Source organism: Bacillus sp. ISL-57, from assembly GCF_018613135.1.
GTDB classification, from domain to species: domain Bacteria; phylum Bacillota; class Bacilli; order Bacillales; family DSM-1321; genus Peribacillus; species Peribacillus frigoritolerans.
In genome coordinates, this window is sequence record NZ_JAGGQV010000022.1 from 1 (window position 1) to 57,671 (window position 57,671).

Here is a 57,671-nt window from a genome sequence, read left to right on the forward strand (position 1 = left end):
ATAGGAGAAATCACCTCAAAAAAGATTAACAATACATATGACAGGAGATTTGTTACAAAAATTTTTGTATACGTACTAGCAGTACACTAAATGGTTCTTCCATACTGTCACAACCAGTTTCTTATACAGGGTATCTTCCTTAAGATCCACCAAAAAAAGTTCAGCCTGGTTGCATTGTTATTTTCCATTATTGTCAAGGGGTTAATGGGTTAGACTCTATTTTGAGTTTAGATTTTCGTAGTAGATGGTGGCGGCGAGGAGCGCCGCCATAGGAGTTTCTTATGGCACTAACGGGGCAGGTTAGTTGAACAAGTAAAAGGTTTTTGTGGTGGTTATCTCGAAACTAAATGAGTAGGAAAATCATTTTAACATCAGGGAGGATGGCTATTTAATTTAGGGATCCATATTCTAATTAGAATTGAGGAGTGAATAGAATGACCAACGTAAAAGATATTATTTCTGACCAGTTCTTAGCGAATGCTAATGACCCTAGTTGGTACAAACCATTTTCAGAATCAGTTGAAAATTTGACGGAAGAACAGGCTTTATGGAAGCCAAGCAAAGATAGTAACAGTATAGCTGAAATTGTACAACATCTGATTTATTGGAATCAAACTTGGCAAACCAGGTACGAAAAATCCAACGTAGACGCTGTATCTTCAATTGGAGATAATAATCGGAGCTTTTTAAGTCCTGAATATATGTGCTTTAACGATTTGAAAAAAATCTTATTAGAAGTCCTTTTAAAGTGGGAAGGGTTATTAACTAATGAAAAAATAGAAAGTGATGTTATAGGTTTTCCTGAAAAAGTTAAGTGGTGGCAAATTCTTGGAAATGCAACTACCCATAATGCATATCATATCGGTCAAATTATTTATATAAGGAAACTGCAAGACAGTTGGAAGGCGAATGCATGAGAAGTTGACTTAGCTGCTAATTGGAACTTTTCGCTAGAAAGGATTGCTGCGGCAATCCTTTTTTCTTCATCAACTAAAGGGGCAGCATTCCTGTAATGAACGAATCGTTTTATTTATGCAAAGCCAACTAAGTTTGTGAATAAGTACACTTAAACTAACGGGTGCTTTACTTCAATAAGAGAGTTGCTTTGGCAGCTCTTTTTGTTATGGAACTATCGGGGCAGAATAATTAAACAAAGATTGAGACCTTGCTGATGGATTAATATATGAAGTAAGGAGTGTCAAACTATTTATTGCAACAAGAAAATTGGATTATAATTTAAATTAATATTGAGTTATTGGGAGTTAGACAGATGAAAAATAAAAAAAGAAAAAAAGAAAGGCAGAACGGCTTTTTTAGAGAAATCCTAATTGAGCTTAGGGATTCAATCTTATTTGAAGTGGCTTGGAACATCTTAATGTTTATACCAAGAATGATGATTCGCTTAATAAAGAACATTTGGTGAAGTGGTTAGTCAGAATAGAGCTAACAGTGGTTTAGCTGAAGATCAGAGCTGTCTTAAAGGCAGCTCTTTCTTTATGGAACTATCGGGGCAGCATACCTGTAATAACTGAAAATGAGGTTTGAACGAAAAAAGACCTCTTGATAAGATGAATGTGTCCTGAGCTGGCCAGCTAAAAAGGACAATACATCTATTTGGAGGTCTCACCATGAATTATAACCAAAATCATAAAATCTCTCAAATTACTTCTGAAACCTTAATTGCCGGAGTAGATATAGCCAAGCACAATCATGTCGCGAGAGCACAAGATTTTAGAGGATTGGAACTGGGTAAAACGTGTTTCTTTGAAAATACGAAAGCAGGATTTCATTCGTTTCTAGATTGGATTACCCAACTTGTTAAAGGGTGTAAGTTAAATCAAGTGATTGTAGGCATGGAGCCAACTGGTCACTACTGGTTAAATCTAGCTCATCTTCTAAAGGAGAATAATATTAAGTTCGTATCTGTCAATCCACTACATGTTAAACGAAGTAAAGAATTAGACGATAATTCACCTACAAAGAATGACGTGAAAGATGCAAAAGTCATCGCACAATTAGTCAAAGACGGAAGATACGCCGAACCAACAATTCCACAAGGAATTTATGCAGAACTCCGAGTGGCCAAAAAACTTCGCGACCTTCTCAACGTTGACTTACAGGTTGTTCAAGGACAAGTTCATAACTGGCTTGATCGTTACTTTCCCGAATTTTTGACAGTGTTCAAAAGTTGGGAAGGCAAGGCAGCTATTCATTTTCTAAAGCTAGAAGCCTTGCCACATGAACTTGTAAATTATACGGATGAAGAGCTCTTACTTTCCTTAAGACAAGTGGTAAAACGCAGTATAGGCTTAAAGAAGATACGAGCACTCAAAGAAGCAGCCAATCGTTCGATTGGTATTCGTCAAGGGGCAGCTATGGCGAAATTAGAGTTGAGAGCTTTACTAGAGAAGTATGATTTTATTCAAATGAAATTCGAAGAATTAGATCATCAATTAGATCAGTTATAAGACCATATCCCAGGTGTCACACAGATGTTAGAGGTGTCAGGAATCGGTCGAGATACAGTAGCAGGGTTTTTCGCAGAGGTCGGCGACCTCAGAGACTATCAACATCCTCGCCAAATCGTAAAATTAGCAGGTTTAAGTTTAAAAGAAAACACATCCGGAAAGCACAAAGGTCAGACCAAGATTACCAAACGGGGACGAAAGAAATTGAGGGCTCTCTTATTCCGGGCAGCCATGATACTGGTGGCAAAGAACAAGGCTTTTAAAGCTCTCCATCTATATTACACAACACGTGCTCAGAATCCATTAAAAAAAATGCAATCTCTGATAGCCTTGTGTAACAAGCTTATTCGAATTCTGTTTTCAATCGGTAAAAAACAATTTACGCTTCAAGAAGACAAGATGTTAATGGATATCCCTCATATGGCAACATTTATGGTACATCAAACAGTCGCATAGTTCATCGAAATTAAGGTTACACGGTCATTTAATTAACACTCATTTAAAAGTGAAGCACGGATTAGTCGGCAAAGCAACTAACGTGAGGGCTTAGATCCTGTGGGGCAGCATGACCGACATCCACCTCATGGAAAGGTTGAACGAAGGAATGTAGGAGCATCGACTCTGTGAGACATGGGAGGGTTGACCTCCATGAGACATGTGGATATCTAAACCAATTTTTTCCTATAATTGGCTAGTTTAGCATACACTTTTTTCGATAAATCCCTACCCTTGAGGAGTGATGCCGAGCTTACATAAATAACTGTTAATGATATGACTATGAAATTCGAAGAATTCTAGAGCAATCGTGAGATTGTGTTTAGTTTATTGAGGGAGGATAGTTCAACAAGGAAAATGTTTATTTAGAAGAGAAAAAGTAGTGAGGAGTATTTAAATATTAATGCTGAGGAGAAAAGAATGGCTCAAAATGGGATTGTTTTAGTAGTTAGTGTATCAATATTCAAAGATGGAGAAGTTTTAATGATAAAAGAAAATAAACCCAGTGCAATGAATAAGTGGAATTTTCCTAGTGGACGAATTGAGTCTGGTGAAGACATTCTCTATGCAGCCCGAAGGGAAGTAAAAGAGGAAACAGGGTTTGATGTGGAACTTACTACCACTACTGGTATTTATAACTTTATCAGTAGTGCTGGTAATCAAGTTGTTCTTTTTCATTTTACTGGAGAAGTTACTGGAGGATCATTAGATATTAAAGAAGATGAAATTATAGACTTTAAATGGGTAAATATGTCTGACCTCGTGAACTTTGATAATGAAGAACTTCGTGATGCAGGTGTTATAAAACAAATAGGAAATAGTCTAGTTAATAAAAGTTTCTATTCAGTAAATATCTTTAATCAACAATTAGGTAAATAAATATCCTTGTTGAACTACATGTGCGTTAGCTGAAGATCAGAGCTGTCTTTAGGGTAGCTTTATCTTTATGCAACTATTGGGGCAGGTTAATTGAAGATGTAACTATAAATATAAAACATTAACCATAAGAGATTCTTATGTATTTTTATAAATAATATAAAATTTTATTTACTTTGGAAGTTTAGTATCCTTTTGTTAAAGGGGAAGTTTTGGGAAAAATTTGAATTCACAGGGGTGATAAAATGATTAAAGGATTACATCACGTTCAGATAACTATTCCAAAGGAGACTGAAGAAAAGGCTAAAAATTTCTATTGTGGTATTTTAGGTTTACAAGAAATCGAAAAACCCGAATCTCTTAAAGGACGAGGAGGATTTTGGTTAAAAGTCGGTGATAAAGATGTACATATAGGAACAGAAGGTGATTTTGATAGATTGAAAACTAAAGCACATATTGTACCTTTGCTTTTTCTTTTGGTTCAGTTAATTTAAGAACATTTTTAGAAAGTGATCTGCCCTCATTTACATGATGTAAGAATCCCTTGTATCGGTTTCCGCCAGCACCTACAAACACCTTTTTCATTAGTTTTTCAACAATATCAGAATCAATTAATTCGTTTCGGTATAGGTAATCATAAAATGATGTAACTACCGTAAGGTAGTTGTTTACCGTTCTTTCACTGCGTTTAGCTGGTACTGTTTTGTGTGGTATAACTTTATTGCTTTCATATGGATTCCTAAGCCAAGCAACGAAGTTAGATAAATTCTCAAAGTTCACCTGCTGATAATCAATACCTGTTTGTTTTAAGTATGTAAAGTGAAATTTCAAAGCTGTACAGTAAGTCTTTAAAGTGTTGCTGCTACTTTCCTTGTTATGGAGGTACTTCATATACTTTGCAACAGATTCAACAGGCAAACCATATGTATCCAGTAGAAGATAATATTTTCCATTGTTAACAGATATCTCCTCCACTCTCATGAGTACACTCTCCCGTTAATTATTATTTTTGATAGTAGTTCTACCCATAGAGACTCCCGTTGTTGTTTTGTTAAGGTCCTCGAAACTATCGTTTCTGCGGAGTGCTGTCCTCGCACCGAGGCTATGTCCTCTATCTAAAAACCGTACTAACGTTCTGTCCCTTAATTCCATTTTATACATATAAAACCATATATTCAATCTTTATTTTTCAAGTCAATTATGTAAATGAAAAAGGATAGTTAGCCCTCATACTGGACTAACTATCCTATGATTTATTATCTAAATTTAACTTTGAGCTATCCTTTTTGTAGTTTTCCAAGCTTTCAGTATATATTTTCGATACGTAAATAAAGGAAATGTGTTAAGTTGGACTAAAATGATTATGGGGGCAGCGATGAAATACGAAATTATTTTATTTGATGTTGATGATACTTTGCTGGACTTTGGAATATCGGAAAAGAATGCACTGCATGAAGCTTTTTTAGAGTTCGGTTTGCCAACAGGGGCGGAGGATTATGCGGAATGTTACCAAGAAATCAGTAAGGTATTATGGAGGAATTTGGAACAGGGGCAGATAGATTTAACCATTCTGGGAGTGGAAAGGTTCAAGCGGTTGTTCCTGAAGCATGGGCTTGATATGGATGCGGATGAGTTCAGCCGTGCGTACCTGGGACATTTGGGAAAGGAAATACATCTTCTTCCCGGGGCTATAGAAGTTTGCGAGAAGCTTGGAGGATGCCGGCTTGCTATTATAACAAATGGCTTCACGGCAGTGCAGACAGCAAGAATCGGTGGTTCAGCCCTTTGCACTAGATTTGAGACCTTGATAGTTTCCGAAGAGGCTGGGTTTCAGAAGCCTGATAGAGGAATTTTTGATTATGCATTTTCCAAGTTAAAGATCACGGATAAATCGAAAGCGTTGATAGTGGGTGACTCCTTGACTTCAGATATACAGGGCGGCTTGAATTATGGATTGGATACATGCTGGTACAATCCCCATCAAAAGGATAATGATCTGGGAATCAAGCCCACCTATGAAATCCGTACGCTCACTGATCTTTTGGAGATTGTAGGAGGTAAACAAGTATAGGGTGGTATATGCCTTCTAAAAAAAGAGGCCGCTTGTCCGAGTGAGAGGACGTGCAGCCTCTGTTATTACTCATGCCCGAGATTTTAGAATCAGTTCAAATCCAGCTCATGTGGTTTGAGCGGTTGATCCTTTTCTTTCCTTCGGCTGAAATGGGGGGATAACAAAGCGCCAGGGAAATCGCGAGACCTGCCATCATGAATCCGCCAAATACCAAAGGGGATGGGCCATATGATTCCGCCATGGCGGTCCAGATGAGCGGACCGAAACCTGAAATGGCCGCCGCGACCTGATAACCGACAGATAATCCTGTATAGCGGACCTTGGCTGGAAAGAGCTCCGAGAATAATGTCCCTTGTGTAGAAAATATGGCTCCCCAGATGACGCCGAGTACAACTGCCTGCATCATGTAGAACCAGCCAACCCCACGCCCAATCATTGTAAAATATGGGATGGCCAAGACGAAAAGGAGAGTCAGGCCCCCAAAATAGATGATTTTTCGATCGATGAAATCTGAAATGTAACCAATGACAGGAATGGTGATCAGCATTGTAGCACAGCCAATCGTTAAACCGGTAAGAGCTGAATCTTGGGAATAACCAAAATACAGTGTAGTGAAGACGAGAACATAGGACATGATGAATACATTGAAGAAGCCGTCCCCAATTTTTAGTCCGATCACCTGCAGCACACTTCTCCAATCGTGTTTCAACGTTTCAATAATGGGGACTTTCGCGAGATCGCCGCTATCTTTCTGCGCTTTAAATTCCGGCGTTTCTTCAATGCCACTCCTTACCCAGATTGCCAATCCGATCAGTACACCGCTTAAAAGGAATGGAATCCGCCAACCCCAAGATAAAAATTGGGCATCGGTTGTCAAGGAACTGATGAGGGTAAGGCTGAACGAACCGGCAACCAAGCCGATGGGGACCCCTAGTTGGGGAATGGATCCATATAACCCACGGACACCTTTAGGAGCAGATTCCGTTGCCAATAGGATGGCTCCGCCCCATTCACCACCCAAGGAAATTCCTTGAATCAACCTCAGCACCACCAAGATGGCGGGGGCGGCCAACCCAACCTGGGCATAAGTGGGCAGAACACCGATTAGCATTGAACTCCCTCCCATACCAATAAGGGTGAACATGAGTGCTGCCTTCCGTCCGATGCGATCGCCCATATGTCCGAACAGGATGCTGCCGATTGGACGGGCCGCGTAACCAGCCCCGAATGTGACAAAGGCGAGAAGAAGTGAAATCGCTGGATCATGATTGGGAAAGAATAGCGTTGTAAAAACCAGGCCCGTTGCTGTCCCGTATAAATAGAAATCGTACCACTCAATAACGGAACCCGCTAAACTAGCGAAAAGAACTCGACTTTTTTTCATGATAAATGCTCCTTTAATGCTAAGTTTTTCATCAAAATTGTTTTCAACGATAAATAAAGACGAAATGAACAAAAATGATGGTAAATGAATATAAGTAATAAACTGGATTATTTAGATTATTTTAGAGGGCTTATCCATGTCGGTCAATATATTTCTGACTTTTCTGAAAAAATGAAGCGAATAACTTAGCTTCCTTCACCTGTAATGGAATATAATTAATTCTAAAGTAATGGAAATAAGGGATCCGATCTTCCCGGGTAAAATGACTAAGTGAATAAAAAGAAAATGTGTTACCGATTGGAAATCCGAATATTTAGAAATATTTGTGTATAGAAGAGTGGCAAAGTGGAAATCATGTGGATAAGGAAATGAAAAAGAGGAAAGGATAAGATTTCAATAAATAATAATAATCTCCAAGTTATTTAGTATAATAGAAAAAAGGTTAAGGAGTTGGTTTCGTATGGAGAAGCAATTGCCAGGAACATCGCTTGAACCTGAAGAGATGGCTGAAATGGTATTAAAAAAGGCCCTTAGTGATTACCGGAAAGCACAAATCGAGAAAGAAATCGATGACTCATTAAGAAATCGTGATAAGGAAGAGTTCCTACGTCTAACTGAAATATTGAAGGGCATTTCCTGAACTTTATTCTCTGTGAACAAGACAAGTAGTTATGATATGGAATGTACACTGAAAAGCCAGCACAGCTGATAACCATAAATATGCTGAAGAGAAACTTCATTTACCTGGAACATACTAAGTAAATAGCAATCTATAGTATTATAATATTTTACATTGTAAGCGCTTTCTTGTATAATCAAATAAAGAAACGATGGAGAGAAGAGTGTAAGTGCGCTAATGGCGGGATTCGCAGGGTATTAGTGGCTGAAAAGTTCATGCACCGGGATAAAAACTAAAAGGGGGAAAAGTTATGAAAAAGAATGGAGTGTCTTTGGTTGAATTTGTTCAGGAGGATCGATTCGAACTCAGCTCCTACATTACTTCTTTATTTAACAAACTGAATGACTATGTTCCCAAAAGTCTTAAAGATAAAAGGTGAGTGACAATAAAAAATGGATCAGGAAGATATGCAAAACTTCCTGATCCATTTTTTATTTTGTTTTTGGGCATCAGAGTCTTAAGTAGTGCACGTAAGTAAAAGTCTCATTAATTGACAATGAGAATCGTTATCGAATAAAATGATTAAAATACAAGTATATCGATTGGAGTTGTTCATATTGTTCGTTCAGGTGAGAAAAATGGTTGTAAAGGAAGGTAATGCAGAACAAGTAGTAAAACGGTTCAGTGGGGAAGGGATCATAGAAAAGCAGGAAGGGTTCATCGATTTAAGTGTAATGGTGAAAAAAGTGAGACGCGGGGATGATGAGGTCATCATTATGATCAATTGGGAGTCGGAGGCGCATTGGAAGCAGTGGGAAAAGAGTGAAGCCCATATCGCAGGCCATAAAGCAAACCTAGGGAAACCAAAGCCTGAATATATCGTCAGTTCTGAAGGATCATTATATGAAGTGAAGGCTATTAAAAAGGCAGTGAAATAACTGACCTTAAACCAGCCTGTTTTAAATTCCGTACAAATAAGTAACTGGGTGGAATATCCGATTTTTCTCAAACATCTTGTTAGCATAAGGATACGGAATGGTTACCGTTCACATATAATAGCTTACCTTCACTAAAATTCAGGCTCCCATTATGGGTGCCTCTTTTTGTTGATGAAATCTCGGGATAGGTTATGTAATTCCAAGTCTATTGATATAGTAAAATATCATTGCTGGGGGAAAAATTGATATCGGGATTTCCTTATAAAGTACATGAAGTCGATCCATCCAGGGTCATAATGAAAGGCGGAACCATGAGAAGAAAAATTCGTTCTGCAAGATGTTTTGTTCATCCGCGAATTTTTGGAGCAACCGGATCTACAGGGTCGGGAATCCAAAATTTGGATCATATACAGTGAGGCAGGAGCTTCACTGACAATCATCCGTTTGAATTAATGTAAGCTGTAACATTAAAAAATGGAAACGTGATAATGTGAATCCCATCAACTGGAATGTGGATTTTTTTGATGGCCTTTTTATTGGAATTATGGTCGATAATCTCCATAGTTTTCACTTCGAACTGCTGTCAAATAAGGTTTCAAATGCGCCCTTAGCTTGAATAGCATCTATGGCTAAAGGCTAAGGACCATTCATGGATTACGGGGGATTTCAGTCCAGATGAATTTACAAATACTTTTTGTATTTCTTTAATTTATAGATGACTGTTGGCTGGCTGATGCCCAAATGTTCTGCCATTTCGTATGTGGTTTTACATTTTTTCCATGCTTTTGCAATCAGTTGCCTTTCAACCTTTTCCAATGTCTTCTTTAAATCGAAATTCTCTTCACATTCCTGTTCGATTGCAAGGAAGGTGGAATCTTCTGGGGGTTCCACCTGCCCTGTGATGGATTGTGGAAGGTGTTCGGGAAATATAATTGGCTCTTCGATGGTCAGGATTAACCGTTCAATTAAGTTTTCTAATTCCCGTATATTTCCGGGCCAATGGTAATGGGTCAAAACTTCATAAGTTGATGGATGGATTTTTTTGAATTTCTGGTATTTATCATTGGTTTTTTCTAAATAATGCTGAATTAAGAGAGGGATATCTTCTTTACGTTCATGCAATGCAGGAATTTGGATGGGAATCACATTCAAACGATAAAATAAGTCCAATCTAAACTTACCTAGACTTACCATCTCCTTCAAATCTTGATTAGTTGCTGCAACTAGGCGGAAGTTAATATGGTTTTCTTTTTTTCCACCGATGCGCTTTATCTTTTTCTCCTGTAGTACTTTCAGTAATTTAGCTTGCATGGCAAGTGGGAGTTCCCCAATTTCATCCAAGAAAAGAGTTCCGCTGTCAGCCTGCTCGATAAGGCCTTGCCTACCTTGCTTATTTGCCCCTGTAAATGATCCCGGCTCATAGCCGAATATTTCTGATTCAAACAAACTTTCAGGTATCGTACTGCAATTCACTTCGATAAAGGGTTCTTTCTTTCGGTTGCTTTGGTCATGAACAGCACGGGCAAAAGTGCTTTTCCCTACGCCGGAAGGTCCTAATAAGAGTATCGTGGCATCGGTTTTTGAAACATTATGGATCGTTTTTAAGATATGCTTCGTTTCATTACTTCTGGCAATCATATAATGGTAATCCAGTTCTTTTTCTCTTAAATCCTCGACTTCCGTTTGATAGCCTTTAACTTTTCGTTGTAATTGTTCAAATTGATCCTGCAATTGCAGGATTTCTGTTTGATCCTGACCATAGCTGATTACCCTAACGAGGCGTCCTTCCTTATTAAAAATGGGATAGCCAGTCGACATGACAACATGACCCGTTTTTGTTTCTTGCATTATGCGTTTCGCTTTCTTTTCCTTTAAAACAATCGCATTGATGGAAGGTGCAAGAAGGCCCTCGCTTTCTAATTGATAGACGGAGGTACCTATATAAGAGTCACTTTTCATACCATAAATCTCCCAAAGCTTTGGGTTGGAATATAAAATGATTCCATCTTGATCGGTAATGAGAATGTTATTATTCGATGTTTCAATAATTTTATTTAGTTCTTCCTCCAGCATATCATCGTACATACATTACGCTCCTTTGGGTTTTGGGATGCTGCTTAATTAAAATATAAATCAAAAAGTCTAAATAATCAAAAATTAAATCAATAAACGAGAAAATGATTAAGTTTTTAATCATTTGATGAAACAAAATAATGAAAAGCCCTTTATACCACAGTGAAATAGTTGGCCTGAATCTTGCTTATGTAATAGATAAGAAGAGAATTTCCATAGCCATTCTATTAGAAAAGATGGAAGTTTGTAGGACAGCTGCAATTGCAGTGGAGTGAATAAAATAATAGTAGAATTAGAATTTAGGAGGATGTTACATGATGAAGTATCAACCGAAAGACTCATTCAAATCACCCCGTTTTTGTGGTGTGCGTACGTTTATGCGGCTCCCATTTGTTGAACGGGTAGATGAACATATGGATTTTGTCATTACGGGGATTCCTTTTGATTCCGGGCAATCATTTAGAACGGGTGCGAGATTCGGACCAGAGGCCATTCGCGATTTTTCAATCCTTTTACGTCCTTATAATCCAGAACAAGATATTAATATTTTTGACTATATATCAGGAATAGATTATGGGGATATTCCGATCATCCCGGGGTATATTTCTGAAACATATAAAAAGATTGAAGAAGAGCTTACCCCCGTCATTGAAAAAGGGATCATTCCCATTTCATTGGGAGGCGATCATTCCATCACATTAGGGGAGTTACGTGCGATCGTAAAAAAACATGGACCTGTCGCCTTGCTTCAATTCGATGCTCACTCTGATACTTGGGATAGTTATTTTGACCAAAAGTATAATCACGGAACCGTTTTTCGCCGTGCAATAGAAGAGGGTCTCATCGATGTATCGCGATCTCTTCAAATTGGTATGAGGGGCGGTCTGTACGGACCGGAAGATCTTCAGGATGCCCGGGATTTAGGTTTGGAAGTTTACACGACAAACGATTATAAACGTATCGGGGTCGAAAAGATGCTAAGGGTCATTCATGAGCGTGTTGCGAATGGTCCGGTGTTTTTATCTTTTGACATTGATTTTTTAGATCCGGTTTATGCTCCGGGAACGGGGACGCCAGAAGTTTCCGGTGCCAGCATTGATGATGCTTTAGCATTGGTGAGAGGATTGACGAATATAGATTTTGTTGGATTCGATCTTGTTGAGGTTTTACCATCATACGATCACGGACAAATCACGGCTGCCGCAGCTGCTAATATTGTCTATGAATTCATCACACTCATCGCACTCGCAAAAAAAGGGGAAATGGAAAAGAAAGAGAGAGTCGGAGATTTGGAAACGCAGCTTAATAATTAGTTTCCTCATTACTGTAGAGAAGGAAGGACGCGGTAAAGTCCTTTCTTCCCTCTTTACAAAACGATAAGAACATTACAAGCCCAAAAGGAGATGTGTACATGCATATTTTGGATATATCGATCATGATTCTATATTTTTCTGTTTTAATCATTGTGGGAGTAATCGGATCCAAACGGGCAAAAACAGCAGATGATTTCATTGTCGCAGGACGCAATCTTGGTCATTTTATGTATTTATCCTGTTTAGCTGCTGTGATATTAGGGGGGGCTTCCACTCTGGGAACAGCAAAGTTAGGTTATCAGTTTGGGATATCCGGTATTTGGCTAGTGGTGATGATCGGGCTCGGCATTATCGCTATTGGGCTGTTTTTAACAAATAAGATATTTAATTTAAAAGTATTGACGATCAGTGAAATGCTTGAGAAGCGCTACAACTCTCAGACAAGATTGATCAGTGCCCTTGTCTCTGTTATCTATACATTCATGCTGACTGTAACGCAAGTGATAGGGATGGGGACAATTTTACATGTTTTGGCTGGTTGGAATTTAACGGTTTCCATGATAGTCGGGGGTGGGATCGTTTTATTTTATACAATATTAGGAGGTATGTGGTCAGTCACTATGACTGATGTCGTGCAATTCGTCATCATGACGATCGGTATTTTCTTTATCATGCTTCCGATGAGCATCTCTAAGGCAGGAGGGTGGGGCTCGCTTAAAGAAAATCTCCCAGCATCACATTTCGAGTTGGGGAATATTGGCGGAGAGACGATTTTTCAATATTTCCTATTATTTACCCTCGGGGTAGTTGTTGGCCAAGATATTTGGCAGCGTCTATTCACCGCACGAACCAAAGCTGTTTCTCGTGGCGGAACGATTGGAGCGGGGTTATATAGTGTTTTTTATGCGATTGCAATCAGTATCATTGGAATGTGCGCTTTTATTATCCTTCCTGATTTAGGCGATCCACAAAATGCATTTACCAGTATAGCGATGGTAACTTTACCTGCTGGTCTATTGGGGGTTGTCATTGCGAGTGTGGTATCTGCCCTTATGTCCACAGCTTCAGGTACTTTGCTTGCTTCGTCCACTTTAGTTGTTAATGACATCATTAAAAAGTATATTGGTCCAAAAATGAGTGAACGGCAATTTTTAAAAACATCCCGAATTACAACTTTAACGATTGGTGTAATGACCATAATCGTTTCGATATGGATTCAAGATATTTTAGTTGCATTGGATGTAGCTTACGCAATTTTATCCGGTGCGGTGTTCTTTCCGATCATCCTTGGTTTCTTTTGGAAAAGGGTCACGGCTACAGCGGCATTTTACTCGATTCTCGCTAGCATGATCGTTATCATTGTCGGATTGGTGATTAATGGACCTTCCTCCACTCAACCAATTCTGTACGGGCTCGCAACTAGTTTTGTCGTCATTACTACGATCACTCTCTTAAGTTCCAATAATGATCATAAAAACGAAAGTGAAGTAAAGCAAGATATAAAGGGTAAAGCTGATACCATGGCTAATTGATGTTTCAGAAAAAAGACGGAAAAAGATTCGAGGAGGAACGAAATATGACAAAGACAATTTCCTTGCAACCGGCAACATTCAATACAATGGAAGAAGAACGCAATCACCGGAAGGAACGTTTGGCAGCTTCATTCCGGCTTTTTTCAAAGTTTGGTTTCGATGAAGGGATAGCAGGCCATATTACGGTCCGTGATCCTAAATATACAGACCATTTCTGGGTCAATCCGTTTGGGATGCATTTTAGTCAAATTTCCGTTTCGGATCTTATATTGGTCAATCATAAAGGTGATATTGTGGAGGGTGAACATTCTGTTAATGGTGCTGCCTTTGCCATTCATTCTGAAATTCATAAAGCGCGGCCGGATGCGATTGCAGCGGCACATGCTCATTCGGTCTATGGAAAGACATGGTCTTCCTTAGGGAGACTGTTAGATCCGATTACGCAAGATGCCTGCCAATTTTACAATGATCATGCATTATTTGATGATTTTACTGGTGTCGTTTATGCATCCGAAGAAGGTAGTCGCATTGCTAAGGCTATAGGTCAATACAAAGCTGTCATCCTCCGCAATCATGGATTGTTAACGGTCGGCCAATCTGTAGATTCAGCTGCTTGGTGGTTCATAACGATGGAACGTTCATGTCAAGCACAGATAATGGCTGAATCTGTAGGTAAGCCGATTTTTATAGAAGAAGAGTATGCAAAATTGACTGCAGAACAAACGGGAACGGAATATGAGGGATGGCTGAGTTTCCAGCCTCTGTGGGAAAGGATCAGAAAAGAGCAACCAGATTTCTTGAAGTGACCATGAAACACGGCATGGTATAATCCCAACGGATTGCCTTCCGTAAAAGAGGGAAAAAGGAATCGTAGGTTTCTGAGGAGGTTTTATAATGTCCGCTTCTAAGAAAACAGCACCTTCACTTTATATCAGGGTAGATATACCGGAAAAATACATCAATCAGTTTAAGGAGATTTGTTCAGAAGTTTTTGTCGAGCCATGGGAATTCGGCGAACCAGAACCACAGCCAACGGTTGATTTAACAAAGTTTGATATCCTATATACGCTAGGGCTTCATGATAATCTTAACATTATAAAAAAAGCTCCAAAGATTAAATGGGTCCATTCAGACAGTGCTGGAGTGGAGGCCATGCTGAATGAAGATATACAAAACAGCGATGTCATCATCACCAATGTCAAAGGCTGTACATCTGTCCCGATAGCCGAGCATACAATTGCGATGCTATCTTCGTTAGCAAGAGGCGTACCGACAATGATCAGAAATCAAATAAACAAAACGTGGGTTGAAATTCCAGTGAAAGATCTTGAAAATGCGACAGTGGGGATAATTGGGTATGGTGATATTGGCTATGAGATAGCCAAGAGATGTAAAGCACTGGGTATGACCGTTATTGGATGCCGTCGGAACCCCTCCAAGAGGAACACAGAATATGAACCTGCTGATTTGATAATGGGATTGGAGCAAGTGGATGATGTCCTTTCCAGGTCCGACTTTGTTGTCTTGGCCCTTCCGTTTACAAAAGATACTTCATATTTTTTAAATAAAGAACGCTTAAATAAAATGAAAAAAGGCAGCTATGTAATTAATGTCGGCCGAGGTAATACGATTGTTGATGAAGATTTAATTCACTCCTTGAGCAATGGGCACATAGCGGGAGCGGCTCTGGATGTGTTCGAAGTAGAACCTTTACCTAAGGACCACCCTTTCTGGCAGCTGGAAAATGTCATGGTTTCCCCACATAACGCTTACAACTCTTCCAAGCACCTAGATCGTGTGATGGAATTATTCCTGAGAAATTTAAAGCTTTTTTCTGACGGTAAACCCCTAATGAACGTTGTAGAAAAAAAACTTGGTTATTAACAGCAATCCGTCTTTTGAAAAGAAATTCGGATGGAGTACAAGGGCAGACCCTGATTGGGTTTGCTTATTTTTGTTTAAAAGCCACTGCTTCATCCTTTTCTTGTATAGGACAATCTCTGATCAGGAAAAGCTGGATATAAGGAGGCGATGTATGAATGGGTACTTTCGAAGTTATTTCCCTTATGCTAAGCTTTGGCATGTTTGTAATTGCTATTCTTGATTTCAAAAATCATGACAAGAATCCTTGAAGATATTGAGGCAGGCCGCTGTGTTTGATTAATAATGGAAGCGTTTTAAAAAATTCCGGGTTGTTTAAAGAAGGTATTGATTTTCTCGATTTTTTAAACTTGCAGAGAACACCATTAGGAGGAGTTCTTTAGATTGTAGACAAACTCGATGAAAAATCAGTGTGCCTGCAGTTTTTTCTTTGAAAAGTTTAGTTGATTTCAGAAATCCGCTCCCTTTCCGCCGACTGCCTGCCAAGCCTCCTCGGCGCAAGCGCCTGTGGTGTCTTGGCTAGCCAGTTTTTCGGCAGGAGTGTCGAGAAATTTCTTCAATCCAATGAGGATTACAGTAAAAAAACTCTAAAGAAGGGGGCTCTTTATTCGATCCGTTGCACTGTCTTGGGCCGATGAAGCAATTTATCGACTTACCCGCACTTTACTCAGCCGTTCACCACAAGTATTCGGCGTTTTCGACCTTCACCTTACTATTCGGAATCCGAACACCATTAGGAGGAGTTCTTTTTTGTTTCCAATGAGTTTTAATACGATACTCCATGCATAATAAGTATCATCTTTGACAAAACAATGATATACAAGTATAGTTTCTAATAGACCGGTTGGTATAATTTAAAGGGGTGATCCAGCTATGGCAGAGAAACGAAACTCGAAAGACATTCTTATTGAAGCTGCTTCAAGACTTTTTCGTATACGTGGATATTACGGTGTGGGGCTTAAGGACATTATTGAGGAAAGTGGTATCCCAAAAGGTTCGCTGTATCATTATTTTCCGAAAGGCAAAGAAGAATTGGCGATCGAGGCGATTATTCATACAAAAGAATTCGTGATAGATGAAATTAAACGGGGATTTGATGAAATTGAAGACCCTATTAAAGCCATTCAGTCTCATATTTTTCATTTATCCGAGGTTTTTGGTGATAGTGCAAATCTATTAGGACTGCCAATCGGGACGATTGCGGCGGAAACATATACGACGAGCGAGCAAATAAGAATGGCCTGTCAAGAAGCGATGGAAGATTGGCAATCCATTTATGTGAAGAAATTACTCGAAGCGGACTTCAGTGAGAAACGGGCAAAAGAATTGAGTATCGTAATTAATGCTTTGATTGAAGGCGGTATCCTTTTATCCTTAACGGCGAAAAACGGGGAACCTCTCCAAACGATTGCGGAACAGTTACCATTATTGCTGATAAATAAATAGGTCATGCGGAAAAATTATCTTAAGCTTAGGTCGAACAGTTAGTAATTGGAGGAATTATTTTATGTCAGCAGATGCAACACAGCAACAAAATCCAGTCATTAGGACGACCCCTATATTAATTGCATTTTTAATTGCAGGGTTCATCGGGTTATTCAGCGAGACGGCATTAAACATGGCGCTGGGGGATTTAATTCAAGAATTCAATGTCAGTCCTTCAACCGTGCAATGGCTAACAACGGGTTACCTATTGACATTGGGAATATTGGTTCCCGTTTCGGGACTCTTGATTCAGTGGTTCAATACTCGTCAATTATTCATTGCCTCAATGGTGTTCTCCATCATTGGGACGCTCATTGCAGCAATTGCACCCGGGTTCGGCATCTTGATGCTAGCCCGTGTCATCCAGGCAATCGGAACGGGTCTTTTATTGCCCCTCATGTTCAATACCATTTTATTGATTTTCCCTATTCATAAAAGGGGAGCGACGATGGGATTGATGGGGCTGGTGATCATGTTTGCCCCAGCCATCGGACCGACAGTTTCCGGGTTGATTATTGAAAATCTAAAATGGAATTACATTTTCTGGGTGTCTTTGCCGTTCTTTGTGATCGCTTTACTATTCGGTCTCAAGTATATGCAAAACGTTTCAATAATCACCAAACCTAAAATCGATGGACCTTCCATTATTTTATCGACCATTGGTTTTGGGGGAATTGTTTATGGATTTAGTATTGTCGGAGAGCAAGGATGGAGCAATGCAATCGTTTTATCCTCGATCATTGTTGGACTTATAGCGTTATTCCTGTTTGCTGTGAGGCAATTCAATATGGATAAACCGATGATTGACTTGCGCGTTTTTAAATACCCGATGTTCACGTTAGGGTTAATAACCGTCTTCATCACCTTCATGATCATCATGTCATCCATGATTCTCTTACCGTTATACCTGCAAACCGGGCTTGCATTAGCTGCGTTTTCTGCTGGGCTGGTACTATTACCGGGTGGAGTGCTTAATGGTATCATGTCTCCGGTTACGGGGCGCATTTTTGATAAGTTCGGTCCAAGAGGGTTAGTGGTTCCAGGCTTCATTATCATGATTGTCATGTTATGGACCTTGACGAACGTAACGACTGAAACGACGATCATAATGGTAATCGTCATGCATTCCCTCCTTATGGTTGGTGTTTCAATGGTCATGATGCCGGCCCAGACAAATGGCCTGAATCAACTGCCGAAAAAACTTTATCCGGATGGAACGGCTCTAATGAATACATTGCAACAAGTATCAGGGGCCATCGGTACAACCGTTGCCATTACAATCATGTCAGCATCCCAAAAAAATTATATGGCAAATGCAGAAGATCCGTTCGATCCATCTGCCATTAGCGGTTCATTGACTGCAGGCGTTCAAGATGCCTTTATTTTCGGCCTTGTCCTCGCAATCATTGGTTTGATCGTATCGTTTTTTATCAAAACAGCACGAGACTAATAAGATAAATTAGCCAGCAGGGAATGGAGTTTCTCTGTCTGGCTTTTTTACTGGTCTTTATTACCATATTTCATCAAAAGCGATAAAACCAGAGTGAATTATTTGAAAATTAACCACTTATCGGATAATCTTACACAATGAAAGTTACTAAAATTCAGCCCAGGTAAAGCGGTTAACAGGAGGAACTCAAATGAAAACAATTAAAACCAAAATGTTTGAACCTGTAACAATAGGTGCATGGAACTTAAAAACAAGAACGGCAATGGCTCCTATGACAAGGGCGTTTGCCGATAACGAAACGGGTGTTGTGAATGACCTGACCGTAGAATATTACCGAAAACGGGCACAAGATGGAATCGGGCTCATCATTACTGAAGGTGTAGTGATTTCACCAAGAGCAAAGGGCAATCCTGGAGTTCCCGGAATATATACTCAAGAGCAAATCGACGGGTGGAAAAAAGTAACGGAAGCAGTGCACGCAGAAGGCGGAAAGATTATTGCGCAAATCTGGCATGTGGGCCGTGCAAGCCACCATGAAATTGCAGGAGGACTTCCTCCGCAGGCTCCGTCACCTATCGCTGCAGAAGGTAAGGTTTCACGATTCGGCAAACCTTTTGGCATTCCTGAAGAAATGACAGAGACGGATATTGCTGAAGTTGTGAACCAATATAAACAAGCTGCAAAGAATGCTATGGATGCTGGCTTTGACGGCGTAGAAATTCATGGTGCACACGGATACTTAATTGACCAGTTCAATTCTGACACTTCCAATAAAAGGACCGATCGGTACGGTGGTGATTTAAAACAGCGTCTGACATTTATGAAGGAAGTGCTAAAAGCAGTTATTGATGCGGTTGGAGCGGAACGTACCCTTATTCGTTTCTCGGCTTTGAAAATTGACCAGCCGTCTTATATGTGGGAAGACCCTGAAAAAGCGATCCAAACATTTATTGAAGCGTTCAATGAAACCGGAGTCAAAATGATTCACCCATCCACGATGGAATTTACCAAACCGATTGCAAGAGGATTGACCATGCATGAATTGGTTCGCAGCCACTGGGATGGAATCATAATCGGTGTGGGCGGGCTTGATCCTGAAACAGCGGAAGCAGCACTGGAAAAAGGCATCATTGACGTTGCGGCGATTGGCCGTCCGCTTATAGCCAACCCGGATTATCTGGCACGAATTAAGAAAGATGAAAAACTTGTTGATTACGAGGCAAAGAAACATTTAGGGCAACTGATTTAATAGCGATAAGATATAGGGCAGGCTTGTCCATGACAGGACAATGCAGTACCCATCCGTCCGTTTCTATGACTGATGCGATTCTTCTTCAAGAAGGGTCGCCTTTTCTTATTGAAGAAAAATGGAAGAGGAATGAAGTTAACTGGTTATTTCAAAAAATATAGTGGGGAAGCTGGTATATCGATGGAACGTATCATGGTTATCGGAGTGTCCGCGGGTGTCGGAAAATCTACTTTTGCAAGAAGGCTTGGAGATCATTTGAATATCGAAGTGCATCATTTGGATACATTCTACTGGAAACCTGGCTGGGTGGAGGCTCCTTTAGAGGAGTTTATTTCTGCTCAGAAAAAGGTATTGAGTCATGACAAGTGGATCATGGAAGGCAATTATAGTCATTCTTTTAGCCTCCGTTCGGAGCTAGCCGATACGATTATTTATTTAGAACTTCCTCTCGGCATTTGCCTTTACCGTGTGATAAAACGCTGGTTGTCTAATCTAGGTAAAACAAGGCCTGATATGGCTAAAGGCTGTAATGAAAAACTAGACTGGCAGTTTATTAAATTTATCATATCCACTTACTTTCCTCGCAAGAAAGAAATGAAAATCAAATTGGCAGATCTTCAAAAGAGTGACCCTGAAAAGCTAATAGTTATATTAAAAAGCAAGCACGATATTGAAGGATATCTGTTGAATATGAAGGGATAAGCTTCTTACCATTAATTTTTATGACACATAGGGATTTTGGAAACTGGGCCTTTCCTGCTCTTAACAACGAGCTAATTAGCAAAAAGGGAAAGGGATCTTCCACTCGAAGATCCCTGAGACTTTAGCCAAATTCGTAGAAGTCGAGTTTGGCTGCGAACAATTTACGATTACAACAACCCACTAATCTAGTCTATCATCTTTTAACTAAAGGCTTTACATCTTGCGGAATAGGGGAGATATAGCTTTTTCCTTGTAATCGTTCTTTTAGTTCTGTTTTTGCCTTTTCAATTAATTCCGGATTTTGAAGTACTTCTACTGCAGTTGCCGCAATAACCTTGCCAGCATGAAGCATTCCTTTATGGGCAATGGATGTTGATCCCAGTGTAACCCACTGCCAGCTATGCAAAGGTGACCCAAGAACAAAACAAGCCGTTGTGCATTGGGCAGTAGGAACGATCCAGCTAACATCTCCTACATCTGATGAACCTGTTAATGGCGCTTGGAGGCCCTCAATGGGTTCTAACCAATTTGCCAGTGCATCATCTTGATTATCTTTAAATGGATTGATTGTACTGTTCCTTTCTTGTTCGGTTAAGGTGGCGCGGATTTCTTTGGCAAGCTGTTTTTCATCATCATCGTGTTGTGGAATGCCTAATTCTTGAAAATTCTTATACATGACGGAATCTAACACAGTGTTTTTGATAACATTGGAACAGGCTTTGTCAAAAACGATTTCCAATTCAGTTCCTGTCATCAGGGCAGCGCCTTTAGCAATATTACAAACTCTTAAGTAAATATCTTGAACTTGTGAAACTTCTGGAGCTCGTAATAAATAAAGAACTTCAGCATCTTGTTGGACAACATTAGGAGATAATCCACCTGAATTCGTTATTGCATAATGGACCCTTGCTTCCTGGATAATATGCTCTCTTAAATAGTTCACGCCAACATTCATAAGTTCTACGGCATCTAAAGCACTCCGTCCCAAATGTGGTGATGCTGCTGCATGGGAGCTTTTGCCTTTAAACTTATAATACACTTGGAAATTGGAAAGTGAATCCATCGACATGACGCCGTTAACATCCAGTGGATGCCAACAAAATGCAAAATCAACGTCATCGAACAAACCTTCTCTGACCATGAAGGTTTTGCCTGATCCGCCTTCTTCTCCAGGACATCCATAATAACGAACTGTCCCATTTATATGATTCTCTTCCATATAATCCTTCACTGCAACAGCTGCAGCTAAAGATCCCGTACCTAGTAAATTGTGACCGCAGCCATGGCCATTTTCACCTTGTACTAGTGGCTCCTGTTTAGCCGTAGCCGCTTTTTGACTCATACCTGACAATGCATCGAACTCTCCCATGATTGCCACAACAGGTTTACCGGTTCCAAAGCTGCCAATGAATGCCGTTTCTATGTTTCCAACACCTTTTTCAACAGAAAATCCTTCGCTTTCTAATGTTTTGCATAGCAATTCAGCAGATTGATATTCTTTAAAACGTGTTTCTGCAAAATTCCATATACAGTCACTGACTTCAATGAATTTTTCTTTTTTTTGTTCAATGATTTCCGATAGTCTATTTACATATGTCATTTTTCACTCTTTCCTTTCAATATATATACTGAAAAATCATTTTAAAAGACGTCTAGCAATAAGATTCAAAAGTTCTACACTCCTTGGTAAAACCTCTTCTTGAATATCAAATTTAGGGTGGTGATGTGGTGCAGGAATATCAGTCCCAATAATCATATATGTCCCTTTCCCGCCATTATCCTGTACTCTTCGAATCATGAAACTTGCATCTTCGCTTCCAGCGGAACCGGATTTCCTGCATGCTTCGATTGTTGAAAAACCATCTACATTCCTGGCTTCTTCCATGGCCAGTTCGACAAGTTCTTGATCACAGCGAATCGTAATTGCTTGTCCTATAATTTCAATTTCATGTTCAAGCTCATGCATACCTGCACTATGAGCCACGATATTTCGAACACGTTTCTCCATTTCGGCATTTGCTTCTTCGGTTACAGATCGGGTTTCAATGATCATTTTTGCATGCGCTGGAATAATATTAGCGGCTGTTCCTCCATTAAGAACACCTACGTTCACACGGGTCGAGCCTGAACTGAATCTAGGAATGGCATGAATATTTAATAATGCGGTGGCTGCTCCCAATAATGCATTTTTACCTTTTTCAGGAGAAGCACCTGCATGAGAAGATACCCCATGAAAATGTGCAGCCATTTTCGTACTTGCTAAAAATCCGGAAGACCCACCGTGAAATTCTCCTAGAGGGACATCTGTGCCAAGGTGCAGACAATATATATGATCCACATCATCCAAAATTCCTTTTTGTACAATTGAATAGGCACCGCGTACTCCCTCTTCAGCAGGTTGAAAAATAAGCTTTACCGTTCCTGAAAAATTCCCATCCGCTAATTTTTCAGCAAGTCCTAAGCCAATGGCTGTATGGCCATCGTGTGCACAGGCATGCATATTCCCTTCATATTTTGAACGAAAACCGTTTATTTGCGGGAAGTGGTCAGAATCAGTACTTTCCGTAACAGGCAATGCATCCATATCAAAGCGGAAAGCAACGGTTGGGCCAGCCATTTTTCCTTTTAATACACCAATGACGGCAGTATATCCACCCTCCATTTCTTGGAGGATCTTTGGATTGGCACCATCTTGTAATGCTCTATTAAATGTTTCCTCTAATACTTCGATAGGGGGGACTCCACGGCGAGAATCACCATCTAAAGCGTCTTTTCCAAATATCACGTTATATTTCAGGGATGTTAATGCTTCCACTACCTTTGAAGCAGTACGAAATTCCGTAAAGCCAACTTCCGGGTGTTGATGAAGATCACGTCTTAAAGAAATAATATCCAATTCGTTTCACTCCTAATTTTATTTGATGATAATTCGTATCATACGATTTAGTGTCTATATCAAGCGGCCCAGCCCCTCAAGTCGCTTAAGGGACATACGGGGCGCTTGGGACTTTTCAAATTACGGTAAATTCGGATATACTCCGGGACCAATTGGGAGGCCAAGGAAATACCAAACCACAACCAATAATGTCCAAATGATAAAGATGATAATCGGATAAGGCAAAATAAGAGAATAATAAGTTCCTAGTTTTGCATCTTTTCGATACTCTTGTAAGAAACTTAAGAATAGTGGGACAAATGGAGATACAGGTGCCAATGGCAGTACAGATGAATCTGCTACCCTGAACAACATTTGGGCGAAGGCAGGATGATAGCCTAATACCATGAACATTGGGACAAAAACGGGTGCCAATATAGACCATATTGCCGATCCGCTGGCAATGAACATGGAAAGAAGTCCAGATAAGAACATTAGCCCTATTAAAACAGGTGCACCTTCTATGTTTAGCTGTTCCAACAGATCTGTGATGGATAAAGCCAAAAACTTACCCATATTACTCCAGTTAAAGCAAGCGACAAACTGGGAAAGCGGGAAAACCATAATAATGAATCCGGCCATGCCTTTAATTGGGTCTACCAATAATTCCGGAATGTCATTTTGTTTCTTGATTGCTCCCACCTTAACTCCATAAGTAATGGAAACTGTAAAAAAGAAGAGTAAGATGATTGAGACAATTCCGGACATGAATGGAGAAGGGAGGATGGCTCCGGTATCTGGATTTCGTAATAGAGCTCCTTCTGGAACGACTAGAATGGCCATAACAGCTATAAAAATCACTGCTGAAATACCTGTAGCCAGGAGTGCTTTGTTTTGTTGCTTCGTTAATTGCTCCAATTTTTTATGCTTACCGCCACCTTCATACTTTCCTAAACGCGGCTCAACAAACTTATCTGTAATCAAGGATATAACTACCGTGAGTACGAGAACGGAAGTCGCCATAAAGAACCAGTTATCCGTAACATTAACGGTCAAATTTGCATTCATGCCTTTCGCTACTTCCGAACTGATTCCTGAAAGCAAGACATCCGTTGTGACGATTAATAAGTTGGCAGTGAAACCTGAACCAACCCCAGCAATGGCAGCGAGCAACCCTGCAACAGGGTTCCGTCCCACAGCCAGGAAAATCAAAGCTCCAAGGGGAGGCATGATGACAAGCGCAGCATCAGAAGAAACATGACTGAAGAAGGCAACAAATACAACTAAATAACTTGCGTATTTCCCTGAGACTTTTAACGACATTTTCCGAATCAAAACTTCTAACAATCCGACCTTTTCAGCGAGTCCCACTCCCAGCATTAAGGCTAAAATAGATCCCAATGGTAAAAACCCTGAAAAGTTTTTAATCATATTCGGCAAAATCCATTGGATGCCTTCACGGCTTAAAAGGTTTTGAACTTCCACTTTCTCTCCACTAATGGGGTCCGATGCCGAAACATGGAAAACGGATAAGAGAGCGGTTACAACAAATAAAAAGGCAATCATATAAATAAATAAGATAAAGGGGTGGGGGATTTTGTTGCCTATTCGCTCTACTCTATTGAAAAAACCACCCGTTTTCTGATTTTGAAGATTAGTTGTATCTTTGATTACTTTTTGTTCCATTACATTCTCCTCCTAAACCTTCTTCCATTTGTAGTTGCGTTTTGCAGCATTCCATTAATAAACTTTTCTCTAAGCATGCCCTAAACTCAAATTAGCGTCTTTCATCCTTTACATCCTCTTCGAAATATACCGATTCTTATTTAACGAATATTTAACGCTATTTTCGTTAAATGTATTATATAATTAAGAATAATCTATTTCAATAAAATTTTCTGAATAAAGGGAAAATATTTTCTGGTAATTGTTGTGAAGTAAGCAATGGAATGCGAAATCATTGAATGTTTAAATCCTGCCATTCTTCAACTTACGAAAGATAAGTAAACCATATTAAGCAGCACCGTTTATTCATGACAAACGGTGCTTTACTTGCTTGTATATTTGGATATCATTTTTATTCCCTGTTAGGGTGGGTTATTTTGATATAATAAAACGAATAGTATGATGTAGGGGTGAAAAAAACTTGTATAAAATTGGGGTTGTAGGTCCACTTTCATCTATAGAGAAAATTCGGGATGTTACGAATGAATTTGAACATGAAATTGATTTTATTGATTTTCCATATGAAGATGCACGTGAGGTTACTGACATCATAAAAAATAACCAAAGTGCAGTAAATGGTTGGTTTTTCTCTGGACCGGTACCTTATAGAATAGCAAAAGGAATGTTGGATTCAGAAGCCAATATTGCATATTGTCCTCCTGTAGGATCTAGTTTATATCGATGTTTATTACAAATGTCAGCAGATCAAAAACATTTTTTCGATAAATTATCCATCGATATGATTCGATTGGAAGACTTTTTTTTGCATGAGTCGCTGCAAGAGCTGGGGATTTCCACCGAACATATTTATATAAAAACATTTGATGAACAATATGATTATCAAGAAATTGTACAATTTCATCTTCAGTTGTGGAGGGAAGGGGAGGTACATGGGGTCCTTACCGTTTTACAATCTGTTTATGAGGCCTTGAAGAAGGAAAGTGTACCTGTCTACAAAATTAATATGACCAAAATGGAAATTCGGCAAGCGGTCAAGATTTTAATTGAAAAAGCAAAAAGTACTTATTTCAAAGATAGCCAGATAGGTGTCGAAATCATTGAAATTGATCAGTTTGATCAATTTGTTGACGAGGTAAATATTCGTTACCATCTGCAGCATTTGGAGCTTAAGATTAAACAAACATTACTTACATTTTGCGAAAAATTAGATGGATCCCTCATCGAAAATGGAAACGGACGCTATCAAATATTTAGTTCACGAAAGGCCATTGAACGGGAAATTGGCAGCTTGCGAAGTACTGTTCAACAACTTGCCCTTGAGATGGATGTTTCTGTTGCAGTCGGCATTGGTTTTGGTGAAACGGCTGCATCGGCAGAAATCAATGCTCGCAAGGCGATTCGTCATTCAAAAAAGAAAGAAAGTTCTGGAATTGTTGTTATTCAGGAAGATGGTGTAATGATCGAATCCGTAGGTCAAGAAGAACAATTGGCATACACCTTCCGTTCTAATGATAAAGAACTGCTGGATAAATTGAATCAGGCTAACATTAGTGTAAAAACGTATAAAAAGATAGAAGCATTGATTGATCGCATGGGCTGGGACGGCTTCACTTCCTCGGACTTAGCATCCCATTTATCCATGACCGTTCGAAATGCCCAGAGAATCATGAGTGGTTTGAGTGAAAGCGGTTTAGTGGAGTACAAAGGAGAAGAACTTCAATCACCTCGGGGAAGACCTCGTAAAATTTATATGTTAAAAAAGTAATACCTCGACGTTCTTCGTATTCACGTAAATGAAATTCGGTTTCCGGTGAGATTATTGTGCCAATATCCCAATTAGAACATAAAGCAAAGGAACCCATTTATTTAATTCCTCCTTAAAACAAATAAGGAGATGTTTTATTGTCAAATTGTGACCAGTGATAAGTATGGCTGGATCGGGTCATTCGTAGAGGATTCCAGAAATGAGAAGCTGTCATTGAGGCAGCTTTTTTATTGTTATGGGCGGACATTATAATCGTACCTAGGAGGAGATGTTCCGAAAAAAAGTTGTTAACAAAATAATATACTTAAGGAGATGATGTGACTGGAAGGCGGCCCTATCCCTTTTTGTTTTGCATTAATATTAGGGGTTTATATAGCTCTCCCTAGCCTAAAAATATATGCTATTTAATGAGTTTGAATGGGCACCCCAGAGAAGCGTCTATAAAATAAAGCAACAATATTACTTCAAAACACCTATTTTAAAAAACATAATTAAACTATTAAATAACTTTTATATCCTACTTTGAGTACATAGAGTAGTGAATCATTAACTATATTTATCCGTGCAGTGATTATAGATGAATAACGTATACAACGTATTTTTCCTTCATGTTGCATGATAAAATGATACATACGAGAAAAAATTTGGCGTGGGTATGAATAAAACTATATATTATAGCATTGGCTACCACATTTTTCTTTTGGCTGCTGATATGATCAAGAGGTAACTAAAAAAAACAAGGCTCATACAAATTGAACAATAGTTAGACAGCAGAAGAATTAGGAATACGATATCATGACTTGGATTAAACCAGGATATTCTACAAATAACAATGAATCTATTACAGATGGTAAAGGAAGTCGATTACTGGATGTATAAAATCGGACTTGTCGGTCTAAAAACTTCTATAGAACAAATTTTAGCCGCGGCAGAAGAATATAAACATGAGTTGGAATTCATCTCTTTGCCCTATGTAAGGACCGAAGAGGTAGAGAATATTGTAAAGGAACATGATTCACATGTACATGCATGGCTTTTTTCTGGTCCGCTTCCCTATGAAATTGCGGGAAAAACACTACGTACAGATAAAATAATGGTCCATGTCCCAGCTACGGAATCTGGTTTTTATAAATCCTTTTTAGAGATGATCTATGAACAAGGAAAAATCATTGAGCATCTAAGTATCGATACCATGTCTTCAAATAATATTAGCGAAGAAGCTTTATCACAGTTGAATATAAAAACCCAAAAGATATATACGAAAGTGTTTGAGACAGATGTTGATACGGATGAATTGGTACATTTTCATTTGGACTTATGGAATACGGGAAAGACAGAAGGCGCTTTTTCTTGTTTTCCGTCCGTGTGTGAAGCTTTAAGGGAATTGGGCATTCCAGCCTACCGTATGTCGATGAGTAAGATGGAAGTGAGGCAAACTCTTCGAATTCTTTCAGAAAAAGTAAAGGCATCCTACTTTAAGGATACACAAATAGGAGTCGAAATCATTGAAGTTGAATATTTTAATAAAGTGGCAGAGGAAATGAAAACTCCATATCATTTACAGTACTTGGAGCTTCGGCTAAAAGAAATGTTGATTCAACTTGGTGAAAAAATAAATGGTTCCTTTTCAGAGAAAGGGAATGGAAGGTACATGATTTTCAGTTCTCGCGGCGCAATTGAACGAGAAATCATTACGCTCGAAGAAACGATTGAAAAATTGGCTTTTGAAGCAGATACAACCGTTGCAGTTGGAATTGGCTTCGGCGAGACTGCCTATTCGGCGGAAATCAATGCTTTTCGTGCCATTCAACGTTCAAAAGAGATGAAGAAGCGAGAAATTGTGATTATTCAAGATGATGGCAAAATAATCGAATCACCAGGCAAAAAGAAAGAACTGCAATATGATACCCGTACCCATAATAAACCCCTTATAGAAAAGTTGAAAAACGGAAATATCAGTGTTAAGACGTATAAGAAGATATCTGCGCTTGTTCAAAGAATGGGCTGGAGTGATTTTACTACAAAGGACTTAGCGACGCATCTAGAAATGACAGAGCGCAATGTACGGCGAATCGTTGCGGATATGTGCGAAGTTGATTTGGCACAATGCGTTGGTGAAGAGGCTAATGCCACCCGAGGAAGGCCGAGTAAGATTTATCAATTATTATGAATTACAGGCACCCATAATTTGGGTGCTTTTTTAGTGTGGAAAAAAAGTTTTTGAATTTTCGAAAAATATTGTAATGAAGACTGTATGAGATTATACTCTATTTAAGGAATTTTTTCCTTAAACTAACCTAAATTAAGGGTTGCTGTGTAAAATCAAACGAAAAGGGGTTGTAGCGTATGTCTCAAACCATAATGATTCATGATTTGATCGAGGCTGTTAAAGATGAAGTGATTGCTTGGAGAAGATATTTACATAAGTATCCGGAGCTGTCTTTTCAGGAGGAAAAAACAGCACAATTTGTTTATGAAAAGCTGCAAACTTTTGGTGAATTGGAAATTTCACGTCCGACAAAAACGAGTATAATGGCTCGTTTGATCGGTCAGCAGCCTGGGAAGGTCATTGCACTTCGGGCAGATATGGATGCGCTTCCAATTGAAGAAGAAAATGATTTTGACTTTGTGTCACGGAATTCAGGAGTCATGCATGCTTGCGGGCATGATGGGCATACGGCGATGCTGCTCGGAACAGCAAAAATCTTCACACAGATAAAGGAGCAAATTAAAGGGGAGGTGCGCTTTTTATTTCAACATGCTGAGGAACTGCCGCCAGGTGGAGCTCAAGAAATGGTGAAAGCGGGTGTGCTTGATGGAGTGGATATGATCGTTGGTTCCCATCTCTTGTCGAATCTTCCTTTAGGGAAAATTGGTTTGGGCTACGGTCCGATAATGGCTGGGGCCGATACTTTTAACATCACCTTGGTGGGTAAAGGGGGGCACGCCTCACAACCTGAACTTACCGTCGATCCAATTGCAATTGGAACACAGGTGGTATCGAATCTCCAGCACATTGTTTCGCGGTATCGTGATGCCCAGGAAGCCCTTGTGATTTCAGTGACCCAGTTCCATGGGGGCAGTGCGATTAATGTTATTCCAAGTAAGGTAAGCATTGGTGGATCAGTTAGAAGCTTTAATCCACAACTGCAGGTAGAAATCCCGAATTTTATCGAACGGATAGTAAAAGGGATTACGGAAGCACATGGAGCTACATATGAATTCGATTATCAGTTTGGTTATGCTCCTACCATTAATGATGAGGAAGTTACCCGATTGATGGACGAAACGGTTTGTGAAGTATTTGGTGAAGGAAGTCGAGAGATTTTAAAGCCAATTATGGGAAGTGAAGACTTCTCTGCTTTTCAAGAAGTAGTTCCAGGAACTTATATTGGAATAGGGGCTCGCAATGAAGAAAAAGGGATTATATATCCTCACCATCATCCTAAATTCACTTTCGATGAACAGGCTTTACAAAATGGGGTGAAATTATATGTTCATGGGACTTTAAAAATGTTAAATCTAACATAATAGGAGGCTAAGAGAATGAAAAAAATATATTGGCTCGGAATTATCCCGTTTCTTGGTTTTATCGTAGGCGCCTTGTTTACAAATAAAGTGACTCCCTATGTTCTGGGTATGCCATTTTTTCATTTTTGGATTGTACTCTGGTCTGTGCTGACCACAGGTATAATGGGGATTATTTATCTCCTGGATCCTGCTAATAAGAAGGGAGATTCAAGATGAATATTGCCGTTCTTTTCATCCTGTTTTTTTTCGTCATTTCCGTTTTGATCGGTATCCAAGCTAAAAAAGGGAAAGAAATGAACTTGGAACAATGGTCGGTTGGAGGCCGCGGAATGGGAGCCCTTTTGATTTTCCTTTTATCCGCAGGTGAAATGTATACCACCTTTACCTTTTTAGGTGCAAGTGGCTCGGCTTATGGGGAAGGTGGTTCCATCTTTAGTATCGTCACATATGGCTGTCTGGCCACGGTCATCTCCTATTGGACATTTCCGGCAATCTGGAGGTATGCAAAGAAGCACCAATTAGTTTCCCAATCTGATTTTTTTGTGAAAAAATATCAAAGTCCATATCTTGGAGTACTTGTTGCGGTTATAGGTGTTATAGCTTGTACTTGCTACTTGGTCCTGCAATTGAAGGGATTAGGATATATTGTGTTTGCTACATCATATGGGGCAATCTCTTCTACAGCTGCCATTTGGGTCGGAGCAATTGGTGTTACCATTTTTGTAATGGTTTCCGGTATTCATGGATCAGCCAGGACAGCTATTTTGAAGGATATTCTGATTCTGGGCATCATCGTATTTCTAGGGGTGTATTTCCCTATGCATTATTATGGGGGGCTTCAGCCTATGTATGAGGCCATTGAACAGGCAAAGCCTAACTTTACCATACTCCCAGATCAAGGAATGAGCGTTTCGTGGTATATATCGACCGTTGTGTTAAGCTCTATTGGATTTTATATGTGGCCGCACGGGTTTTCTCCTATTTATGCTGCCTCTAGCGAGAAAGCCTTAAGAAAAAATGCAATCCTAATGCCATTGTACCAATTGATTTTATTGTTTGCCTTTTTTGTTGGATTTGCAGCGATCTTACAGATGCCTGAATTAAAAGGCGGCGATGCCGATCAAATCTTGCTGCAGCTTTCTAAACGGGAGTTTGATCCATGGTTTGTGGGCTTAATTGGTGGAACTGGAGTTTTAGCCGCTTTAGTGCCAAGTTCCATGCTATTGATGTCTATATCAACGTTGCTTTCGAAAAATATATATAGCGTATTCACTCCATCAGCAACGGAAAAACAGATTGCAAAACTGGTAAAATACATGGTTCCGCTTATTTCTCTTTTAGGAATATACTTGACCTTTCAGGGGGGAAATACCCTCTTTAGTCTCGCGTTAATCGCCTATAATTTCATCACACAACTTGCGCCTGCCTTTTTCGCCAGTTTGATGAGAAATAATTTTGTAACAAAACATGGAGCATTTGCCGGGATTATAACAGGAGGAGTGCTAGTTTCCATCATGGAACTGGGGAATATAAAAATTGGTCAACTGTTTCCCTATCTTCCTCAAGCAATAAAAGACCTGAATGTAGGTATTATCGCCCTATTTGTTAACATTGTTGTCTTAGTGGTGGTCAGTTTGATGACAAAAAACTTTACTTATACTCATCAAGATACTGACGATTTGGAGACATCAACACTAGAGCAGAAGATCTAATGCAAAAAGAATAAAATAGCTAACTCAACATGATTTCCCACATTCACATCCGGTTTAAATATGTAAAATGAATTCCTTTCAATTAAAACTTTCCTGAGGTCAGTTTTGCAGCACTCCATTTTCAGTTTGGAATGCTTGGGCTTTTTGGAATCAAAGTTGGTCCAGTGTACACAGGATAATTCAATGATCGCTAGAAGGGGACCTTTGAGAATTGTTCTTTTTAACAATGAAGAGTGCCTGCAATTGAAACGAACCGGTCTGAATATGACCGGTTCGTTTCATTAGTTACTCTGATTTAGAGCTCTGATCTTTATTTCTTTTATTTCCTTTGCTGTTGTCCCCACTAACAGGGGTTTGTCCGTGTAATTGCGGCGAATTTTGGTTACGGCTGCCTTTATTGAATTTTTTTGTCATGTCTCACATCTCCTTTCTTTTTTCAAATACAGTTTGTCCTTTTTTGGAGAACTTATGTTTCTCACTTGAAAGGTACAACTTTGTAATATTTTTCATTCACGGCTAGTGAGGTAGCTCAGTAGGGAGGATAGTAGAATAATCATTACCTATTGAAAAAAGCTCAGCCCTATGGGTTACAGAGGACTGAGTTAATGTCTTAAAACGCTTGTCGGGCATCCAGTTTATCAATCTGGAACCGTAGGGGATTTGCCATTTCGCCTTTGAGGGATCTTGCACAGACAAGGCGTACAAATTGGCTGCTATGACGGTTGAAAGTGCTAATTATGAAGATAAAATAATCGTAAGGGAATGTTCGAAAACTTGAGGATCTTTTAACATAGTTCATTCAAGAGGTTTTAATTACATATTTCTTACTTTATTTTTAAAAAGCTTGCGGTAGTAGTTTGTAGCTCTGAAAAAAAGAACAGTATATACAGATAACTGATTTCAAGGAAACATGTGGCATTCTTTTTTAAAGCATGCATGAGTGATCTTTCCTTTCTTATTGTAATTTCATCAATTATACTAATGGATTTATACAAAATCTTCCTCTTTGTTAGATTACCTGCCATTGTTTTTCTGAATGTACGATTTTATTGAAAAAGGATCGTTCACCATGGCCAACTGATGCCATGTATACGAAGGAGGGCTATTTTAAGTGGACAATATTTTCAATAATTATCTCAATAGAATATATTTCACGTGCTATTTTGTTAAGGGGTCAAGCTTTAACCTAAGGACGGATATGTACTTAGGTGATTACTTTTATCCACTCAAAATTACAGTCCATAAGTTCCTGTTCCATTTATGTTGATCAAACCAGGTAGAAAGTCGCAACGTTGCTTTTCTGTTCTCGGGTTTTAGGATCATTACTCGATCAGGTCAATAGAGGAATGCTGCTTACTCTTCATTACTCTACAATATTCAAAAAATGTAGAAAAATTCGATTCCCGGTTGATTTAGATGACCTGAATTAATGATATATATGCTAAGCATTTTCTTGTATTTCTCAAGATTTACCTGTTATCAACCAGGCAGTCCATCACCATAAATCAGGTTATAAAACACCGAAATCCTCCTGATCTCGTGTAACACTGCCATGCCAGGTGATCAGAAAATGACGAATCATGACATTGCCATATTAGAAATAAAAGCTCTAATGGAGTGGTAATGAGCAAGAAGTTTTATTTTTTTAAGATTCATTGAATTCTGAAAACTATTGTGTTAAAATTTGGTAGCACCAGCAATCATATACGTATTTACATATTAATAGGGCCCTATTATTCAGAAGATTGCTAGATTTTTTCACATCTAGACTTTAGTGATTTACTGCGTAAAATTAAAATCAATAGATTGGAGCTAAGTTAATGGGTGTAGATACTAATGCAAGTACGAAGAATAAATTAAAAGTTGATTATGTGTTTACAGATGCAGAGAATCAACTTCTTACAAATAAATTTTTGGAGTTAAAATGTAATCCTTATGAAGATTACACTTCCTTTCGTTCAGAAATCGAAAACATTGTCGAAAACGATGTTGAAATAAAAGATATTGTGGAAAAAATAAAAGCTGCCGGCAATAGGATTTGGAAGGAAGAACCTTACTTATACCTACAAAACTGCCCTATAGATAAAGATGTTCCTATTTTTGACCATGAATCACCAGTTCAATCAAAAAGAGAGCTTAAAAAAACATATGTTGGGGAAGGCTTTCTTCAATTCTATGCTCAAGTCATGGAAATGCCAGCTATTGGATATATAAATGTAAATGATGGCGATGTCTTTCAAGATATCTATCCTATGAAATCTTTATCAGAAACACAATCACAAAAAGCACTGGTGGCTTTAGGATTCCATAAAGATTTAGCAAATCATTTCGTTCGGCCTGATTTTGTGAACATGTTATCAATGAGGGCTTATGAAGGAAATCAAATCTTTACAACATTCGTCAAAAATATTGATTTAATTCAGAAACTAGATCCTTCTGATTTAAATTTGATGCGTCAAGAACTCTTCTATACACCTTTTGATGATTTATCGACATATGGTAATCGTACTGAACTAGGGCGTGCAAAAAACCACGCCATCCTATTGAATGAAGAAGAATTTGATATTGCATATTTTGAAAATCGGACAGTGGGTCTTACAGAAGAAGCCCAGGGAGTTGTAGATAAAATAAAAGTTTTACTACATGAATTAAAGGCTCCGCACCTACTAAAAGCGGGTGAATTCATTTCCTTGTCAAACAATCATTCTATTCATGGTAAGGATGTTGAAGAAATCACGGATGTGGAAAAGCAAAGGACTCGTTGGATAATGAAAACCGTTAATTTGTGGAGTTTAGAAGAACATAAAGAGCACTATGTAGAGGGTACGGATTGCATTGTAAACGGATAAATAATAATTCTGTCGGGAGTTAGCTCCCGACAGGTTTGTTTCCTCTAATAGCTTTGAATTTTATAATACATACTAAGTTGCCCAAAGGAGGACAGCGTTATTGATTTTCCAATACGCTAAATTATTATGAATAATAGCTTTCTTCAAAATGCTTTTGAACTTATGGTAACTATATATCCCAATAACATTGCAATAAAAGATAAAGATAAGGTTATAACATATAAGGAATTGGATAGTTGGGCAAATGCTCTCGCCCATTTGCTTGTAAAGAAGGGCATTAACGAAGGAGACCGGGTCGCCATTGCAGCAGAAAGATCCATTTCATCAATAGCTGCCATGCTAGCAACGCTAAAAGCGGGTGCTGCTTACGTGCCACTTGACCCTTCTTATCCATTAGACAGACTGAGGTATTGTATTGAAAAAGCAGAAGTCAATGTATTAATGACTGACGGTTCCGTTCCGGATTTAGCCTTTAATCGGAATTCCATAGATTTAAGAGAGCATTCTAAAATTAGGGCTGAAGATCCTCCAATGGTTCTGATTAATAATGAAACACCTGCCTATATCATTTTCACATCTGGCTCTACAGGACGACCAAAAGGTGTAGTTATTCCGCATCGTGCCATTGTCAATCATATGCAATGGATGCAAAAAGAATTTTCTTGGACTGAAGATGATGTATTTTTACAAAAAACTGCATCGGGATTCGATGCTTCTGTTTGGGAGATATTTGCACCACTATCATCTGGTGGTACTATGGTTATCGGTTCATCCAACCCATTTGATATTGCGACTGATATCAAAAGGCATAAAGTAACAGTTGTACAGTTTGTACCAACTGTACTTAAATTATTGTCGGAACAGGGATCATTATCCAATTTCACATCCTTGCGCCTTTTGTTTTGCGGTGGTGAGTCATTGCAAACATCGTTAGTTAATAAAATCCAAAAGAATTTACCAATACCGATTATAAATCTATATGGCCCTACTGAAGCAGCTATTGATACTACTTATAGAGTTTGTTTGCCGGGTGAAAATCATCTTTTTAGAGAAATCGATTTGGGACAGCCAATCGATAATGCTTCAGTACATGTTGTGGATGAAGAGTTGAATTTATTAGGTACTGGTTGCGAAGGGGAACTACTGATTTCCGGCGAGGGTCTAGCTTTGGGTTATTTTGGTCTTCCCGATGCCACAAAAGAAAAGTTTGTTATATGTCCTTCTACAGGTCAATTGTCTTACCTCTCTGGAGATCTTGTTTATATTAGAGAAGATGGTCATTACGAATTTCGAGGACGTAAAGATTTACAAATAAAGTTAAGAGGACTTCGAATTGAACTTGGTGAAATTGAAGAAACCATACGAGAATTATCTTTCGTTAAAGACATAGTTGTAGAGGTTCGTGAAGAAGTCGAAGAACAATGGCTTGTAGCTTATATACGTTGTGATACAAAGTCTTGGGATGAGATTGGGTTGAGAAGCTATATTGAAAAACGTTTGCCTTCCTATATGATTCCTAATTTTTTTGTCCAGATGGATAGTTTCCCTTATTTAGAGAATGGGAAAATGAATCGACGGGAATTATCTTTAATACCTTTTAGAAGTAATAATGTTTTTGGCGGAATTCAAGATAAATGGGAGCAAGTCATTGCGAATATTTGGGAAGAAGTCTTAGGAGAAAAAGTTCATTCTGCTACAACTGCATTTGCCTCAGCAGGAGGGCATTCTTTACTGGCAATTCGACTCGCAAACCTCCTTTCCGCTGAGTTTCAAATATCGTTAACACATGGATTTGTATTCTTGTATCCAACAATTCGAAAACAAGCAGAATATCTGAAAAAGAATATTTCAAAGAATGGCAAGAAAACTGTAGAACCTAAGAAATTGGAAAAGGTAAACCAAAAATTTGATGCTGATCTTGAAGCTCCATTATCGTTGGGACAACAAGGTATACTATTCTTTGAACAAGAAAAGGAAGCATCTCAATATCATATAGCGTTTCTGTTAAACTTTGAAAAAGGTAAAACTACAAAAATTAAAAAAGCAATTTCCTATTTACGAAGAAGACATCCGATTTTATCATCACGAATTATATTAACTAACAATGGTGAATATATACAGAAATATGATAGTACGCTGAATTCCGAAATAAGTGAACGTTCAGTTGAGGAAACAGGCTTAAGAGAAGTAATTCAAACTGAAGCAGAAAGGAAGTTTGAATTAAATAAGGGTGGATTTCGTGCATCATTATTTAGTACTGACAAGGCGGAATATTTATTGTTAACTTTCCATCATCTAATAGTTGATGGTTGGTCATCTCAGTTATTTGTGGATGAGTTGCATGAACTTATTGAAACCGATCTTGTGGAAAATACGGAAATGAATGCTGCATTCTTCCAATTTGCACATCATCAAAACTCAATGGACTTTAGTGAGGGTCTTGAATTTTGGAAGGATTATCTAGAACAGATTCCAAATCAATCAAGATTCTCAACAAGTATGATGAAGGGGAGTACCCAAACAATAAATGGTAATCATATAAAGTTTTCGCTGCCAAAAGAACTGGAGCAAAAGATACTTTCTTTTTGTCAGAATACATCAATTACAGAATTCTCCATTCATCTAGCAATGGCAGCTTATGTCCTTGCCAGAATGAGTGGTCAACGGGATATTTGCATGGGGGTACCAGTAGCAAATAGAACCTACGAACAGGATTTTGAAGCAATTGGGAATTATGTTAATGTTGTTCCGTTTAGAATTAACTTTACTGAGGATGCTACATTAAAAAGCATTTCCGAAAAGATTGCACAGGATTATGCCGAGATAATAAAGTACGAGCATATTCCCATTGAAAAAATTATTCCTGCTGTTCTGAAGAGTAGAAATAGTGACTATCGGCCACTATTTCAAGTTATGTTTGTATATAATAGATTTTTGAAAAAACAACCCTATACTCAATTTAAAATGGAATCGGTTTTAAGTGATACTTCCAAATGCGATCTTAGTTTCATCATAGAACATGATGGAGAGAATTCAACATTCACAATAGAATACTGTAACGATTTGTTTACGGATCATGTAATCTCGGAAGTGAAGCAAGAATGGATCTCTCAAATGCAAAGAATAGCTGATGAAACCACTAAATTTGAAATCCAGGAAAATAGTATGGAAGCCACAACATTGAAAAATGACAAGAACTATCATGCGGATAAAGAAACAATAATGAAAGTTCAAAACATATGGAAGGATATTTTCAGAAACTCAGACGACAATTTAAATAGTAACTTTTTTGAAATAGGTGGCCATTCGTTATTAGCAATGAGATTTATTGCTCTACTAAATAAGAAATTCGAGCTAACTTTGCCAGTATCTATTGTATTTGATTATCCCACTGTACAAGGAATAGCTCATGTTATAACAAACTCCATTAAACCTAATGGCGTAGTACACGTCTCACCAGCTGAGAACCGTCAAAAAATATGGTTTATTCACCCCGCTGGCGGAGCACTTTGGTGTTATAAAGAAATGGCTGCGGAATTAAATGAAATGTTTGACGTTTGGGGAATTGAAAGTGCGGAGATTCCTGAAAGTGATAAATATGAAGATGATTTATTAAATATGGCTAAACGATATGCTTCTTATATTCTATCTGTTCAACCTGAAGGGCCTTATTATATTACGGGCTATTCGTTCGGTGGTAATGTGGCTTATGAAATAGCTCGTTCCTTTGAGGCTGAAGGAAGAGACGTTGGTTTATTAACATTATTAGACTGTCATTTCAGTAAAGCACGTGATTTCGACAAAATGGAGTTTGTAAAATCATATGCATTAAAGTTTACGAATGGAGCTAATGATAAGTTTGATCCGGATGAGTTAACCCTCATGGACAAAGGAGAACTATTGGAATTCCTCTTGAATTTAGGAAAAGATGGCGGTCATCTCCATATGGACGCAGAAGTTGAGGATGTTAAGAGCGGCTTGGGAATTTGGGAAGCAAATAATGTCGCTATTCATCGTTACAATATATCAGGAGCTTTTTACGGAAAAGTTCTGTTTATACGAGCTGAAGAAAATGAGCATGATACCACTGTAGGTTGGGAAAATTACTTGGCTGGGGAACTAACAGTGCGTTCAGTTCCAGCTCAACATTTTACAATCTATAAATCTCCAAATGCTGAAAATGTTGCTAAGATTATTATGGAACAAGTTGCATCTATAAGGTATGTATAAATTTAAGGAAAAAGGGTTTATAGTATGAAAAAAAATCATATGCGTTGGAGATTTTTTGCTGAGGGTATTCAAAACACTTTATTTTATATGCTATTTCCATTTATTGTTTTATATTTAAACGATGCCTGGAACCCTTACCTAGCATCTTTTGCTTTAGCCATAATTTCAGTATTGGGTGTAATATCAGGTATTTGGGGTGGGATCTTTGCAGATAGGATAGGAAGAAAACCTATGATGATATCTTCAAGTATAGGTTTTCTGGTTGCGACTATATTATTTATCATTGGAAGAATAGCTGGAAGCAATATAATGGTATTTGGCAGCTTCGGTTTAATGAGTATAGCTTATTCTTCATATATACCTGCAGGAAGAGCTTATATATCTGATTGGCTCGATGAAAAGGAACAAAAAAAAGCATATGTATTCACCTACCAGATATTTAATGTTGCGGTGACGCTTGGTCCACTTATAGGAAGTTTTATATTTGATTCCATGCCTATTTGGTTTATCGGAACATCCTTGGTATCTGTACTGACTTTAGTATATATATCACTATGGAAAACTCCGGAATTTCAGGTTGATAGAAAATTAGGTAATGAAGAAAGAATGAATGCAAATGGTAAGTTTACAAAAGCAGTAGTGCTTATAGGAAAAGATAAACGTCTTTTACTTTTTGTTGTTGCCAGTGTATTTGCAGCTCAAGCTTTCATGCAGTTAGAAATATTGCTTCCGTCAACTTTACTAGATCGATTATCTGAAAGTACATCAATATTCGGTTTTACAATTAATGCTTCTCAAAACTATGCTTCTTTGTTAATGACAAATGGGATTTTGGTAATTATTTTAGGCAGCATGGCGGCTAGGCTTTCTTCAAAGTATAGCACCCGTTTTGGGTTTGTAGGTTCCAGTATTTTGTATGCTTTCTCCATGGTTATCTTTGGTTTTTCTCAAAACTATATAGGTTTTTTTATAGGAGTCTTAATCCTTACAGTAGCTGAATTACTTGTTGTTAGTACACAGGATTCTTACATTGCTGGCATTGCGCCTGCTAACCAAAAAGCACAGTACTTTGCTGCGGCAAATATACGCTATTCAATAAGTCGAATATTTGCTCCACAGTTACTAGCATTTGTACCATTAATTCGGCATGAGGGAGCTCTTCTGGTCGCTGCTTTTTCTTCCTTAATAAGCGCTTTCCTATTTTTCATGCTCTTTCAAAAAAGTATATTAGCTTATAATTCAAAAGTTGGACAGAGTATATCGGAGAAAATATAAAAAAAGGCAGAAATATTCTGCCTTCGGAATGTAGACAAACTCGATGAAATTCGAGTTTGTCTACATTTTTTTTCGGTCTGTACATTTTGGACATTGATTTCCACTCCAGGCACTCGCTTTTCCCGCAGGCATCTTGCACCTTACGTTCCACTCAACATTGTTTTACCATTTAGATAGAATTTCCTAAAGTCTTCATTTTTTTTTAATAGAATGAATAAAGCTTGAGGTAAAGACGATGCTTTATTAATATGATTCCATTCAGCGAGGCGTAAACAATTGAAGAAGTTGAAAACAAATAGGACTTACCATTTGTTCTTAGGCAATGGTTTCCATGATAGGGTGCCTCATTTCTCAGCTTCAGGGAAAATCATGAACGACACTTTAAAACTTCTATATAGTAATATAAAGTTATTTAAAGTGTTTTCAACTCATTCATTAAACTATTCAATTCTATAATATCGATATTATCAGGGAATTCGAAATGATTTTCATTTCCGTTATTAGCACAAACACTTATGGGATACCCAGATCCAAGATGATACAACTTAAAACGATAGTCAGACGTATTTCCAATTTTTAAACCTAGTGATTTTATTTTTGAAAATTCCTCAGTTGGTATTTCTAAACTATAACGATTCCTTCTATTCAAGATTGAAAAAGTATTTGGGGGAACCAAAAAACCTGAACCTATACATTTTAACCAGCTTTCCTTCAGCGTCCACATTTTAAAGAAAATTTCGATTTGATTAGCTTTGGGTGATTTAATTAAATACATTAGTTCTTCACTGCTAAAAGTACTGTTGGCAATTTCATAGATATTGAAATCTTTGACCTCTTCTATATCAACGCCTATGGAATCATTATGAATGCCAACAACAACCCAATCACCTGAATGGGAAATATTAAAGTGAATTCTTCCTCCTGCTAGATGGGGTTTCCCATTTTCACCTAAGACAAATTGGATATTTTGAAATGGATCTTTTAAACTGTCACTTATGAACCACTTAGCTAATAGCTCCCCAAATAAAGAACGGTATTTATCCTCTATCTTTTGTAATTTGCGTATGCTCAATTGTCTTTGTCGAGGACATAAATTGAGCATTTCTTCATAAGTGTTTTCATTCAAATCTTTTGGTAATTTTAAAGCGATAATCTTCAATTTTGATCTCCTTATTTACCTTAATATTGTAGGCACCAAGAATCATTTGAGTGATCTTTGCAAACCCGGGGGAGAAACAATTCTCAATTTCTGGTGATGTCATTTTTGTTTAAAAATTCAATGATTCCACTCACCAATCCAGAGGATAATGGCAGTTCAGGATTTGTATAGGTTGCTAAATTTCCTGCTCGATCTGCAGGGGCTTCTTTCAATACATGATTCATCTTTTCGATTATAAGTAATTCTGAATCGCCTTTTTCCTCATGTAACGCTTTTGCATTAGTTGCCGGCACTTGAATGTCTCTATTGCCGTTGACGATCAGAACAGGGATATTCAGTTCCTTTACTGATTCTAGCGGGTTATATTGAATCCAAGAAATCATGTAAGGCTGAACAGAGGGGCGGAATACACTTTGCAGATCAGCACTGACAGTCTCGACTTGTTTTCCTTGTTTTAGCTTTGCCAGTATATCTTTGGATTCCGTTAATAACGCCGGTGTAAGCTGCTCTTCAAGCTGTTTGATTAGAACTTGGTCAATAGGTTCGCCTGCACCCGCCAATGAAATGAATATGTCCGTTTCTGTTTTCTTTGCGGCTGCCATTCCAATTAACGAGCCTTCGCTATGGCCGATGATGCCGACTTTGGAAAAACGGCCATCCTTTTTGGCAAATTGGACCCAGGCAGCTGCATCATCAATATACTGTTCAAATCTCAGGTCCTCTTCTTTTCCTGCCAATTGCATATTTTCACCAATTCCGCGCTTATCATACCTGATGCTTGCAATCCCTTTTTCAGCAAGACTTTCGGCTAACATTTTCAGACTATTATTTTTTCCGGGATTTGCAATGGTGTTACCATCTTTATCGGTCGGCCCGGAACCCGCAATCATAATCATCACAGGAAAAGGCCCTTCATGTTTTGGTGTTTCTAAAAGGCCTTTAATGGTTCCGTTCTTTAAGTCGGCCTGCACGATTTCACCTGATTCTTTTTCTTCAACTGCCTGATCGGATTTCTTGAGCAATTCAAAGGGGAAGGCTTGCCCTTTTTGAACAAATGTTCCTGAAATCTTATCCTGATTTACTTTCCCATCAAACGTAATTTGCTGATTTTGGATTTTCATATCAAAAAACAAGTCTGATTCACTTAACCTTACACTTGTTAAGGGGAACTCGTTCAACCCTTGTACAGGAATACTTATCGTTCCATCCTTCTTCGTAAAATGAACAATGATTGGAAGCGGGTGATTTGGGATCTTAATATTTCCTTCCCATCTGCCTTCAATAGCATTCAATGAGCTCACTTCCTTCGATTTCTCCTCCACCTGTACCTCGTCCTTGGTTCTGCAACCTGCCATTAATAAAGCAGCACTTACGATAATACATATAATCCACAAAATTTTTTTCATTTGAGCCAGTTCCTTTCTTGAAATAATTAGACTCAGTCATTGGATATCCGTTTTCATTATAAGTAAGTTTCAATATAAAATTCCAATATTTTCCCTTGCAGTCGCATTATTTCTCCGTTGTATCCTTTTTAATCCGGGCGCAAAAGTTGGTGTTGTTTCCATTAAAGGTCGGGAAATCAGGTCGAAATTAGAATTATTTGAATTAAACATTGACATCTAAAAGAAACTCTTTTAGAGTGAATGTGTAAATTAAATATCCTCGTTAGGTGAGGCTCCTGTGTAGGAGATACGCTACTGCCCAAAAATGTCGAAAGACGCCAATGGGTCAACAGAAACCATCGACATAAGGTGGTTTTTAATGTAGCTGGCTTTGTCCTATGCCACACAGTGCTAAAGCTCTACGAATGGAGGAACTGGATTTATGCTTGTATTTGTCATTCAGTCATATACGGCTGTTTGTATTTGTCAACCAGACAATGTACGCATATATACCTATTTAACACCTTCATTTGTAATGGAGGTGTTTTTATTTTTTTCCTGGAGGTGAGGGATTTGGACAACTATTCACGACGACTTTTTCGTGAATGGAAACAAGATTTTGGAAGGGGAATAATAATATTTTTTTTACTCTTAATATATAAGGGAAATATTTTTTGGCTCCCCTAAAAAGGAGTGAGAGACAAGATGGAAAATCAAATGACTTTACAAATCATAAAGGTATTAAAAGAAGGAAAAAAGAAAGAATTTCAAGCGATATTGGAAGAACTCCAACCATATGACATTGCGCGAATTTTTGAAGGGCTCCCAGAAAAACACCATACACGCTTCTTGTTGTTACTCGATTCAGAACAAATCGCTGAACTGATTCAAGAAGTTGAGAAGGCCCATCAATTAAAAATTCTTAGTAAATTGGGAATAGAGAAATCCGGCCATGTAATGGATTTAATGGATAATGATGATCTAGCTTCATTGTTAGAGGACCTATCCCCTGGAAAAATCGAAGAACTCCTTTCTGGCATGAAACAAGAAGAATCAAAAATCGTTCAAAATATCATGAATTATCCCCCTGAAACGGCAGGGCGAATCATGACAAACCGTTTTGTATGGATCCCCCAACATTATTCGGTGCGTGAATCAGTTGAAAAACTGAAAATCTTTGCGGAGTTTTCGGAAACGATCAACTATCTTTATGTAATTGATAATGATAAAAAATTAGTAGGTGTTGTCTCGTATCGGGATTTAATAATAAATGATGAATCTGAAAAAATTCAAGATATTATGTACAGCCGGGTTATCTCCGTATCTGCATATGAAGACCAAGAAGAGGTAGCTCGTGTTATTGAGCGATATGATTTTTTAGCAATTCCAGTAGTGGAAAAAAATAATGAGTTAGTAGGAATTGTAACCGTCGATGATATTATTGATGTTGTCATTAAGGAAGCGAATGAAGATATTGAAAAATTATCGGCATCCGGTAAAGCTATAGACTTTGACACGAAGGCGCATGTGGCCGCATATCGTCGGCTGCCCTGGCTTATTTTACTTTTATTCATCGGATTAGTGTCTGGAACCATTATAAGCGGTTTTGAAGAAACCTTGTCCAAAGTTGTTGCACTTGCCTTCTTTATGCCGATGATTGCAGGGATGACTGGAAATACAGGTACTCAATCTTTAGCTGTTGTTGTAAGAGGCCTAATCACTAGTGATACGGATAAAGGAGTCGTGACCAGGCTCATTATACGAGAACTGAAAGTTGGCTTGATAATAGGCATCACCTGCGGAATATTAATTTCCATCATAGCTTATGTTTGGCAGGGAAATCCCGTTTTGGGATTAGTGGTTGGAAGTTCATTGGTGATGACCCTGATTATCGGGACTTTAGCTGGGACCATTATTCCTTTGATATTATATAAATTCAACATCGATCCCGCAGTTGCGTCTGGTCCGCTAATTACAACACTGAATGATATACTCTCGTTACTAATTTACTTTGGGATTGCAACGATGTTCATTTCAAAATTGATGTAGACTATCCATGAATTAGTTCATAAGAAGAAGGGGCAGTAGCCCTGTAGCGGAAAATAAAAAAAGAGTATTTCAAGCTGCGGCTTTTTCCCGGTATTCAATCGGGGAAAGGCCGTTAAATTTTTCTGGAGAGCGAACAGTTTATCGAAATGAAAAGCATTGGACATAATAGGCTATAGCAAGTTTGAGATTTTCAGAAAAGGCTACATAAATGGTGTTATGGAAGCAATAGCCAATCATATTTTTTGACCTATGAACTTCATCAGTGATACGCTTCTTTTCGAAATTACGTATTCAAACCAAGGAGGAACAATGATGACACAAACCAAACAACAAATAATCACCCTGGCAAATCGCCCGAAAGGTATGCCTTCGAAAGGGGATTTTAACTTTGTTGAGAGTGAAGTTCCCACACCGAAGGATAATGAGATTTTAGTACGGACACTATATTTATCTGTCGATCCATACATGCGTGGCAGAATGCAAGATACCAAATCATATATAGCTCCATTTGAATTGAATAAGGTCATCACGGGCGGCGTTGTTGCCGAAGTTGTTGAGTCGAAATCGAATTCCTTCAAACAAGGGGATGTCGTTGTTGGGAATATCGACTGGGCAGAATACACAGTTGTCACTGAAAAGGATATCCGTGTGATTGATCCCAAGGTGGCTCCGGTCACAACTCATTTGGGGATTCTTGGAATGACAGGTTTAACTGCTTATTTTGGTTTGCTTGATATTGGTAAACCTCAAGAAGGTGAAACGGTAGTCGTTTCAGGAGCGGCTGGAGCAGTTGGTTCAGTAGTCGGACAAATTGCTAAGATTAAAGGTGCGAAGGTTGTTGGCATCGCTGGCTCGGATGAAAAACTTGAGTACTTAACGAAAGAGCTCGGGTTTGATGGAGCCGTAAATTATAAAAGTGATAGTTTTGCGACAGATTTAGCCAATGCTGTTCCTGATGGAGTCGATGTTTATTTCGATAATGTGGGCGGCGAGGTGTCCGATGCTGTTTTTACACTTTTGAATGCGAATGCCCGAATTCCATTATGCGGGGCAATTTCCTCATATAACGCGGAAGGAAAAGATCTAGGACCGCGTCTGCAATCGGCAATGATCAAAACCAGTGCACTAATGAAAGGTTTCACAGTTGGAAATTATGCCGCTAGATTCCAGGAGGGTGCTACGGAATTAGGTAAGTGGCTTCAAGAAGGAAAGCTGAAGTATGAAGAAACGATTATTGAAGGGTTCGAAAACACACCGGATGCATTTTTAGGTCTGTTTAAAGGAACGAACCTCGGAAAACAGCTTGTAAAAGTTGCGGAACCCGAATTCGCTCAACTATAAGTTTTATGGAAATAAAGCTGAGGAAGGTCTTCGTTGTGATTTTTAAGCAGCTTATAACAAAAGCGGCCTTTCAATCGGGAAAAGGCCGTTTTCCTAATCAAGTGGTATCTCTTAAACCATTTAGGGATATACCATGGCGATAGCGGCAGTTAAAGGTCGACCACTTACGAATAAAGAGGTTCCTGAAATGGAAGGATACTCAAAAATCCGCCAGGAAATTTTGGACCTGCAAGTAGCGTTTCAGTTTTCCGGAGAAGCAACCGGCTAATCAATCTAGGAAGGGTGTTCATACTTGACTCCCTTCCTTTTAATGTCGCCTCTGTTAATAGGAGAAAATTGGCAGATTGGTAGAAAAGTCTGTAAAAATGCTGGTTTTCATTATAAAATGGACTTATAAACAGAAAGGTGATGAACCATGTCAAACGTTGCTAAATTTCGTGATTTTTTAACTAGTGAGAAAATCTATATGAATGAGTTGAATGAAGATGGCACCACCTTTTTTAGAGCCGAGCAAAAGTTAAAGGACGGGTGGAAGGTCCTTTTAGTATTTGCTTTCAATCAAGATGAAAATGTGGCGGACTTATTTTGCTTTAATGTCGCCGAGTTGAAGAATCCTGAAAAGAAAAAGGATGTACATACACTGTTGAATGAATTTAATGCTAATTTCAGGTATTCCAAGCTGTATGAAGAAAATGGGACCATTTCCATTCGTTATTCATACTCCATTGAGGGGGATATCGTACCGGATCTGGCGTTCAGGAAGTTAATCATGCTGCTTGAAACGGCACAGCAGGTTTATCCGCGTTTAATGGAAGTCATTTGGTCTTAAATCATCATATAGGATGAAAAAAGTTCTCTGAATCAGAGGACTTTTTAACATACTTACTAGAGTGAATGAATATATTAACGTTACAATACGCTAATTATTAATTTTTTTTAAAAAAACTATTGCATTTTTTCACATTAAACTATATAATTAATTTTGTTGATTGGTAATTCGACAAACTTCTACAAGAATATGCGGGTGTAGTTTAGTGGTAAAACCTCAGCCTTCCAAGCTGATGATGAGGGTTCGATTCCCTTCACCCGCTCCAATACATACTCATAACGTAGGGTTTCGTTACCTGGAGAACGAAGCTTTGCGTTTAAATATTATCACAAGAATTCTACTGTTTACAGTGGGATTTTTTTATTGTCCAAATTGCCTGCATTTCATCGAAGCGGTAACACAGTATGTCATACCCAAAAAATTTTTGATTATCCTTCATCCGGGAGTGTGGGGATTTAAATGCAGCATGAACTTAGTCAATATGATTAACTATGTTAGTAGAATCCGTTTGAATAAGTTTGTGCTTTTTTTGTTAATGGGGAAGAGAAAGGCGTGCCAGGCTTATGTAGCATCGATGATTATCAATCGAAAGGCAAAAAGTAACCATTGTAAACCGGCTAGCTGAGACCCCGGAAACGTTTGCTTTGATGAGGCTTCGCAGACAGTCGGAGGGAAGGTAATGAATTTCTGGGGTAAAACGGAAAGTGTTTTTGAGGGTTAGCAAATCTGATCGTTGATTTCCACTACAGGCACTCGCTTTCCGCGGGCGGTCCGGGAGCCTCCTTGGCTCTCGCCTTCGGTGTCTCCCTTGGCCACGCTTTTCCCGCAGGAGTCTCGTACCTTACGTTCCAATCAACTGGAACGTTCTTTTAAATAAAAACCGCAGGCTAGACTCATCCCGAACCAAGTTTAAGACGAAGTAATCCTTGAGGTTTTTTACATTAATCCTTAAAGGATGGAAGAAATTTGCGACACTCCTGCCGAGGAACTGGCTAGCCGGGACCCCGGAGACGTTTGCTTTTTTGAGGCTTCGCAGACAGTCGGTGCAAAGGGAGCGGGTTTCTGGAATCGACTGGAATGAAATATTAAGAAAAAACCGTAGGCTAGACTCATCCCGAACCAAGTTTAAGACGAAGTAATCCTTGAGGTTTTTTACATTAATCCTTAAAGGATGGAAGAAATTTGCGACACTCTTGCCGAGTAACTGGCTAGCCGAGACCCTGGAGACGTTTACGTCGAGGAGGCTTGGCAGACAGTCGGCGGAAAGGGAGCGGGTTTCTGGAATCGACTGGAATGAAATATTAAGAAAAAACCGTAGGCTGGACATCCCGAACCAAGTTTAAGACGAGGTGATCCTTGAGGTTTTTTACATTAATTCTTAAAGGATGGAAGAAATTTGCGACACTCCTGCCGAGTAACTGGCTAGCCGAGACCCCGGAGACGTTTACGTCGAGGAGGCTTGGCAGACAGTCGGTGGAAAGGGAGCGGGTTTCTGGAATCAACTGGAATGATATATTAAGAAAAACGCAGGCTAGACTCATCCCGAACCAAGTTTAAGACGAGGTGATCCTTGAGGTTTTTTACATTAATTCTTAAAGGATGGAAGAAATTTGCGACACTCCTGCCGAGTAACCGGCTAGCTGAGACCCCGGAAACGTTTACCTCGAGGAGGCTTCGCAGACAGTCGGCGGAAAGGGAGCGGATTTCTGGAATCGACTGAAATGAAATTTAAGAACCTTTTTCAGGGTATCGATCGGTTGAATAAAAGGATACTAGCGGACTGGTTTTATAAGTGGAACAATAATGAAAAGACCCCTTCCGATTGTGGAAAGGGTTTATTTCCGTTCAATTTTAATTATCCTTCTATAATCGAGTAAGTTCCTTCACCACCGTGGATTTCAAGAAACATGTCCATCAAGGATTTCGTTAGCTGATTTGCTTCCGTGGTTGAAGTATTGGGTTGTAAATAAATGATTTGGATGGCTTTTTTCGTTTCTTCTGTGACTTTGGTGCGTTCTGAATCAACGTAAGGACTTCCGAATGCGCCAGCATGATCGGCTGAGGTAATCATATTTTCCATGGAATTGAAGCGGCCGTTCAAACCGTCATACCCATCTGACCCCTCGCCAATCTTAATCGAGATGTCTCCTGTTAATTTTCCAGCATCATAAATGCCGATCGGAACTTCATATAACAGCGAGAAGAAGTTATTCAAATCGATGGCCGAATGGATGGGTGTCAAGTAATTCTGTTTTTTTACGCGGCGGTAAAGGGCTTCCACGGAGGGACGATACCGTGACGGGTTTGTTCCTGTAGCCTTGAAAATTTCCCGCCACACTTTAATGCCGGAAAAGTCGGTCAATTCCTTTTCTTCAAGGTCGAAGAAAAGAGCTTCCTGAAATAGTTGAAGTCTTCCCTTCACCATTTGCGGGGAGGGACCGACTTCGATGTTTTCATATGTAATGACCCCGACTTTGAATTCAGGGATTTTACTGCTAATATTAGCTGATACGGTAATTTCCAACCGTTTCACCTCCAAAAATGATTGCAATTAGTTTATCATAGAAAGCAATGGTTTGAAATGGATTCAAGCTTCAATGGGAATACTGAATGAACGTAGGTGATTAATATGGATATGAACTCATTCAAGCAAGAAGTGATTTTATATAGTAAGGAAATCGGCATCGATAAAATCGGCTTTACATCGGCTACGGCTTTCACCGAACTGAAAGGTCGGCTGATACGTCAACAGGAACTGGATTACCAGTCAGGGTTTGAGGAAGCCGATATAGAAAAAAGGGTAAGGCCTGAATTGATATTCGATAAACCGCAATCCATCATTTCGATTGCTCTTGCTTATCCTTCGAAATTGAAGGATGCTCCGCAAAGTACAAAAAGTGAACGCCGCGGGATCTTTTGCCGGGCGTCTTGGGGAACGGATTATCATACCGTTCTCCGTAATAAATTGCAGTTACTTGAGAATTTCATTAAAGATAAAGTGCCAGGGGCAATGATGAAGTCCATGGTTGATACGGGTGAGTTATCAGATAGGGCAGTGGCTGAGCGTGCAGGTATTGGCTGGAGTGCAAAAAACAGTATGATCATCACACCGGAATTCGGGTCTTATGTATACTTGGGAGATATGATATCCAACCTGCCATTTGAACCGGATCAACCGATGGAAGATCAATGCGGGACATGCAATAAATGTGTCGATGTTTGCCCGACTGGAGCACTCGTTCAGGGCGGCCAGCTAAATTCCAAGCGTTGCATTGCGTTCTTGACACAGACAAAAGGATTCCTTCCGGATGAGTTCAGGACGAAAATAGGCAATCGTTTGTATGGATGTGATACATGCCAGACCGTTTGTCCGAAAAACAAAGGAATGGATTTTCATTTTCATGAGGAGATGGAACCCGATCCCGAGCTGGCGAAACCGCTGTTAAAACCCCTGCTTACGATTTCAAATCGGGACTTCAAAGAGACATACGGCCATGTATCTGGCTCTTGGCGCGGTAAAAAACCAATCCAACGAAATGCCATTTTAGCATTGGCCCATTTCAAAGATGAAACGGCAATGCCTCTATTGATACAGGTCATGAAGAATGATCCGCGACCCGTCATCAGGGGGACGGCGGCCTGGGCAGTTGGGAAAATTGGCCGGGAGCAGGCTGTTTCCGCATTGGAAGAAGCACGAACGAAGGAAAAGGATGAAGAGGTATTGGCGGAAATTGAGAAAGGACTGCAGTTTACCTTGGAAACAAAATAACATTTAAAATGCAGCCGCCTCGTAAATATAACGGGGCGGCTTTTTTGCTTAAGATATTTCGGAAGCTTCAAGGAAAATCTTTATAAAAAGTTTCATTATGGTTAAGGATTGAAAACTCCCATATCTATGAAGTTGTGTTTTTGTCCATGCCCTCGTACATACACATTAGCATAGATGGTAAGAAGGAGGGCATGAACTTGAGGGAACAATTGCAACGCCTTTTACAAGAAAGAGTGGAGTTTTATACTTCAGATGATCTGGAACGGGGTGAAAGGAAGTTACATTTGAAGAAGAAAATGATGAGGAACCGCGCTGCCGAAATTGTTCGGGTGAATGCGGCAGGCAAGGTACATTCGAAGAGAAAGGAAGACCGGGATACAGTCCTGACCTATCATGTCCATCTGCAATATTTATTGAAACAGGAAGATTCATTTTATATAGAAGAAGAAATGGAAGAAAGGGAGGCACGGTTTCGAAATGGGTATATAGTGGATGAAAATGAGTTGATTCCCAGCTTTGAAACCGAAGAGGCACCGCCAAAATGTGATCCAGGCGCAGATCGTCTCGCATATAAGTATGATCGAATGAAGGCCGTTCAATATGCCGAGCGTTGGTGGAATGAATTCAATCCGGCTTATTATAAATTCACCGATGATTGTACGAATTACATTTCACAATGTTTACATGCAGGGGGAATACCGATGTGGGGGGCGCCAAATAAAAATAAGGGCTGGTGGATAAGGGGGAAAAGCTGGAGTTATACATGGACGACAGCCCATTCTTTATATCATCTGCTTAAAGCCGGGAATGCCATCAGGACAAAGCAGGTGGAGTCGGCCAAGGAATTGAATTTGGGCGATATCCTCTGCATAGATTTCGAAGGGGACGGACGGTTTGACCATAACTTGATTGTAACGGCGAAGGATCAGGACGGGATGCCGCTTGTGAATGCACATACGATGAACAGCCGTCACCGATATTGGACGTATGAGGATTCAACCAGATATACACCGAACATTGTTTATAAATTCTTTGTGATTTTGGATGGAGGGTGATAGGTTTTTAGTCTCTTTTGTTTAATGCTATAATTAAGGTGAAGTTCAAACTAGAGGTGAAAATGAAGTGTCAATACATGTAGTTTTATATCAACCACAGATTCCAGCAAATACAGGAAATATCGCAAGAACATGTGCAGGGACGGATACGTCTTTACATCTCATTCGCCCGCTCGGTTTCTCGACGGATGACAAACAGCTCAAACGGGCCGGGCTCGATTACTGGGAGAATGTAAAGATCCATTATTATGATTCGTTAGAAGAGTTTTTTGAAAGAAATGCCGGCGGTGAATTTTATTACTTGACGAAATTCGGGGAGCAGCCGCATTCCAGCTTCGATTACAGTGATCAAGACAGTGAGATATTCTTCATTTTTGGCCGTGAAACGACGGGTCTCCCGAAAGATCTGATCCAAGAAAATATGGATCGGTGCCTGCGGATTCCAATGACGGATAAAGTACGTTCCCTTAATCTGTCGAACACGGCAGCCATCTTGGTTTATGAAGCACTTAGACAGCAAAATTACCGTGAATTGGATTTGAAAACAAAAGGTTGAGTTTCATCAATACTGTCATCGGGGGCATTTCAGCCCCGATGATGAATACTTTACATATTCTTTAGGGGTGGGAGCATTGAATAACATTATTGAGAAGATTTTAGATCACCGTTCCATTCGTTCCTTTGAGGACAAGTTATTGTCTGGGGAGCAAATCAATACGATTGTGGAATGTGCCCAAGCTGCATCTACTTCAAGTTATATTCAAGCATATTCAATCATAGGGGTAACCGACCCGGAAAAGAAAGCCAAGCTTGCCGAACTTGCCGGACCGCAGTCATATGTAGAGAAGAATGGACATCTATTCCTCTTTTGCGCCGATTTATATCGTCAGGATATGGTTTCCGAAATGGAAAACATGGACCTGTCCGAATCGATTGAAAGTACCGAGAAATTCATGGTTGCCTGTATTGACGCGGCTCTAGCGGCCCAAAATGCAGCATTGGCGGCAGAATCGATGGATCTAGGCATTTGCTATATAGGCGGGATCCGCAATAATCTCCCGGAAGTGTCAGCGATTTTGAATATACCGCATCGTGTTATACCATTATTTGCTCTAGCGGTCGGATATCCGAAAAACCGTTCGGATAAAAAGCCGCGTTTGCCGTTGTCCAACATTTATCATGAAAATGGATATCAGGAGGATAAGCAAGAGTTCATCGGACAACTTGAAGAGTATAATGAAACGATTTCCAGTTATTATGAGCTTCGGACTAAAGGTAAACGAAAAGACACCTGGACCGGGCAAATGGCAGGAATGCTTGGAAAGAAAAGCAGGCTGTACATGAAGGATTATGTTGAGAAGCAAGGATTTAAGAAACATTGATTAATGAATACGGCCTATTAGGAATATTCTTGCCAAAGTGCTGAGTATGAGCCAAACAGTAAAGATCCCGGGAACGTCTCCGGGATCTTTATTGTTTTCATTGTCAGTCGGTAATACGGACCGGCCCCAAAAATCCTGTCAGAAATTCTTCTTATATGACCATGAACTTACCATTGACAATATATTTAGATAGAATTATAGTAATTAAGTAGTGGATAATGATAATCATTTTCATTTGAGTTTTTACTTACCTATTTTTTTCAGTAAATGGAGGTTAAAAAATGGTTCGCCTATATACAGAGAATTTGAACATTGGTTATGGTGAACGTTTAATTGTAAAAGATCTCAGTGTGGAAATTCCAGATAAAAAAATCACAACGATCATCGGTTCAAATGGATGTGGGAAATCGACACTTTTGAAAGCGATCACCAGAATCATTCCAAATCAATCAGGTACGGTTGTTTTAGATGGGGTTAATATCTCAAAAGAAAGCACTAAGATCCTCGCCAGAAAAATGGCCATACTTCCTCAGACACCCGAGAGTGCAAGCGGTTTGACGGTTGGGGAGCTCGTATCATATGGGCGCTTTCCCTATCAAAAAGGTTTTGGGCGCCTGACCCAGAAAGACTATGATGTGATTGATTGGGCACTTGAAGTGACCGGCACGAAAGACTTCAAGTTCCGTCCCGTGGATGCTCTTTCAGGAGGTCAGCGCCAGCGTGTTTGGATTGCGATGGCCCTTGCCCAGGAAACGGAATTCATCTTCCTTGATGAGCCGACCACCTATTTGGATATGGCGCATCAGCTGGAGGTTCTGGAATTATTACAGAGGCTGAATGTAGAACAGGGACGTACAATTGTCATGGTTCTTCATGATTTGAACCAAGCTGCTCGCTTTGCCGACTATATCATTGCCTTAAAGGACGGGGAAATAGTCAAAGCAGGAGATTGTGAAGAAGTCATCACTCATGAAGTTCTTAAGGAAGTATTCCATATTGATGCGGTAATCGGACGAGATCAACGAACGAACAAACCAATGTGCAGCACATACAACTTACTAAAAGGAGATTTGACAACAAATGAAAAAGATAATGTTTCCATTTATACTGCTGTTAGTGTTAATTATTAGCGCTTGTGGTAACGAGTCAGCCGAAAAAGAAAAAAGCTCCGCTTCCAAAAAGGAAAAATCAGGTACCATCACCTATCAATCTGAAAATGGTCCTGTTGAAGTTCCGGCTGATCCTCAGCGTGTTTTAGTACTATCATCTTTCGCAGGTAACGTAATGGCTTTGGATGTTAATCTTGTAGGGGTTGATTCCTGGTCTAAAATGAACCCGAATTTTAAAGAGTTAAAAGATGTGGAAGAAGTGACGGACGAAAACCTGGAAAAGATCATCGAGTTGAATCCGGATTTAATCATTGGTTTATCCACGATTAAAAATGTCGATAAATTAAAGGAAATTGCTCCTACCGTAACATATACATACGGAAAAGTTGACTATTTAACACAACATGTAGAAATCGGTAAACTTTTAAATAAAGAAAAAGAAGCTCAAGCATGGGTGGATGATTTCAAAAAACGGGCAAAAACAACTGGTGATGAAATTAAAGCCAAAATTGGAGAAGATGCTACCGTTTCCGTTTTCGAAAAGTTTGACAAACAGTTCTATGTATACGGTGATAATTGGGGACGTGGAACGGAAATCCTTTATCAAGAAATGAAATTGGGTATGCCTGAAAAGGTAAAGGAAGTGGCACTGAAAGATGGTTACTTTGCCTTATCATTAGAAGTCCTTAAAGACTATGCAGGTGATTATGTGATTTTGAGCAATAACAAAGATCAGGACAATTCATTCCAACAAACTGACACGTTTAAAAACATACCTGCCGTTAAAAACAATAAACTGTATGAAGCTGATGCAAAAAAATTCTACTTCAATGATCCAATCACATTAGATTACCAATTAGACTTCTTTTCCAAAAGTTTTCTTGGAAAATAATACAGCGAGGGAGAGGGATTCCAATTCCTCTCCTTTTATTCTATAAAAAAAGAAATGAGAGAGACAGATGACTAATGAAAATCAACGTTTCATCCCATTTATAAGTAAACTGATCATAGCGATCGTCGCCTTTATAGGCATGTTCATTATTTCAATGGCATTTGGTGCGGCTGATGTTACCGTTAAAGACGTCTGGCAAGCACTGACATCAAATGCTGTCGGTGAAAAGATTTCAATCATTCGGGAAATCCGCTTCCCTCGTGAAGTGGGGGCAATCTTTGTGGGTGCAGCCCTTGCCGTTTCTGGGGCCATCATGCAGGGAATGACCAGAAATCCACTTGCCGATCCCGGATTGCTTGGATTGACGGCAGGAGCCAATGCAGGTCTCGCCATCACTTTGGCATTCATTCCAAATGCTAATAATCTAGGGATCATGATTGCGTGTTTTATAGGTTCCGCTGTCGGGGCAACCATGGTTTTCGGAATCGGTGCGATGAAAAAGGGAGGATTTTCACCTTTGCGGATCGTATTGGCTGGTGCTGCAGTCTCTGCATTCCTATTTGCAGTTTCGCAAGGGGTCGGCATATATTTCAAGGTTTCAAAAGATGTATCTATGTGGACAGCTGGCGGGAATATCGGAACTTCATGGGAGCAGCTTCGTGTAATCGTTCCGTTCATTTTAATGGGCATCCTCATCTCCCTTATCTTTTCCAGACAGCTCACCATACTTAGCTTAAGTGAAGAAGTGGCAGTAGGCTTAGGGCAAAAGACAACACAGATAAAGGCGGTTCTCTTCGTGGTCATCATACTCCTGGCAGGGGCTGCCGTTGCGCTTGTCGGAAATATGGTGTTCATCGGGTTAATGGTCCCACATATCGTTCGGGCTATCGTGGGTACGGATTATCGATTCATCCTCCCTATGTCTGCGATTTTGGGAGCCACTTTCATGCTGCTTGCCGATACGATCGGCCGTACGATCAATTCTCCATATGAAACACCTGTGGTAGCGGTTGTTGCGATGATAGGTTTACCTTTCTTCCTCCTAATCGTGCGTAAAGGAGGTAAAGCATTTTCATGATTCAGTCAGCTTTAGTCAAAAAACAGCGTTGGATAATAGGTGCATTGAGTGCACTCATCATCATTACGATCATTATAGGGACGTGCTCGGGCTATTCCAATCTTTCTATAGGACGACTGTTTCCAACGCTCTTCGGGCAAGGGACGTTCAAAGAGGAATTCATATTATTTTCCGTCCGCTTACCGCGTATCATCATCACCCTTTTAGCTGGCATGGCCCTTGCACTGTCGGGAGCCATACTACAAGGGATCACACGTAATGATTTAGCCGATCCCGGAATCATCGGGATCAACTCAGGAGCAGGTGTTGCCATTGCCGCATTCTTTCTGTTTTTCCCGCTTGACGCTGGTTCTTTTGTTTATATGGTTCCGCTTGTTGGTTTTATCGGAGCGTTACTGACGGCCTGTTTAATATACATCCTCTCATACAAGAGGAAGAGTGGACTTGAACCCGTCCGGTTAGTGCTGATCGGCGTAGGTTTTTCAATGGCGCTTTCAGGCCTGATGATTGTCCTCATTTCGTCAGCGGAACGAGCGAAGGTCGATTTCATCGCAAAATGGTTGGCAGGAAATATATGGGGCACGGATTGGCCTTTCATTTGGGCAATCATTCCATGGTTAATCATCCTCATTCCATTCACTTTATATAAAGCAAATCGTTTGAATCTGCTTGGTTTAAGTGAACCGGTCGCAATTGGGGTCGGTGTATCGATTGAAAAGGAGCGGATCGTACTGCTGATCACGGCTGTAGCATTGGCAGCGGCTGCCGTTTCTGTTACAGGCGGAATTGCATTCATTGGACTTATGTCCCCGCATATAGCAAAATCCTTGGTAGGACCTCGAAATCAACTATTCATTCCAGTTGCCATTTTAATCGGTGGATGGCTATTGCTGCTTGCCGATACGATCGGCCGTAATATAATTGAACCCGAGGGGATTCCTGCAGGTATTATGGTTGCATTGATCGGTGCTCCTTATTTCATGTATTTATTGTTGAAAAAATAAGAACTGGCCAAAATCCCCTGAAATCCTCAGGGGATTTTATGTTTTTTGAGTGCTTATGCAGTTTTTTGTTTTAATTAGGATTATCTATATCTAATGATTTCATCAGGATTCAATCGTTTCGCTTCGAAATAAAATACTTGAATAAACCTTTTTGTATTTA

At 39.3% G+C, this 57,671-nt stretch carries 47 protein-coding genes, 1 tRNA gene, 2 pseudogenes and 1 riboswitch (1 of these 51 running past the window's edge); of the genes and pseudogenes, 39 read left to right on the plus strand and 11 right to left on the minus strand.

Features of this window, described 5'->3' with window-relative positions; genetic code table 11:
- Positions 1-434: 434 nt before the first annotated feature.
- The 5 genes and pseudogenes from J7I90_RS23335 to J7I90_RS23355 all read left to right on the plus strand — a co-directional run.
- Entirely contained in the window at positions 435-917 is a 483-nt protein-coding gene (locus J7I90_RS23335; protein WP_214773968.1) for a DinB family protein, read from the plus strand.
- Positions 918-1,270: 353 nt separating this feature from the next.
- Positions 1,271-1,423: a hypothetical protein gene (locus tag J7I90_RS23340; protein WP_214773969.1), complete on the plus strand. Its 153-nt coding sequence runs from the start codon at positions 1,271-1,273 to the stop codon at positions 1,421-1,423.
- Between the two features lie 205 nt (positions 1,424-1,628).
- A pseudogene (locus J7I90_RS23345) lies at positions 1,629-2,924 on the plus strand (IS110 family RNA-guided transposase).
- Between the two features lie 459 nt (positions 2,925-3,383).
- Positions 3,384-3,842, plus strand: coding sequence for an NUDIX hydrolase (locus J7I90_RS23350; RefSeq protein WP_214773970.1), 459 nt, complete (start codon positions 3,384-3,386; stop codon positions 3,840-3,842).
- Positions 3,843-4,084: 242 nt separating this feature from the next.
- Positions 4,085-4,297 (plus strand): annotated as a pseudogene (locus J7I90_RS23355) (VOC family protein); the annotation flags it as partial.
- Here J7I90_RS23355 and J7I90_RS23360 read toward each other — a convergent pair.
- Positions 4,284-4,820, minus strand: a complete 537-nt coding sequence (locus tag J7I90_RS23360) for a site-specific integrase (protein WP_311381018.1) — start codon at positions 4,818-4,820, stop codon at positions 4,284-4,286. The pseudogene J7I90_RS23355 and the gene J7I90_RS23360 overlap by 14 nt on opposite strands.
- A 394-nt stretch (positions 4,821-5,214) precedes the next feature.
- Here J7I90_RS23360 and J7I90_RS23365 point away from each other — a divergent pair, with 394 nt between their 5' ends.
- Positions 5,215-5,910 (plus strand): YjjG family noncanonical pyrimidine nucleotidase, encoded by a 696-nt coding sequence (locus J7I90_RS23365; RefSeq protein WP_214773971.1) that lies wholly within the window; start codon positions 5,215-5,217, stop codon positions 5,908-5,910.
- 94 nt (positions 5,911-6,004) lie between these two features.
- Here J7I90_RS23365 and J7I90_RS23370 read toward each other — a convergent pair whose 3' ends face one another.
- A complete protein-coding gene (locus J7I90_RS23370; protein WP_214773972.1) occupies positions 6,005-7,294 on the minus strand; it encodes an MFS transporter in 1,290 nt (429 codons plus the stop codon).
- Between the two features lie 460 nt (positions 7,295-7,754).
- Here J7I90_RS23370 and J7I90_RS23375 point away from each other — a divergent pair, with 460 nt between their 5' ends.
- Together J7I90_RS23375 and J7I90_RS23380 are read left to right on the plus strand one after the other, a co-directional pair.
- On the plus strand, positions 7,755-7,934 hold the full coding sequence (locus J7I90_RS23375; protein ID WP_034315231.1) for an IDEAL domain-containing protein: 180 nt from the start codon (positions 7,755-7,757) through the stop codon (positions 7,932-7,934).
- Between the two features lie 596 nt (positions 7,935-8,530).
- Positions 8,531-8,851, plus strand: a complete 321-nt coding sequence (locus tag J7I90_RS23380; RefSeq protein WP_214774000.1) for an antibiotic biosynthesis monooxygenase — start codon at positions 8,531-8,533, stop codon at positions 8,849-8,851.
- Positions 8,852-9,532: 681 nt separating this feature from the next.
- Here J7I90_RS23380 and J7I90_RS23385 read toward each other — a convergent pair.
- Positions 9,533-10,936 carry a sigma-54 interaction domain-containing protein gene (locus J7I90_RS23385; RefSeq protein WP_251025444.1) on the minus strand — a complete coding sequence of 468 codons (1,404 nt, stop codon included), beginning with the start codon at positions 10,934-10,936 and terminating at the stop codon, positions 9,533-9,535.
- Between the two features lie 128 nt (positions 10,937-11,064).
- Between J7I90_RS23385 and J7I90_RS27875 the strand changes: the two genes are divergently transcribed.
- The 10 genes from J7I90_RS27875 (at position 11,065) to J7I90_RS23425 (ending at position 20,536) form a co-directional block, all read left to right on the plus strand.
- Positions 11,065-11,199 (plus strand): hypothetical protein, encoded by a 135-nt coding sequence (locus tag J7I90_RS27875; RefSeq protein ID WP_285289462.1) that lies wholly within the window; start codon positions 11,065-11,067, stop codon positions 11,197-11,199.
- A 39-nt stretch (positions 11,200-11,238) separates the two neighbouring features.
- A complete protein-coding gene (speB, locus tag J7I90_RS23390) occupies positions 11,239-12,237 on the plus strand; it encodes an agmatinase (protein ID WP_214773973.1) in 999 nt (332 codons plus the stop codon).
- Positions 12,238-12,335: 98 nt separating this feature from the next.
- Entirely contained in the window at positions 12,336-13,769 is a 1,434-nt protein-coding gene (locus tag J7I90_RS23395) for a sodium:solute symporter family protein (protein WP_214773974.1), read from the plus strand.
- Positions 13,769-14,575 carry a class II aldolase/adducin family protein gene (locus J7I90_RS23400; protein ID WP_285289463.1) on the plus strand — a complete coding sequence of 269 codons (807 nt, stop codon included), beginning with the start codon at positions 13,769-13,771 and terminating at the stop codon, positions 14,573-14,575. The genes J7I90_RS23395 and J7I90_RS23400 overlap by 1 nt, the downstream gene beginning before the upstream one ends.
- An 88-nt stretch (positions 14,576-14,663) precedes the next feature.
- Positions 14,664-15,653 carry a D-2-hydroxyacid dehydrogenase gene (locus J7I90_RS23405; RefSeq protein ID WP_214773976.1) on the plus strand — a complete coding sequence of 330 codons (990 nt, stop codon included), beginning with the start codon at positions 14,664-14,666 and terminating at the stop codon, positions 15,651-15,653.
- 155 nt (positions 15,654-15,808) lie between these two features.
- Positions 15,809-15,901 carry a putative holin-like toxin gene (locus J7I90_RS28195; RefSeq protein WP_220126990.1) on the plus strand — a complete coding sequence of 31 codons (93 nt, stop codon included), beginning with the start codon at positions 15,809-15,811 and terminating at the stop codon, positions 15,899-15,901.
- A gap of 622 nt (positions 15,902-16,523) precedes the next feature.
- Positions 16,524-17,096: a TetR/AcrR family transcriptional regulator gene (locus J7I90_RS23410; protein ID WP_214773977.1), complete on the plus strand. Its 573-nt coding sequence runs from the start codon at positions 16,524-16,526 to the stop codon at positions 17,094-17,096.
- A gap of 61 nt (positions 17,097-17,157) precedes the next feature.
- On the plus strand, positions 17,158-18,585 hold the full coding sequence (locus tag J7I90_RS23415; RefSeq protein WP_214773978.1) for an MDR family MFS transporter: 1,428 nt from the start codon (positions 17,158-17,160) through the stop codon (positions 18,583-18,585).
- A 190-nt stretch (positions 18,586-18,775) separates the two neighbouring features.
- Complete coding sequence (locus J7I90_RS23420; RefSeq protein ID WP_214773979.1) at positions 18,776-19,834, plus strand: alkene reductase; 1,059 nt, start codon at positions 18,776-18,778, stop codon at positions 19,832-19,834.
- Positions 19,835-20,014: 180 nt separating this feature from the next.
- Positions 20,015-20,536 (plus strand): P-loop NTPase family protein, encoded by a 522-nt coding sequence (locus tag J7I90_RS23425; protein ID WP_214774002.1) that lies wholly within the window; start codon positions 20,015-20,017, stop codon positions 20,534-20,536.
- Positions 20,537-20,729: 193 nt separating this feature from the next.
- On the opposite strand, the gene J7I90_RS23430 is transcribed toward J7I90_RS23425, so the two are convergent.
- From J7I90_RS23430 to J7I90_RS23440, 3 genes are all read right to left on the minus strand, one after another.
- Positions 20,730-22,136, minus strand: a complete 1,407-nt coding sequence (locus J7I90_RS23430) for a M20 family metallopeptidase (RefSeq protein WP_214773980.1) — start codon at positions 22,134-22,136, stop codon at positions 20,730-20,732.
- 36 nt (positions 22,137-22,172) lie between these two features.
- Entirely contained in the window at positions 22,173-23,432 is a 1,260-nt protein-coding gene (locus tag J7I90_RS23435) for an amidohydrolase (RefSeq protein ID WP_214773981.1), read from the minus strand.
- Positions 23,433-23,552: 120 nt separating this feature from the next.
- Positions 23,553-25,097: an AbgT family transporter gene (locus tag J7I90_RS23440; protein WP_214773982.1), complete on the minus strand. Its 1,545-nt coding sequence runs from the start codon at positions 25,095-25,097 to the stop codon at positions 23,553-23,555.
- Between the two features lie 460 nt (positions 25,098-25,557).
- Here J7I90_RS23440 and J7I90_RS23445 point away from each other — a divergent pair, with 460 nt between their 5' ends.
- The 5 genes from J7I90_RS23445 to J7I90_RS23465 all read left to right on the plus strand — a co-directional run bounded on the left by J7I90_RS23445 (position 25,558) and on the right by J7I90_RS23465 (position 32,105).
- Entirely contained in the window at positions 25,558-26,862 is a 1,305-nt protein-coding gene (locus J7I90_RS23445) for a helix-turn-helix domain-containing protein (RefSeq protein WP_214773983.1), read from the plus strand.
- Positions 26,863-27,733: 871 nt separating this feature from the next.
- Positions 27,734-29,032: a hypothetical protein gene (locus J7I90_RS23450; protein WP_214774003.1), complete on the plus strand. Its 1,299-nt coding sequence runs from the start codon at positions 27,734-27,736 to the stop codon at positions 29,030-29,032.
- Between the two features lie 176 nt (positions 29,033-29,208).
- Positions 29,209-30,393: an amidohydrolase gene (locus J7I90_RS23455; protein WP_214773984.1), complete on the plus strand. Its 1,185-nt coding sequence runs from the start codon at positions 29,209-29,211 to the stop codon at positions 30,391-30,393.
- A gap of 15 nt (positions 30,394-30,408) precedes the next feature.
- On the plus strand, positions 30,409-30,609 hold the full coding sequence (locus tag J7I90_RS23460; RefSeq protein ID WP_214773985.1) for a DUF3311 domain-containing protein: 201 nt from the start codon (positions 30,409-30,411) through the stop codon (positions 30,607-30,609).
- The gene (locus J7I90_RS23465) at positions 30,606-32,105 is read left to right on the plus strand and encodes a sodium:solute symporter family protein (RefSeq protein WP_214773986.1); all 1,500 of its coding nucleotides are present in this window, start codon (positions 30,606-30,608) and stop codon (positions 32,103-32,105) included. The genes J7I90_RS23460 and J7I90_RS23465 overlap by 4 nt, the downstream gene beginning before the upstream one ends.
- Positions 32,106-32,390: 285 nt before the next feature.
- Here the strand turns inward: J7I90_RS23465 and J7I90_RS27880 are convergent, their stop codons facing one another.
- On the minus strand, positions 32,391-32,519 hold the full coding sequence (locus tag J7I90_RS27880) for a hypothetical protein (protein WP_258832991.1): 129 nt from the start codon (positions 32,517-32,519) through the stop codon (positions 32,391-32,393).
- Between the two features lie 1,406 nt (positions 32,520-33,925).
- Here J7I90_RS27880 and J7I90_RS23470 point away from each other — a divergent pair.
- The 3 genes from J7I90_RS23470 (at position 33,926) to J7I90_RS23480 (ending at position 40,459) form a co-directional block, all read left to right on the plus strand.
- Positions 33,926-34,954: a hypothetical protein gene (locus J7I90_RS23470; protein ID WP_214773987.1), complete on the plus strand. Its 1,029-nt coding sequence runs from the start codon at positions 33,926-33,928 to the stop codon at positions 34,952-34,954.
- A 126-nt stretch (positions 34,955-35,080) separates the two neighbouring features.
- A complete protein-coding gene (locus tag J7I90_RS23475; protein WP_214773988.1) occupies positions 35,081-39,184 on the plus strand; it encodes a non-ribosomal peptide synthetase in 4,104 nt (1,367 codons plus the stop codon).
- 24 nt (positions 39,185-39,208) lie between these two features.
- On the plus strand, positions 39,209-40,459 hold the full coding sequence (locus J7I90_RS23480; RefSeq protein ID WP_214773989.1) for an MFS transporter: 1,251 nt from the start codon (positions 39,209-39,211) through the stop codon (positions 40,457-40,459).
- A gap of 412 nt (positions 40,460-40,871) precedes the next feature.
- Here J7I90_RS23480 and J7I90_RS23485 read toward each other — a convergent pair whose 3' ends face one another.
- On the minus strand, positions 40,872-41,618 hold the full coding sequence (locus J7I90_RS23485) for a 4'-phosphopantetheinyl transferase family protein (RefSeq protein ID WP_214773990.1): 747 nt from the start codon (positions 41,616-41,618) through the stop codon (positions 40,872-40,874).
- Between the two features lie 83 nt (positions 41,619-41,701).
- Complete coding sequence (locus tag J7I90_RS23490) at positions 41,702-43,024, minus strand: alpha/beta hydrolase family protein (RefSeq protein WP_251025445.1); 1,323 nt, start codon at positions 43,022-43,024, stop codon at positions 41,702-41,704.
- Between the two features lie 251 nt (positions 43,025-43,275).
- Positions 43,276-43,441: riboswitch (M-box (ykoK) riboswitch) on the plus strand.
- Positions 43,442-43,708: 267 nt separating this feature from the next.
- Here J7I90_RS23490 and mgtE point away from each other — a divergent pair.
- The 5 genes from mgtE (at position 43,709) to J7I90_RS23510 (ending at position 47,487) form a co-directional block, all read left to right on the plus strand.
- Complete coding sequence (gene mgtE / locus J7I90_RS23495; RefSeq protein WP_214773991.1) at positions 43,709-45,052, plus strand: magnesium transporter; 1,344 nt, start codon at positions 43,709-43,711, stop codon at positions 45,050-45,052.
- A gap of 312 nt (positions 45,053-45,364) precedes the next feature.
- A complete protein-coding gene (locus tag J7I90_RS23500) occupies positions 45,365-46,393 on the plus strand; it encodes an NADP-dependent oxidoreductase (RefSeq protein ID WP_214773992.1) in 1,029 nt (342 codons plus the stop codon).
- A 133-nt stretch (positions 46,394-46,526) separates the two neighbouring features.
- The gene (locus J7I90_RS27885; protein ID WP_285289464.1) at positions 46,527-46,661 is read left to right on the plus strand and encodes a hypothetical protein; all 135 of its coding nucleotides are present in this window, start codon (positions 46,527-46,529) and stop codon (positions 46,659-46,661) included.
- Positions 46,662-46,808: 147 nt separating this feature from the next.
- A complete protein-coding gene (locus J7I90_RS23505) occupies positions 46,809-47,222 on the plus strand; it encodes a YbjN domain-containing protein (protein ID WP_214773993.1) in 414 nt (137 codons plus the stop codon).
- Between the two features lie 191 nt (positions 47,223-47,413).
- Positions 47,414-47,487 (plus strand) — tRNA-Gly (locus J7I90_RS23510).
- Positions 47,488-49,077: 1,590 nt separating this feature from the next.
- Here J7I90_RS23510 and J7I90_RS23515 read toward each other — a convergent pair.
- Positions 49,078-49,746 (minus strand): B3/B4 domain-containing protein, encoded by a 669-nt coding sequence (locus J7I90_RS23515; protein WP_214774005.1) that lies wholly within the window; start codon positions 49,744-49,746, stop codon positions 49,078-49,080.
- Positions 49,747-49,851: 105 nt separating this feature from the next.
- Here J7I90_RS23515 and queG point away from each other — a divergent pair, with 105 nt between their 5' ends.
- The 8 genes from queG to J7I90_RS23555 all read left to right on the plus strand — a co-directional run bounded on the left by queG (position 49,852) and on the right by J7I90_RS23555 (position 57,511).
- Positions 49,852-50,991, plus strand: coding sequence for a tRNA epoxyqueuosine(34) reductase QueG (queG, locus tag J7I90_RS23520; protein WP_214773994.1), 1,140 nt, complete (start codon positions 49,852-49,854; stop codon positions 50,989-50,991).
- 197 nt (positions 50,992-51,188) lie between these two features.
- A complete protein-coding gene (locus tag J7I90_RS23525) occupies positions 51,189-52,046 on the plus strand; it encodes an amidase domain-containing protein (RefSeq protein ID WP_214773995.1) in 858 nt (285 codons plus the stop codon).
- A 67-nt stretch (positions 52,047-52,113) separates the two neighbouring features.
- Positions 52,114-52,602 carry a tRNA (uridine(34)/cytosine(34)/5-carboxymethylaminomethyluridine(34)-2'-O)-methyltransferase TrmL gene (gene trmL, locus J7I90_RS23530; protein ID WP_048689880.1) on the plus strand — a complete coding sequence of 163 codons (489 nt, stop codon included), beginning with the start codon at positions 52,114-52,116 and terminating at the stop codon, positions 52,600-52,602.
- A 76-nt stretch (positions 52,603-52,678) separates the two neighbouring features.
- Positions 52,679-53,428, plus strand: coding sequence for an oxygen-insensitive NADPH nitroreductase (gene nfsA / locus J7I90_RS23535; protein ID WP_214773996.1), 750 nt, complete (start codon positions 52,679-52,681; stop codon positions 53,426-53,428).
- Between the two features lie 281 nt (positions 53,429-53,709).
- Positions 53,710-54,558 (plus strand): ABC transporter ATP-binding protein, encoded by an 849-nt coding sequence (locus tag J7I90_RS23540; RefSeq protein ID WP_214773997.1) that lies wholly within the window; start codon positions 53,710-53,712, stop codon positions 54,556-54,558.
- Entirely contained in the window at positions 54,509-55,429 is a 921-nt protein-coding gene (locus J7I90_RS23545; protein ID WP_145504876.1) for an iron-hydroxamate ABC transporter substrate-binding protein, read from the plus strand. Before J7I90_RS23540 ends, J7I90_RS23545 begins: the two co-directional genes overlap by 50 nt.
- 67 nt (positions 55,430-55,496) lie before the next feature.
- Entirely contained in the window at positions 55,497-56,507 is a 1,011-nt protein-coding gene (locus J7I90_RS23550) for a FecCD family ABC transporter permease (protein ID WP_053533900.1), read from the plus strand.
- A complete protein-coding gene (locus tag J7I90_RS23555; RefSeq protein WP_048689868.1) occupies positions 56,504-57,511 on the plus strand; it encodes a FecCD family ABC transporter permease in 1,008 nt (335 codons plus the stop codon). Before J7I90_RS23550 ends, J7I90_RS23555 begins: the two co-directional genes overlap by 4 nt.
- Before the next feature lie 80 nt (positions 57,512-57,591).
- Here J7I90_RS23555 and J7I90_RS23560 read toward each other — a convergent pair whose 3' ends face one another.
- Positions 57,592-57,671: the end of a response regulator gene (locus J7I90_RS23560; protein ID WP_214773998.1), read on the minus strand. The gene runs 868 nt beyond the window's last position; only the last 80 of its 948 coding nucleotides appear in the window; the start codon falls outside the window, past its right edge; the stop codon is at positions 57,592-57,594.

What these genes read in the sequence shown, in the direction of transcription:
- J7I90_RS23500 (WP_214773992.1), top strand. Translation starts at nt 45,365, where the DNA reads ATGACACAAACCAAACAACAAATAATCACCCTGGCAAATCGCCCGAAA.
- J7I90_RS23550 (WP_053533900.1), top strand. Translation starts at nt 55,497, where the DNA reads ATGACTAATGAAAATCAACGTTTCATCCCATTTATAAGTAAACTGATC.
- J7I90_RS27875 (WP_285289462.1), top strand. Translation starts at nt 11,065, where the DNA reads ATGAAAAGCCCTTTATACCACAGTGAAATAGTTGGCCTGAATCTTGCT.
- J7I90_RS23545 (WP_145504876.1), top strand. Translation starts at nt 54,509, where the DNA reads ATGAAAAAGATAATGTTTCCATTTATACTGCTGTTAGTGTTAATTATT.
- J7I90_RS23430 (WP_214773980.1), bottom strand. Translation starts at nt 22,136, where the DNA reads ATGACATATGTAAATAGACTATCGGAAATCATTGAACAAAAAAAAGAA.
- J7I90_RS23385 (WP_251025444.1), bottom strand. Translation starts at nt 10,936, where the DNA reads ATGTACGATGATATGCTGGAGGAAGAACTAAATAAAATTATTGAAACA.
- J7I90_RS23475 (WP_214773988.1), top strand. Translation starts at nt 35,081, where the DNA reads ATGAATAATAGCTTTCTTCAAAATGCTTTTGAACTTATGGTAACTATA.
- J7I90_RS23360 (WP_311381018.1), bottom strand. Translation starts at nt 4,820, where the DNA reads ATGAGAGTGGAGGAGATATCTGTTAACAATGGAAAATATTATCTTCTA.
- J7I90_RS23455 (WP_214773984.1), top strand. Translation starts at nt 29,209, where the DNA reads ATGTCTCAAACCATAATGATTCATGATTTGATCGAGGCTGTTAAAGAT.
- J7I90_RS23440 (WP_214773982.1), bottom strand. Translation starts at nt 25,097, where the DNA reads ATGGAACAAAAAGTAATCAAAGATACAACTAATCTTCAAAATCAGAAA.
- J7I90_RS23405 (WP_214773976.1), top strand. Translation starts at nt 14,664, where the DNA reads ATGTCCGCTTCTAAGAAAACAGCACCTTCACTTTATATCAGGGTAGAT.
- mgtE (WP_214773991.1), top strand. Translation starts at nt 43,709, where the DNA reads ATGGAAAATCAAATGACTTTACAAATCATAAAGGTATTAAAAGAAGGA.
- J7I90_RS23490 (WP_251025445.1), bottom strand. Translation starts at nt 43,024, where the DNA reads ATGAAAAAAATTTTGTGGATTATATGTATTATCGTAAGTGCTGCTTTA.
- J7I90_RS23410 (WP_214773977.1), top strand. Translation starts at nt 16,524, where the DNA reads ATGGCAGAGAAACGAAACTCGAAAGACATTCTTATTGAAGCTGCTTCA.
- J7I90_RS23480 (WP_214773989.1), top strand. Translation starts at nt 39,209, where the DNA reads ATGAAAAAAAATCATATGCGTTGGAGATTTTTTGCTGAGGGTATTCAA.
- J7I90_RS23400 (WP_285289463.1), top strand. Translation starts at nt 13,769, where the DNA reads ATGTTTCAGAAAAAAGACGGAAAAAGATTCGAGGAGGAACGAAATATG.
- J7I90_RS23365 (WP_214773971.1), top strand. Translation starts at nt 5,215, where the DNA reads ATGAAATACGAAATTATTTTATTTGATGTTGATGATACTTTGCTGGAC.
- J7I90_RS23370 (WP_214773972.1), bottom strand. Translation starts at nt 7,294, where the DNA reads ATGAAAAAAAGTCGAGTTCTTTTCGCTAGTTTAGCGGGTTCCGTTATT.
- J7I90_RS23505 (WP_214773993.1), top strand. Translation starts at nt 46,809, where the DNA reads ATGTCAAACGTTGCTAAATTTCGTGATTTTTTAACTAGTGAGAAAATC.
- J7I90_RS23350 (WP_214773970.1), top strand. Translation starts at nt 3,384, where the DNA reads ATGGCTCAAAATGGGATTGTTTTAGTAGTTAGTGTATCAATATTCAAA.
- J7I90_RS23465 (WP_214773986.1), top strand. Translation starts at nt 30,606, where the DNA reads ATGAATATTGCCGTTCTTTTCATCCTGTTTTTTTTCGTCATTTCCGTT.
- J7I90_RS23425 (WP_214774002.1), top strand. Translation starts at nt 20,015, where the DNA reads ATGGAACGTATCATGGTTATCGGAGTGTCCGCGGGTGTCGGAAAATCT.
- J7I90_RS23470 (WP_214773987.1), top strand. Translation starts at nt 33,926, where the DNA reads ATGGGTGTAGATACTAATGCAAGTACGAAGAATAAATTAAAAGTTGAT.
- J7I90_RS23460 (WP_214773985.1), top strand. Translation starts at nt 30,409, where the DNA reads ATGAAAAAAATATATTGGCTCGGAATTATCCCGTTTCTTGGTTTTATC.
- J7I90_RS28195 (WP_220126990.1), top strand. Translation starts at nt 15,809, where the DNA reads ATGGGTACTTTCGAAGTTATTTCCCTTATGCTAAGCTTTGGCATGTTT.
- J7I90_RS23555 (WP_048689868.1), top strand. Translation starts at nt 56,504, where the DNA reads ATGATTCAGTCAGCTTTAGTCAAAAAACAGCGTTGGATAATAGGTGCA.
- speB (WP_214773973.1), top strand. Translation starts at nt 11,239, where the DNA reads ATGATGAAGTATCAACCGAAAGACTCATTCAAATCACCCCGTTTTTGT.
- J7I90_RS23340 (WP_214773969.1), top strand. Translation starts at nt 1,271, where the DNA reads ATGAAAAATAAAAAAAGAAAAAAAGAAAGGCAGAACGGCTTTTTTAGA.
- J7I90_RS23540 (WP_214773997.1), top strand. Translation starts at nt 53,710, where the DNA reads ATGGTTCGCCTATATACAGAGAATTTGAACATTGGTTATGGTGAACGT.
- J7I90_RS23395 (WP_214773974.1), top strand. Translation starts at nt 12,336, where the DNA reads ATGCATATTTTGGATATATCGATCATGATTCTATATTTTTCTGTTTTA.
- J7I90_RS23420 (WP_214773979.1), top strand. Translation starts at nt 18,776, where the DNA reads ATGAAAACAATTAAAACCAAAATGTTTGAACCTGTAACAATAGGTGCA.
- J7I90_RS27885 (WP_285289464.1), top strand. Translation starts at nt 46,527, where the DNA reads ATGGCGATAGCGGCAGTTAAAGGTCGACCACTTACGAATAAAGAGGTT.
- J7I90_RS23450 (WP_214774003.1), top strand. Translation starts at nt 27,734, where the DNA reads ATGTATAAAATCGGACTTGTCGGTCTAAAAACTTCTATAGAACAAATT.
- J7I90_RS27880 (WP_258832991.1), bottom strand. Translation starts at nt 32,519, where the DNA reads ATGACAAAAAAATTCAATAAAGGCAGCCGTAACCAAAATTCGCCGCAA.
- J7I90_RS23375 (WP_034315231.1), top strand. Translation starts at nt 7,755, where the DNA reads ATGGAGAAGCAATTGCCAGGAACATCGCTTGAACCTGAAGAGATGGCT.
- J7I90_RS23335 (WP_214773968.1), top strand. Translation starts at nt 435, where the DNA reads ATGACCAACGTAAAAGATATTATTTCTGACCAGTTCTTAGCGAATGCT.
- J7I90_RS23415 (WP_214773978.1), top strand. Translation starts at nt 17,158, where the DNA reads ATGTCAGCAGATGCAACACAGCAACAAAATCCAGTCATTAGGACGACC.
- queG (WP_214773994.1), top strand. Translation starts at nt 49,852, where the DNA reads ATGGATATGAACTCATTCAAGCAAGAAGTGATTTTATATAGTAAGGAA.